Here is a 57,671-nt window from a genome sequence, read left to right as displayed (position 1 = left end):
AATTAAGCGAATATTTTCATAAAAAAATATCAATGGGTTTAGTTGACTTTATGAAGAATCTATTTACTCAAGAAATAGCCATAGATTTAGGTACTGCGAATACTCTTATCATGCATAACAATAAGGTGATTGTAGATTTACCTTCTATAATTGCCATAGATGTAAGAACTAAAAAAGTGTTAGCCGTCGGAGAAGAAGCCAAACAAATGCAAGGAAAAACGCATGATAATATTAAGATTTATAAGCCATTAAAAGATGGGGTTATTGCAGATTACCAAGTTGCAGAGTTAATGATAAGAGAGTTCATCCAAAAAGTTCCAGGTATAAATAAAAAATTGTTTACCCCATCCCTAACTATGGTTATTTGCATTCCATCCGGAATTACGGAAGTAGAAAAAAGAGCCGTAAAAGATTCAGCACAACATCTTAATGCAAAAGAAGTATATTTAATTGAAGAACCTATGGCAGCAGCTATTGGTTCTGGAATTTCGGTAACTAAAGCTGAAGGAAATATGATTATTGATATTGGTGGAGGAACTACAGAATGTGGAGTGATAGCTTTAGGTGGAATTGTTTGTCAAAAATCTATTAAAATAGCTGGAGATGTTTTTACTAATGATATAGCTTATTTTCTTCGTACTAAATATAATTTATACATAGGAGAAAGAACTGCAGAAAAAATAAAAATAGATATAGGTTCAGCTCTAGAAGCTATTGAAAACCCTCCGGAAGATATTCATATACAAGGAAGAGATCTTCCTACAGGAAAACCTAAAGAAATGAATATTTCTTATAAAGAAACTATTCCTGCATTGGATAAATCTATTTTACGCATTGAAGATGCAGTTATGGAAACACTTTCTAGAACCCCTCCAGAACTTGCTGCAGATATTTACAAAACAGGTATATATATGGCAGGTGGCGGTTCTCTTTTAAGAGGTTTAGATAAAAGAATTTCTAAAAAAACGGGTCTTTCTGTTTCTTTAGTAGAGGATCCCTTGAGAGCTGTAGTGAAAGGGACAGGCGTTGCTTTAAAAAATATTGATAAATTTACATTTTTAATGAAATAGAATAGGGGGGTTATATTATGCGTGAACTTTTGAATTTTTTTTTAAAATGGCGTTTTTTTATTTTTTTCATTTTTTTAGAATCCTCAGCTCTTTTTCTTTCTTTTTCAAAAAATAATTTTCCAATCTACACAGAATCTTCTAGCTTTCTTCTTGGAAAAATTTATGAAACTATTTATCGATTACGTGGTTATTTTTTATTAGAAATTGAGAATCAAAAACTTATAAAAGAAAATATAAAATTGCATCATGCATCTATTTCTTCAAAAATAAAAAAAATAACTAAAGATTTTAAAGAAGAAAATGTAGAATATTTACAACAGTATATTTATACTCCTGTAAAAATTATCAATAATAGTATTCATGAACAGGAAAATTATATAACTATTAATAAAGGAAGTTTAGATGGAATAAAAATAGATATGGGAATAATTTTATCTGATGGAATTGCAGGAATTATTATAAAAACTTCTCCACATTTTAGTATTGCTATTTCTCTTTTAAATCCAAAAATTAAAGTAAATGCCAGGTTAAGAAAAAACAAATATTTTGGAACTGTTAGTTGGGATGGATTGGACCATGAACATGTTGTTTTATATGATATTCCTAGACATTCCATTTTTTCTAAGGGAGATATTGTGGAAACAGATGGAAAATCAGCTACTTTTCCTGAGGGAATCCCTATAGGAAAAGTTTATTCTTATAGATTTGATGAAGAACATGCCAATTATGTTATAAAAGTTAAACTTTTTTCCAATTTTTCAACCATAGAAAATGCTTATGTGGTAAAAAATTTATTTAAGAAAGAATGGAATAATATTCAACTTTATAAAGTTGAACATAAATAATGAATTCTATCAAAAGTTTCCTTGTACACGTTTTTTACATTTTTATTCTTTGCTTAATTCAAATATCTATATTAAATCCTATATTTTTTGGATGGTCCACTTATATATATATACTTTTTATATTTATTTATTCCTATCATGGAAATAGATTTCTATTTTTATTTTTATCTTTTATAATAGGATGGATTATAGATCATTGTATGAATACAGGAGGAAATCATGCTTTTTCTACGACTCTTTCTGCTTTTTTTAGATTAAGATTTTTACAATTTTTTGACGGAAAAAATTATATTAATAAAAGTGATTTTTCTATTTATGAATTGCCATTTATTAGAAAAATTCTTTACATATTCTCATTAGTTCTAATGCATCATTTTTCTTTGTTTATATTAGAAATATTTAAATTTGTTCATTTTAATAAAATTATCTTATGGAGAACTATATTTAGCAGCATTTTTACAACTATTTTATGTATTATATATTTTTTCTTTAGAAAGATTAAACATTGAAAAAATTATACATATTTTATATTCTCCTAAGTTCTATAGGTTTAATTTTTATAATCAGGTTATTTTATATACAGATATATACTGAAAAGTATATTTTAAATGCATTTAATACTTCTATAAAACAAGAAATTATTATTCCTGAAAGAGGATCCATTTTTGATAGAAATAACAATTTATTAGTGTTCAATAAGTCTATTTATGAATTGATAGTGATTCCTATGCTTATAGATGAACATTTTAATATCATAGAATTTTGTAATCTTCTAGGAATAGAAAAAGATACTTTTTACAAAAATTTAGAAAAAGCAAAAGCTTATTCAAAGTATTTACCATCTGTTTTTCTTCCTTTTATTTCAAAAGAGAAATTTGCTACTATACAAGAAAAACTTTACAAGTATAAGGGGTTTGATTGGACAAAACGTTCTCTTAGAGATTACAAAGTAGAAAGCTCCGCAAATATTTTAGGATATATAGGAGAAGTGACCCAAAAAGATATCAAGAAGGAATCCAATTATTATCAAATGGGAGATTTTATAGGTTGGGCTGGAGTAGAAAAATCTTATGAAAAGATTTTAAGAGGAAAAAAAGGAGTTAAATATTGGATTAGAGATAGGAATGGATGCATTATAGGGAGTTATAACAACAAAAAAAATAATGTAAAAGCCATTAGTGGAAATGATATTTATTTAACGATTGATTGGAAATTGCAAGATTATGCAGAAAAACTTATGTATCAAAAAAAAGGAGGAATAGTCGCTATTAATCCTAAAAATGGAGAAATTTTATCCTTAGTTTCTAGTCCTATTAATAATCCTAATTTGTTTGTAGGAATTCATCGTTCTGAAGAATTTATAAAATTAATTAAAAATACAATAGATTTTCCATTATTAGATAGACCGACACAAGCTCGTTATCCTCCAGCTTCTCCGTTTAAATTATTGACGGAATTAGCTGGTCTTCAAATGGGAGTAGTAGATAAAAACACTACTTTTGTATGCTATAATGGATTTAGATACGGGAAAAAAAGAATTCATTGTCATTCTGGAATTCATGGATTACCTATAGGAGTAGAAACGGCTGTAGCTGTATCTTGTAATAATTATTTCGCACAAGTTTATAAACGTCTAATTGAAAAATATCCAAAAAATTTAACAAAAGGGGTAAATGAATGGAATGAGATTATTAAAAGTTTTGGATTTGGAAATTATTTATATAATGATTTAGCTACGGGAGAAAAAGGAGTGATTCCATCTGGCGATTATTACAATAAAAAATATGGATATACCAAATGGAATGCTCTTACAATTATTTCAAATAGTATTGGACAAGGAGAAATAAATGTTACTCCTATTCAATTAGCTAATATGGTTTGTGCTATAGCAAACAAAGGTTTTTTTTATACTCCACATATTGTAAAGTCTATTAATCATCAACCTATTTCCAATCCTAATTATACTATAGCCAAACATACTAAAGTAAAAAGTAAGTATTTCAATTTAATTATTAGTGGAATGGAAAAAGTTTTTATAATTGGAACCGGAAAAAGTTTTAGATCTTCGGATATTAGAATGGCTGGAAAAACTGGAACTTCACAAAATTTTCTTAAAGTTAATCAAAGGAGGGTACCTCTACCTGATCATTCTATTTTCATTTTATTTGCTCCTGTAGAAGACCCTAAAATAGCTATTTCAGTGATTATAGAAAATGGAGGATTTGGATCTCGTTGGGCAGGACCTATAGCTAGTCTTCTTGCAGAGAAATATATTAGAAATAAAGTACAAAGGAAAAGTCTTGAGAAAAGAATAATGACTTCAGGACTACAAAAGGTATACGATTCTATAGCAAAAATGAAAGGGATCTATTCCACTACTAATAATGCAAAAAATTATATTGATAAAAAGAAATAAAACATTACTAAGAAATATAGACTGGTATATCGTTATTCTTTATGTTTTCATGACATTTTTTGGATGTATGAACCTTTATTCTGTTTCTTCTGAAAAAGCAGAAAAACAGTTAATATGGATTCTATTAAGTCTTATTTTCATATTTGTAGTTTTTTTATTTAAACCTATACATTATAAATATTTTTCTCCTTATTTTTTCTTATTTACGTTAATTCTTTTAATTGGAGTCTTCTTTTTAGGAAAAAATGTGAATGGATCAAAATCATGGTATGTTTTTGGCTCCATTAGTTTTCAACCTTCTGAATTATCCAAGATATCGACATCTTTGATGATAGCTCATCTTATGAGTCAAGAAAATTTTCAAAAAAATAAAAAAATATTATTATATATATTTATAATAATATTACCTGCTGTTTTAATTCTTCTTCAACCAGACCCAGGTTCATCTATAGTTTTTTCCTCTTTTATTCTTACTTTGTATAGAGAGGGATTGTCTATTTTTTTCATACTTTATGCATTGATTTTAATTTTTTTGTTCATTCTTTCACTAAAAATATCACCTTGGATTCTAACCTCTTTATTATTTTTAATTTTATTATCAGTTCTTCTTAATAAAAAAAAAAGATCCATAAATGATTTATTTTTTTACCTTTTGTTTATTATCAGTTTTTCTATTTTTGTTTTTATTTCTCCACTTTTTTATCAAAAATTTTTAAAAAAACATCACAAGGATAGAATTAATATCCTATTTCAAAATGAATTTGATAGAAAATACAGAGAAAACGTAGGATATAATCTACTTTATTCCAAAACAGCAATTGGTTCTGGAAAATTTTTTGGAAAAGGATATCAAAAAGGAACCATTACAAAAGGAAAATTTTTGCCTGAACAACATACAGATTATATTTTTTGCACGGTAGGAGAAGAATGGGGGTTTATAGGAAGTGTAACCTTAATTATAGTTTATTTATTATTTATTAGTCGTATATACTTTTTATCTGAAAGACAAAAAGATCCTTTTGGAAGAATTTTTGGATATTCAGTAGGAAATATTCTTTTCATACACATCCTTATCAATTTAGGGATGGTCATGGGGTTATTTCCAACAATAGGGATTGTTTTACCTTTTTTCAGTTACGGTGGATCTTCTCTTTGGTCTTTCACCGTTTTATTATTTATTTTTATTCGATTAGACGTTTCAAATCAAACGAGTTTATTATAAATAGCATTTAATCATGAAATAATTTTTAATAAAATTTGTTTATCTTAGTAGCATTAATTATTAGGGGCTGATTTTGGAATAGACAGCAAGATTACTGATAAAGGAATGCATATCGTGTTACGTAAGGCGTTACACGTAAATACCGCGTTACAAATATAAATGGCGAAAAACAATACGCTTTTGCTGCTTAATGAAATCATTAGAGCTTAATCTGTAAGAAACAGAAGCAAAATATCTCTCAGAAATCCTCCTTATAGTTTCTGATATAGAGATACTCAAAATATAAGGATAAGAAAGCGGATGATTCTTAAGTTTTCCAATTAAATTTTGAATCTAGGATTAGATGAGGAATCCAAAGAACGATTCTAATCTAAAAAAAATAGACTTTGGATAAATATGTAGAACCCCTTTTTCGTACTTGTTTGGACGCGGGTTCGAATCCCGTCAGCTCCACTTTTCATCTGATCAATTTTTGAATTGTATTGTGAGTTCTGTTTTTTCACAAACAACAAAAAATACAATTTTTTTTCTGTAGTATTCTTTCAGGATTTTTATTAGGATTAGGATGGCCTACATATGGGAATCCTTTGTGTTTATTCATCGCTTTTGTTCCTCTATTATATATAGAAGAATCCTTTAGTCATTATTCTTTCAAAAAAATTTTTTTATGGTCCTTTCTTACTTTTTTTACATGGAACGCTCTTTCTACATGGTGGTTATCTTATGCAAAAAAACCTAATGGAGATTTTGCTATAATAGAGGCCTATTTGATTCCTGTTATGCTTAATGCTTTTTTTATGTCTATTGTATTTGCAATTTATTCGTATGTAAAAAAAAATGTTGAAGATCAAAATATAGGATATCTCTTCTTAGTTTGCATATGGATATCTTTTGAAAAAATGCACTTAGAATGGGAGTTTTCTTGGCCTTGGTTGAATCTAGGAAATGGTTTTTCTAATTATCCAGAATGGATTCAATGGTATGAATATACTGGAATTTTAGGAGGAACTCTATGGATATGGAGTGTCAATATAGGACTCATTAAATCGATTACTGAATATCAAAAAGATGATAATAAACTCACTTTATATAAAAATATTTTTATTAATGTAGGAAAAATATTTTTCCTTATTTTTATTTCAAATTATTTATATTTTAAATGTGAGGAATGGAAGGGGAAAGATCAGACTGCAGATGTTTTTATTTTACAACCAAATATTGATCCATATCACCAAAAATATAAAATTTCAACGAAAAAATTGATCAGAAAATTGAAAAAATTGATAGATAAAAAAATTCTTTCTGGGAATAAAAATTTTATTATAGCCCCTGAAACGGTATTGCCTGGATATGGTCGTAAAATTTCTATGGATCATCTAGCTAAAGATAGCTTAATTTCTATATTTAGAAATCATCTAAAAAAAAAATATCAAAAAACTGTATTTATTACAGGTATAGAATTATATGCTTTATACTATGAAAATAGTAGCAAAACATCCACTCCAATCTTTATGGAAAAGGAAAAAAAGATCCAATGGTTGGATATCTTCAATTCTGTAATACAAATAGGAACATCTGATGACAATATTGAGATTCATCACAAATCTAAATTGGTTCCGGCTGTAGAAACTTTTCCTTACAAAAGAATTCTTTTTCCCATATTAGGAAATATCTTGCTTAATTTTGGAGGGGCGGTCATGGAACATGGAAAACAGAAGGAGCCTATTGTGTTTATACATCCTGATTTAGGAATCAAGGTAGCTCCTATTATTTGCTATGAATCTATATTTGGAGAATATGTTTCTGAATTTTTCAAAAAAAATGCAGAATTTATGATCATCATTACTAATGATGGTTGGTGGGGTTTTTCACAAGGTCATAAGCAACACCTGTATTATGCACGTCTTAGAGCCATTGAAAATAGAAAATATATTGCTCGGTCTGCCAATACAGGAGTATCTTGTATTATTGATGAAAAAGGACAAATCCTTTCTTCCATTCCTTATGGAAGGGATGGGGTTTTATCCTCAAAAATTCGTCTGAATAGAAAAAAAACTTTTTATATAAAATATGGAGATTATTTTGCTAAAATTAGTATTATAACTTCTATAATAATTTTTATATATACAATAATATATCGTATGTATATAAGAAAATTGATTTTGAAATCTGGATAAAAACTGCATAGACTTCTTATCAGAATATTCTAATGAAAATTTTCCAATTTTTTTATCATATTTTTTACATGATTAGCGGATTTTTTTAAAAGATTTTTTTCTTGTTGGTTCAGTTTTAATTCTATAATTTTTTCTATTCCTGATTTCCCCAACATAACTGGAACTCCTAAATAAACATCTTTCAAATCATACTCTCCTTTTAAAAAAACAGAACATGATAAAATTCGTTTAGAATCCTTTATGATAGCCTCTACCATTTGTACTACGGAAGCGCTAGGTGCCATCCATGCTGAAGTTCCCAACAGATTTACAATTTGTTCTCCACCTTTTTTAGTTTTTTCAATAATTGCTTGATTTTTTTCTTTTGATATAAACTCTATAATAGGAATTCCTGATATAGATGTATATCTGTATAAAGGAACCATCGTATCTCCATGTCCACCTAATAATAAAGTTTGTATATCATGAGGAGAACAATTTAATTCTTCAGACAAAAAATAGCGATATCTAGCTGAATCTAAGATTCCAGCCATTCCAATCACACGAGAAGAATCCACTTTAGCTGTAAGATAGGTTACATAAGACATGACATCCAATGGATTAGAAACAATGATAAATTTTGCTTTCGGAGAGAAATGAATAGATTCTTTAGTTACAGAATGAATAATTTTTGCATTGGTATTTACTAAATCATCACGACTCATTCCAGGTTTTCTAGGGATTCCACAAGTAATAATAATTACTTCAGAATTTTTAGACTTTGAATAATCTTTGGTAAATCCAATGATATGAGTGTTTGAACCAATAATAGGAAACATTTGAGATATATCTAAACTCTTTCCTTCGGCAAATTTATCTCTTATATCTAATAAAACGATTTCATTCACGATATCTTTTTCAGCTAAAAGACTAGCACATGAAGCTCCAACATTTCCCGCTCCAATAATAGTAACTTTCATTTTTTAAACGATTAAATATTTATCTAACTTTGTAATGCTATAAATATAAACACAATTTCTATTTTTTATGAATGAGGATTTCATTAGGAGAAAATTCTATTTTAGACATATAGGTCCGTCTTTGGAAGAAATTCACAAAATGTTGAAAATATTAAAATGTAGCTCAATCAAAGAGTTAATCAATAAAACAATTCCAAAAGAAATACGTTTAAAAAAAAATTTAATTCTTCCGAATTCTATTTCGGAATATAAATATTTGAATCATATTTTTAGAATTAGCAAAAGAAATAAAGTTTTTCGTTCTTATATAGGATTGGGATATAAAAATACTATTACGCCAGCCGTCATTCAAAGAAATATTTTAGAAAATCCAAATTGGTATACTCCTTATACTCCCTATCAATCGGAAATATCTCAAGGGCGTTTAGAAGCCTTAATCAATTTTCAAACTATGATTTCAGATCTTACTTCCATGAAAATTAGTAACGCTTCTATGTTAGATGAAGGAACAGCAACAGCTGATGCGATGTTTATGATTTATAAAGAAAGCCTAAGAAGAAAACGGATAAAAAATGATCCTTATTTTTTCGTTTCAGATCAAATTTTCCCACAAACATTCTCCATCCTAAAGACTAGATGTTTTGGTTTAGGAATCAAATTGATTCAAGATTCTCATGGAAAATTAAAAAAATATCAAAAAAAAGATATATTCGGATTGCTCCTTCCATATCCTTCCTCTTTAGGAGAAATTTATGACTATACTGAAACAGTAAAATATGCAAAGGAAAAAGATATCTCTGTGATAGTCTCTGCAGATCTTTTATCTCTAACCTTATTAACACCTCCTGGAGAATGGAATGCGGATGTAGTAGTAGGATCAACTCAATCTTTTGGTATTCCTATGGGATATGGAGGACCTCATGCAGTCTTTTTTTCAACTCGTGAAAAGTACAAACGTTTTCTTCCAGGAAGAATTATTGGAGAATCTTTGGATAGAAAAAATAAAAAAGCATTTCGTATGGCTTTGCAAACAAGAGAACAACATATAAAAAGAGAAAGAGCCACTTCCAATATTTGTACATCACAAGTATTGCCTGCTATCATGGCTTCTATGTATGCTTTATATCATGGTCCAAAAGGGTTAAAAATAATAGCAGAAAATATTCATAAATGGACAAAAAAGTTAGAAAATGGATTGATCCACTCGGTTAATGGAATAGAGCAAATTAACTCCTTTTATTTTGACACTCTCAGAATAAAAATAAAAAAACCAGAAATTTTTTCTTTAGAAAAACTAAAAAAAGTAGCTGAACGCAGAAGAACTAATTTCCGATATGTAGATTTTAATCATATGACAATCACTTTAGACGAAACATCCTGTGAAGAGGATATCCATCATATTCTTTCTATATTTCATGAAGTTAATAATCACAAAATGGAAAGAAATACCTATAAATTATTTTTCAAAAAAAATCAAGAAGAAAAATATAAAATTCCTAATTCTTTAAGAAGAAGATCTAATTTTTTAACCCATTCAATTTTTCATAAGTTTTATTCAGAAAATGAACTTATGCGTTATATAAAAAGACTAGAAAGAAAAGACCTTTCTTTGACTCATTCTATGATTCCACTAGGATCATGTACCATGAAATTAAATGCATCTGCAGAATTATTTTCTCTTAGCCAGTACGAGTGGAGAAATATTCATCCTTTTGTTCCTAAGGATCAAACAAAAGGATACCAGTTTATTCTAAAAAATTTAGAAAAATACCTAAAAGAAATAACTGGATTTTCTGGAATATCTTTACAACCTAATTCAGGGGCTCAAGGAGAATATGCTGGACTGATGGTTATCAAAGCTTATCACCACTCTTTACAAGAATATAAAAGAAATGTAGCCCTAATTCCTTCTTCATCACATGGAACCAATCCTGCATCCGCGATGATGGCTGGAATGAAAGTTATCTTAATTTCTACTAAAAAAGATGGATCCATCGATAAAAAGGATTTGTTAAAGAAAGTAAAAGAAAACAAAGATTTTTTATCCACATTAATGATTACATATCCATCAACTCATGGAGTTTACGAATCTCATGTTAAGGAAATTATAGAAATAATTCACGAGAATGGAGGACAAGTTTATATGGATGGAGCCAATATGAATGCACAAATAGGATTAATGAAACCAGAAAAAATAGGTGTAGATGTATGTCATCTAAATCTGCATAAAACTTTTTCCATTCCTCATGGGGGAGGCGGTCCAGGAATGGGACCTATTTGTGTCGCTTCACATTTGCAACCTTTTCTTCCGGATCATCCCTTTCTTAAAAATGAAAAAAATAAAAAAACATTGACCGTTTCTTCTTCTCCATATGGATCTCCTCTAATTTTAACAATTTCTTATGCTTATATTCGTCTTTTAGGTCCAGATGGACTTAGAAAATGCACGGAAATATCTATATTGAATGCTAATTACATAAAAGAAAAATTAAAAAATGATTATAAAATATTATACGTTGGAAAAAATGATACAGTAGCACACGAACTGATTATAGATTGTAGAATTTTCAAATCAATTGGGATAGAAGTTATAGATATAGCCAAAAGAATGATGGATTATGGGTTTCATGCTCCTACTATATCTTTTCCTGTAGAAGGATGTATGATGATAGAACCTACGGAAAGTGAATCTAAAGAAGAATTAGATCGTTTTATTGAAACACTTATAAACATACGTAAAGAAATTAAGGAAATTGAAGGAGGTAAATTTTCTGAAAAAGAAAATGTCTTAAAAAATGCTCCACATAGTTTAGATTTATTAACAGACAACAAATGGATTTATCCTTATTCTAGAGAAAAAGCCGCTTATCCATTGAATTGGGTAAAGGAAAGAAAATTTTGGCCCTCTATTAGTAGAATCGATGATGGATACGGAGATAGAAATCTAATTTGTACATGTACTTAGTTTAGTCTAGAATGTTTTTAATTTAGAATATGGAGTGACATTCATGGAATCGAATATGTTTTTTTCGTATTTAAGTAGTCCAGTAATGGCTATCATAGCTCCATTATCTGTAGCATATTCCTTTTTTGGAAGAAAATTTCCCGTTTTTGTCTTTTTTGCAAAAAGAATAAAATGTCGTCTAATTTCATTATTAGCAGAAACTCCTCCTGCTAAAGCTACTCTAAAAATTCCTGTTTTTAAGGTTGCTTTTAACACTTTTTCCAAAAGGATTTCTGCTATAATATTCTGTGCGGAAGCACATAAATCGGACAAATTTTTTTTTACAAAAAAGGAATCTTTTTGTAATTTTTTGTTTATAAACTGTAATACCTGGCTTTTCAAACCACTAAAACTAAAATTTAATCCTTTTACTGATGGTTTAGAAAACCTAAATTTTTTAGAAGATCCATTTATAGAAAAATGATCTAATAAAGGACCTCCAGGATAAGAAAGTCCTAAAATTCTAGCTATTTTATCAAAAGCATCTCCTACGGAATCATCTAAGGTAGATCCTAATATTTCCATTTGAAAAAAATCATTAACTCTTACTATTAAAGTGTGTCCTCCGCTGATCATCAAACATAAAAAAGGGAATTCCGGGTAAGTATTATTCATATTAGCTTTTTTTATAAAATGCGAAAGTATATGTGCTTGTACGTGATTTACAGTTAATAAAGGAATTTTCAACCCCATTGATAGAGATTTTGCAAAAGAAGCACCTACTAATAAAGGACCTATTAGTCCTGGACCTAGCGTAAAAGATACAGCATCAATTTGATTTTTATTTATCCTTGCATAGGAGATAGCTTTATTTACAGCTATAATGAGAGATCTCTCATGCAATCTTGCAGCTATTTCTGGGACTACTCCTCCATATTGTTTATGAATTTTTTGACGAATTATAACATTGGATAATACACATCTATTCTTTATAAGAGAGACGGCCGTATCATCACACGAGGACTCTATTCCAATGACAATAAGTTTTTTTTTCATAAAAAAAATAACAATATCTTTAGAAATGAATCATGGATTTTTAAGAAAATTCTTTTTTAGAAAAAAAAATATTTATATCCTTTGTCTAGCTATTTTCTTATTAGGAGTAATTAGCACGACTTTTCATTATCGAAAAGAGATACAAGAAAAAATAACGGCATTTTTTGTGAAAAAAATGAATACCAATCTTTGTCAAAGAATTCGTGTGAAAAATGTGGCTATGAATCTTTTTAAAAAAGAATTTCATCTTTACGATGTTAGCATCATGGATCATCATAACTTTTATTTGATTCATTTATCAAAATGTAAAATCTCTGTAAAAAATTTCTTTCAATATTTTTTTATAAGTTCTAAATGTCTAAATATAGGAAATTTAATACTTGAAAATCCTAAAATTTTTGTCAAAAAGTATTTAAATGAAAAAGAAAACAGTTTCTTTACTCTTTTCAAAGAATTTATCCTAAATAAAAAAAACTCTATCCAAACTATTAGTTGTTCTAATTTTAAAATAAAAAATGCTCATTTAGTATATGAGGATTTAAACTCTAAAGAAAGTTACAAAAATAATTTTTCTACTTTCATAAAAAACATAAAAATAGATGGAGAAAAAAAAATAAAAGCAACTATTTTTTCTCTAAAATTAAATGGATATATAAAAAGAAAAAATTATCGCATAGAAAATTTTTTTTGTCATTTTACTTATTTTCCTTCGAAGTTAAAAATCCACAATCTTTTTCTAAAAACATCTAATAGCCATTTGAAAGGAAAAGTAATATTTTTTTATGACGATACTAAAAATGTGGATAAAAAGAATATGAGCATAAAAGGAGAAATCTTTGAAGGATCCAAATTAGGTTCTGATTTAATCAGTATATTTTTTTCAAACTTTTCTAAGAAAAAAAGTTTTCCACTCATGTTTTCCGTTCAAGGATTTATAAATGGAAAATTGAATGAAAAAATTTCTTTTTCAAAAATTTGTATAAAAAACATTCCTTTTAATAAAATATTTGCAGAAGAGATTAATATTTTTTATAATCTAAAAAAAGAATGGAGAGAGATTCAATTTTTAAAAACTGTTTTTCAAACTTCAGTTCATGAAATAAAAAAAATATTTCCATCTTCTTATCATTCTAAATTAAATCTTTTGAATTCTTTTCACCATATTCTCTCCTACAGAGGAGATTTAATTTTCAAAAAAAAATGGATGAAAATAAATGGGAACATCCATTACAAAACTTTTAAAACTCACATCTATGCTTGTATTAGTCGTACTAATAATCTAGATATTCAATATCTAGGAAGAATTTCAACAACAAGAAAAGAAAGTATTGATTCTTTAATCCCATTAAGAATCCCCTTGATTAGTCTTCCATCAGGTTTATGGATTTTCAATTTCAAAGGAATCTATAAGAATTCTTCTTTGAAAAAAAATATTCAAAATAGTTTGAATCACTTTTTTATTACCCTTTCTTTTCCTTATTCAGGAATAGAAATAAATTGTCATGGAAAAATACACAATAATTTTCAAAAATTCTTTCTAAGTATTAATACAAAAAATGAAAATCAATTTCTAAAAAAAATGAAAATCCTATTCATTAAAAATAAATTCAAAAAAAGTTTTTTCATAGATATATCCGATATAATTACCGGTTATATTCATGGAAATTTTATATGGAAAGATTTCTTGAAATCTATAAAAAAGGAGATTTCTTCTTTAAGAAAGAATCTTCATTTAAAAAATAATCCTATAATAAAAGAACAATATGCTTTTTTTCATTTTACAATTAAAAAAGGCTTTTGGAAATTGATGAATTTTCAAAAAAAAATAAAAATATTATCAGACATTCAATTATCAGGACTATACAAAAATGATGTAGTAAAAATGAGTTTTTTCACAAAAAAAATCCAATTCAGGGAAATATTAATTGATCGTTTTCATCTTAAAATAAATTCCTTTATAAAGAATAAAATCCAATTATATATAAACAAAATATCCTTTAATAATTTTTTATCTAAAAAAATAGATCTTTCCATTTTTGATAAAAAAAACTTTTTAATAATCAATTTAAATTTTTTTTTCAAATTCAAAAAAAAAGAATTTCAAAAACAAACACTAAATTTTCTTTTTAAAAAAATTAATTCTAATAGGAATTCTTTGATTTTTTTTATACTTCCTTCGAAATTGAATATCAATGGATATGAATGGTTTATGATCAATCAAATGAATAGGAATATAGGGAAAATAAAAATAGACTTAGAAAATAAAAAATATATCATTGATAATATGATATTTTCATCAGATAATGATAATGAAAAAATTATCATAAAATCTTATTTTCATAAAATAAATGATATTAAATTTCAAATATTATTGAAAAATATTCAATTAAAAAAAATACTTCCAAAAAAATACTTAATGGTAAATGGTTGTGCAAATGGCATTTTTGTTTTTAAAGTGCGCCTAAACAAAATTGAACCCAATAATATAAATATCAATATTAAAAATATTTCAATTGAAAAAAAGGTTATTGGAAATTTTTATATTCGTTCTAAAAATAATTCTGAAATTCATGGGATATTGAAGAATAAAGACTCTTCTGAAATTTTTTCATTATCTGGAAATATTAATAACGAATTACAAAAAAAATATAAACTCAATTGGAACGTAAGTATTAAAAATTTCAACATAAGTGATTTCCCTTTTTTCTGGAAAGAAATGGATAGTGAAGCTAGAGGTTTTATTTCAGGAAAAATACAAATTTTTGGAAAATTAGATGATCCGCATTATTTTGGAAAATTAGAACTTAAAAAATTTGGAATAAAAATAAATTCTATAAACACAGATTATGAAATGATCAGTCCAGCTTATATAAATCTTTTTTATAAATCCTGCATTTTAAACACATTTTCTTTTAGAGACGTAAAATACAATACAAAAGGATGCATAAATGGAATTTTTTTACATAAAAATTTTTTGAAATGGAATGGATATTTATCTATAGATACCCAAAAATTACTTGTTTTAAATACAAAGAAAAAACCCCATACATCTTTTTTTGGAAAGATTTTTTCTAAAGGAAAAATTCAAATAATAAAAAAAAATGATGATGTAAACATTTGCATGGAAAAAGGAAATATTTTAAGTTCTTCTCATTTATATATTAATCCAAATGGATCTTCCAAAGATCAAAAAAAAGATTTTGTTGAATTGATGGATCCTAATATTCATACAAATAAGGAAATAAAAAGAATTGAAAATAAAGAGGCCTCCCTATCTTTAAACATAAAAACAGATATAGATGAAAAAACAAAAGTATCCATATTATTAGACGATAATTTAGAAAATTTTCTGGAATTAAGAGGAAAGGGTTTTCTTCTTTTAGAAAAAAACCAAAAAAGAAGTCCAAATAAGTGGAAAATATTTCGTTACGGATGGACTCTATCATTTTTCAAATCAAGAAAAAATTCCAATTATGAAATTGGAAAAAGATTTAGAATAAAGCCAGGAGGTTTAATTACTTGGACTAATAATTTTAGTTATTCTAATATTAATTTAATAGCCTATTATACTAAATATGTATCTAACATAATAGAATATATGGACTTATCCAATTATTATCCGAACTATGAAAATCTAATATTGACAGAATTAAGAATGAATTTTCATGGAAAAATGCAGAAGCCTAATATAAGTCTGGATATTATTTTTCCGAAAATCCATGAAGAAATCAGAAAAAAATTATCAAATAAATTAAATTCTAATGAAGAAAAAACTATTCAATTTTTATCTATTTTAACCATAGGAAGATTTTTTTTAAATAATTCTATAAAAAAAGACTTTTTGCATTCCTATGCTTACAATATAATTTTAAAACAGTTAGGAAACATTTTATCAGAAATTAATCAATCATTCAACATTAATTTCGAATTTTTCAAGGATAAGAAAAATAGATCTAATAGTTTCCTTTCTTCAATATATTATGAAATTAATGATCGTTTTTTTATAAAAAGTAATTTAGGTTTTATTTTAAAAAAAATGAAACAAGAAAAAATAAGTTACCTAGGTATAGGAGATATTCAATTGGATTTAGATATCCACCGTACTAAAAATAGAAATTTAAAACTTATTCTTTTCTCTCGTCCAGAAAACTTTCTTCTTTCCAAAAAAGTTCTATTTCTCAAATTTATGGAAGCGGAATTATTTATACCATCTCTTCGGAAGATTTATTGAAAATTATCAGAGGAATATTTTATAGATAGGAAAATTTTTCTATAAAAAGAATAAAAAAATATCTTGAAAAAGAAGGAAATACATCTTAAAAAGAAAGTTTTGTATCTTGGTATTTTTAATACCTTTATCCAAAAAGAAAAAATATATAACAATGATTCTAAGATATAATACAGATGAAATAGACAATACCATTGTCAGAAAACTGAATATAAATGCTAGAACCCCGTATACTGAAATCAGTAAACAAATAAGCGAAGAAATTAAACCCTTATCCGTTGGAACTGTTCATGTAAGAGTTAAAAAATTGGAAGAAGCTGGAATCATAAAAGGAAGCACTTTGATAATAGGCTATGAATCATTAGGGTTTCATCTAATTGCTTTTGTGGGAATCTTATCAGATTCTCGCGAATCAAAATTAGTCAAAGAAGAACTAAAAAAAATTCCTAATATTGTACAATTATATATTACTTCCGGTAAATATAATCTTTTTTGTAGAATTATAGCTAGGGATCCTTCAGATGCTAGAGATGTTATTTCTAAAATTGGAGAAATAAAAGGAGTACTTAGAACAGAATCTACTATTTGTTTAGAAGAAAGCATTAATGATGAAAATAGATTACTTTCTAACATCTTACAAAGACAAAAACCCTCTTATAAGAAAAAAAAACATAATCGTAATTATACGATTAGAGACATAAAATCCAATTAATAATTAATTTGAAAATATAGAAAACTTTCTTTGTCATGTTTTAGTATTATTATGATATTTTTTCATCCTTCCAAAAAAAGGAAATGGCTAAATTCTTAAGATTTTATACACATAAAAATATCGCAGATAAGATTTTTTTTACTCTTATTGCAATCTTATCATTAACATTTTTTTTTCCAAAAAAAGAGATTTTTAAATCTGAATTTTCTAAAGGGGAAATTTGGAATCACGAAGACTTATTTTCTCCATTTCATTTTATCGTTCCAAAAAATACACGAGATATTTCTTTGGAAATAAAGAAATTAGAAGAAAATAAAAATCATTATTTTGATGAAAAACAACATGTAATTAGAAACAATAAAAAAAAATTAAAGAAAATTTACTTCATAAGAAAAAATAAATTCTTATATAAAAAATCTCGTGAGATTATAAAGACCGTATACCGATATGGATATTTAGATTCTAAACTTTTTCCTAAGAATAATCTTTTTATTTTTTACAAAAAAAACAAATATGGGATTCCCGTATCGTCTAATAATATTTACACTTCTCAAAAAGTAAATAATCTTCTTGACAAGAAAATAAAAAATAACTATCGTTTAAAAAGAACATTAAAAAAAATGATAGTTACAAATCTTTCTTATAAAAAAGACTATACGGAAAAGGTTTTTCATGAAAAAATTAAATCCATTATTAGAATAAAACGAACTATTGCCAAAGGAGAAAAAATTATTAGAAAAAATGAGGTCATCGATGGAGAAAAGTTTCAAATTTTATCCTTGTTTAGAAAGGAATATGAGACTAAAGTATGGAATAAAAAAAAGGACTATGGTTTAATTTTAGGATATTTTTTAATAATCAGTACAATATTTTCGATACTGCTTTTATATCTTTTTTATTTTCAAAATAAAATATTTCAAAATAACAGAAAAATAAATTTTTTGATAATTAATATATTATTAATATCGTCAATAACAATTATAACCTTAAAATATCATTCTAAAATATTATATCTAATTCCTTTTTGCATTCTTCCCATAAGCATTCGTGCCTTTTTTAATCTAAACTTGAGTCTTATTATCCATTTGACAACAATTTTACTATTATCCTTAATTACGCCAAATAGTTTCGAATTTATCTTTCTTCAAGTTATTACAGGCTTTTTAGTCCTGTTAACAAAAAAAAATATTTATAAAATGGCTAACCTATTTATTGCGGTAGGAAAAATAACTATTACTTATATGATCACTTTTTGTTCTTTAACTTTGATACGGAAAGGATCTTTAGAAAGTATTTCCTTGTATCCTTTTTCCTTATTTTTTTTTAGTGGGGTGTTGACTTTATTTGTTCATCCCTTGATATTTCTTTTCGAAAAATTATTCAATCTGACTTCAGATATTTCCTTATTAGAACTTTCCGATACTAATACCCCTATTTTAAGATTGCTTTCTCAAAAAGCTCCAGGAACTCTTCAACATGTTTTAACAGTAGCGAATATAGCAGAAGAAGCCGCTGTTTCTATTGGAGCTAATTCTTTATTAACAAGAATAGGAGCCATTTATCATGATATAGGAAAAATAAAAAATTCTATTTTTTTTACAGAAAATCAACATAACCTCCTACTAAATCCTCATGAAAAACTAAGTCCAAAAGAAAGCGCAAAAATTATTTTGGAACATGTTACAATTGGAATAGAATTAGCAAAAAAATATCATTTACCTGATACCATTACGGATTTTATACGCACACATCACGGAAATAGTATTATTCATTATTTTTATGAAAAGCAAAAAGAAAAATGTCCAAATATGATGGTAGATGAAAAACAATTTCAATATTCTGGACCTAAACCATTTTCTAAAGAAACAGCTATTTTGATGATATGTGATTCTATAGAAGCGGCCTCTAAAAGCATAAAAAATCCATCTAGAAAAGATCTAGAAAATTTAGTAGAAAATATTATTAATAAACAGAAAAAAGAAAATCAATTTTCTAATGCAGACATAACTTTGAAAGAAATAGAAAAAATAAAACAAGTTCTTAAAAAGAAATTGATAAATATTTATCATACTAGAATAGAATATCCTACCTAACTAAATAATCAATAAATCTATCTGGATAGATTTGTTTATTAAATGGATCTATTTTAGATTTGTAGAAAGATTTCTTGGAGAGTTGCCGGAGTGGTTAACGGAACAGTTTGCTAAACTGTCGGTATGATAAAAAAATACTGCGTGGGTTCGAATCCCACATTCTCCGCAAAAAAAACGGGGTATAGCGTAGTTTGGTTATCGCGCCTGGTTTGGGACCAGGAGATCGTAGGTTCAAATCCTGCTACCCCGACTTATGGTTTGTTTTTTGTAGATCACGTAGCTCAAATGGATAGAGCAACTGCCTTCTAAGCAGTCGGTCGCAGGTTCGAATCCTGTCGTGATCACTTTTTCTGTTCTTCAAATGTTTTTTTAGATACTTTTTCTTTTAACACTTCATCTATCATCCCGTATTCTTTAGCCTCTTCAGAAGTCATCCAGTAATCTCTATCAGAATCTTTTTCTATTTTTTCTATAGGTGATCCAGAATGAATGGCAATAATTTCATAAAGTTCTCTTTTTAATTTTAAAATTTCACGAACTGTAATTTCAATATCTGAAGCTTGTCCATGTGTCCCACCCATAGGCTGATGAATCATCACTCTAGAATGTTTTAATCCAGATCTTTTATTTTTTACTCCAGCACAAAGCAAAACAGCGGCCATGGAAGCCGCCATTCCTGTACATATAGTTGCTACATCTGGTTCAACAATTTGCATTGTATCATATATTCCCAATCCAGCATGGACATCTCCTCCTGGAGAATTAATATAGATTTGTATATCCTTCAAAGAATCTACAGATTGCAAAAACAACAATTGTGCTTGTACAATATTGGCTACTTGATCTTCTATAGGAGTTCCTAAGAAAATAACACGATCCATCATTAAACGAGAAAAAACATCCATTTGAGCTACATTTAATTTACGTTCTTCAACAATATAAGGAGTCATCAATTTAATATATTGATCAATAGTTAAACTATTGATTCTTTGATGTTTTATTGCGTATTTCTTAAATTCTTCTGAATGTTTTTTATGATAGTCCATATCTTTTATATAGGATTCCATCAAATTTACTCATAATTACTTACTATATATTCATCTCCTGGATAAAAAAATTCATACAATAAAAAAAATAAAAAATTGGACAAAAAAAAAGCAGAAATTAGAAACCGAATTTTGATAAAAAAATTGAATTTGTACAAGAAGTTAGTTATTCAAACTATAATCTATTTTATAGGATCTATTTTTCCCAAGATTATTAATTATGCTTTTTTAAAATTTTTTACGAAATCTTTAAGAAGAGAAGAATTTTCTCTTTATACGGATATGTATGCTCTATCCTTCCTAGTCATAGGATTTCTTTCTTTTGGATTAGAAAATACCTATTTCAGGTTTCTATCTAAAAAAGACCACAACAAGGAAGTCGTTTTTCAACAGGCTTTTTGTCCAATTTTTGATAACTTCTTTTTTTTAATATTTTCAGTTAATTCGATAAAATATTTAGTTTCTATTGCTGGATATAAAAATCATCCAGAATATTTTTTCATGTTTTTTTTAATTATATTTTTTGACACTATTTGTATTCTTCCTATGGCTTGGCTTCGTGCTAATGAAATGGCTTTAAAATACACTACAATAAATGTTATAAATATATTATTGCAATCCTCTATGATAATATATATGTTTTCTTTTTATCCCCAAAAAATACTTTTTTTCTTCTATTTTGAGTTAGTTAATTCTTTTACAGATAAAACAGGCTACATTTTTTTTGCAAATATGATTTCATCTCTAAGCAATTTTCTTTTAATTACGCCTATCCTTTTTAAAAAAGTTACCATAAAAAAGTTTAATAAAATTCTTGCCAAAAAGATGTTAAATTATGGAATTCCAATTATGCTTGGAACTATAGCTTTTTCTATTAATGAAAATCTTGATAAAATTCTGATTAAAAGATGGCTTTCTGATGAAATAAATGGGGCCTATTCTGCTTGTTACAAAATAGCGTCTTTTATGAGTTTATATATTCGTGCATTTCGATTAGGGATCGAACCTTTTTTTTTAAAAAATCTGAAGATGCTGATGCAAAATATTTTACGAAAAATTACCTATTTCTTTATCATATTTGGTTTAATATTTTACGTATTAATATGTGGAAATCTTTCTATTCTTATAGAATTTTTAATTGATAAAAAATATCATCTCGCCATCTCTATTATTCCAATAGTAATGATGGGAAACCTATTTCTAGGGATATATACAAATTTATCCATTTTCTACAAAATTATAGATAAACCTATTATTGGAACTTATATCTCTTTAGTAGGAGTGTTGATCACCATTTTATTTAATATAGTGTTCATCCTAATTCCTCATAGCAGTTTTATGATTCCTGCTTGGGGAACACTTGCTTCTTATGGAAGTATGGTTTTAGTTCTATATTTTTGGGGGAAAAAAAATTTTCTTAAATTTTGCATAAAAACTTGGAATATTGTCCTTCACTTATTATTTGCCCTTTTTTTAGTGGGATATATGGTTAATCATGAAAATAGGATAGAGATTAGCATTTTTTTACAATTTTTGTATGTAATTATTGTCTTCTTATTCGAAAAAAATAATTTAAAAAATAAATAGAAAAATAAATTTTGCATAAAAAAAATAATCAATACTCATACGTTTTAGAAGCGAATATTGAGAAATCCATATACATAAATTTCTTGGGAAGAAAATTAATCCCAACGGGCCTTTATGTTGAATTTTATAAACTTAAAAGAAAAAATTTTTTATTAAAAGAAAATTAATAAAGACTGTAACTATTTTTTTTATTCATTTTTCGGAAAAAAAAAAATAATCCGTAAAAAATGAATATATCTATAGAGAAATACAAATAGTTATAATAAATCTTTCTTTAAAATCAATTCTCATTAAACCTTATCAAAAAATAGCTATAATGGAAATTTATCAAAAAAATGAAATAAAGTGGAAAAAATGCTCCATTCTCAATCAAAGTATAAGAGGAGAAAATAGTTTTGGAAGTACCGGAATATAAAAAAATGGATCTTGATCTAACTTATTTCATTTGATTATGAAAATCATAATTCCTATGGCCGGAGAAGGAAGCCGTCTCCGTCCACATACTTTAAATACTCCTAAACCATTGATTCCTATTGTAGGAAAACCGATCTTGAAAAGACTAATAGAAAGTTTTTCTAGATTTATTGAAATTTTTTCGATAGAAGAAATAGTTTTCATTATAGGAGATCTAGGAAAAAAAATAGAAAAACAATTAATAAAAATTTCTAATGATATAGGACTCCCTGGTGTTATATATTATCAGGAAAAACCACTAGGAACTGCAGACGCATTACTTAAGGCAAAAAAGTCTTTAAATGGACCTATAATTATCGCTTTTTCTGATACTTTATTTCACCATGAAAAATTTCGAATAGATGCGAAAATAGATAATATCATCTGGACAAAAAGAGTTAAAAATCCTCACTTATTTGGGATTGTAAAATGCGCCCCCTCAGGTTTAATTACTCATTTTATGGAAAAACCAAAAAATAATGTATCTAATTTAGCTATTATTGGCATATATTATTTTAAAAACAGTTCTCTTTTAGAACAAGAATTACAATATCTACTAGATCATAATATTAAAAATGAAAAAGAATATCAATTAACTTCAGCCCTAGAAAATATGAGAAAGAAAGGGATTCCATTTTCTAGTAAAGAAGTTCAGGAATGGATGGATTTTTGGAAATCCAAAAAAATTATTTCTTCCAATTCTAAAATATTATCTCTTGAATCCAAAAAAGAAGAATTAATTCACAAAAAAGCAATTATAAAAAACAGTGTAATAATCAAACCTTGTTTTATAGGTGAGAATACTACTATTGAAAATAGTATCATTGGTCCTTATGTATCAATAGGAAAATTTACGAAGATAAAAAATAGTAATATTGAAAAATCAATTATTCAAGATCATACAAAAATTATATATGCGAATATTTCTAATTCTATGATTGGGAATCACACTTCTTATATAGGAAAAACAAAAAAAGTTAATTTAGGAGATTATTCTATTTTAAATTTTTAGTTCAAAAATTTCAGGTAAAATTTCTGTATAAATCTGATTAAAAATAATTTTTTTATATTTGGAATAAAATTTCCATGTCCATGGGTTTTTTTGTTATTTTTACTATACTACTTGGAACATTTGGAACCACAGAAATTGTGGTCATTGTTATTCTTGCACTTTTACTTTTCGGTGGTAAAAAAATACCAGAATTAATGAAAGGATTAGGTACAGGATTGAAAGAGTTCAGAAAGGCTTCTGAAAACGAAAATTTAGAAGAATAGAACTTTATTTCATTTTCTGTTTGTTTATTTATTAGCACTTTTTACCAACTAATAATGACAACAATAAGAAATATTATGTTTTTTCTACTCATCTTAAAAAGTCTGATTATACAATCAGCCTCAAAACCATTGGTGGAACAAAAAAGTGTAATGAATTATAAAAATGCTCCTATTAAGAAATTCGATTTAAATCACATTTATATAGAAAATCTATGGAAAAAAATTTTTTTTCCAAAAAAAAAATCTTTATCTGGAAGAAAAATTTCACATAAAAAAAATATCATTATTACCAATATAGAAACAGAGGAACTAAGATCAAGAATAAACAATCTTAATCAGAAATCTCAAATAAAAATACTCAAATATAACACCATTATACATGCTTCTGTAGAGAGTTATCTTCGAATGGGAAAATATATAGGAAAAATTCTTTCATTATCTGATTATTATTTCCCTATGTTCGAAGAAAAACTTGAAACCTATCATCTTCCTAAAGAGTTAAAATATATTGCCATTGTAGAATCCAATCTAAACTCCACTATTACATCTAAAGCTGGTGCTCAAGGCATTTGGCAATTTATGTCTGAAACAGGAAAAATCTATCATTTAGATATCAATCACATTTATGATGAAAGAAATGATCCTGTTAAATCTACAGAAGCAGCTTGTAGATATTTTAAACACTTGTATAATAAAATGGGAAACTGGGAATTAGTTTTAGCTGCCTATAATGCTGGACCAGGGACGATAGAAAAGATTATACAACGACATAAAGAAAAAAAAGACTTTTGGAGTTTATGGGAATTTCTCCCAAAAGAGACAAAAAATTATATTCCAAAATTCATTGCTATTAATTATGTGATGAATTATTACAAAGAACATAACATTCCTTCTTATTCACGTTTTCATCTTAAATATAAAGAGACAGGATTAGTCTCTATAAAAGAAAAAGTCTCTTTAAGATCCTTATCTTCTGCATTAAATGTTTCCTATCAAGATTTAAAATTTCTCAATCCACAATATCTTGTAGATATTATTCCTATTGGAGAAAAATTTTTTCTAAGATTGCCCAGAATCAAAATTTCTCTTTTTAAAGAGAGAGAAAGAGAAGGTTTTTTTCAAAAAAGAAAAATTAATTTTTGATAAAAGTGTGGAATAGTTATGTAGAATTCCGTTTATTTAATATTAAAAAATTATGAACGAAAAAAAAGAAAGATTTGAACAAAAAAAAAGGACATTGAGACTTGTTTTAGATAAAATGGATAAGATCTACGGGAAAGGAACAGTAATGCGGATGGGGGATTCTCAAAAAGAAAACTTAGAAATTATTTCTTCTGGATCTATTGGATTGGATATCGCCTTAGGTATAAAAGGATTTCCAAAAGGTCGTATTATAGAAATATTTGGACCAGAATCTTCCGGAAAAACTACTTTAGCTTTACATGCTATTACACAATCTCAGAAAATTGGAGGATTTGCAGGATTTATTGATGCAGAACATGCTTTTGATTGTGTTTATGCCCAAAAAATAGGGGTAAATATTAAAGAATTAATCATTTCTCAACCAGATAATGGAGAACAAGCACTTGAAATTGTAGATAATTTAATAAGATCTGGTGTGATTGATATGATCGTAGTGGATTCGGTAGCTGCTTTAACACCTAAAAGTGAAATTGAAGGAGAAATGGGAGATTCAAAAATTGGATTGCAAGCAAGATTAATGTCTCAAGCTTTAAGAAAGTTAACTTCTAGTATAGGAAAATCTAAGAGTATTCTTATATTTATTAATCAATTACGAGAAAAAATTGGAGTATATGGAAATCCAGAAGTTACTACCGGCGGGAATGCTTTAAAATTTTATTCTTCTATACGATTGGATATTCGAAAAGGAAATCAAATTAAAAATGGAGAAAAAATTTTAGGAAATAGAACAAAAGTAAAAGTAGTAAAAAACAAACTTTCTCCTCCTTTTAAAACGGCAGAATTCGATCTTCTATACGGGGAAGGAATTTCTAAAATAGGAGAGATTCTAGATCTAGGGGTAGATTTAGGTATTATTAAAAAAAATGGATCTTGGTTCAGTTACGGAGATCTTCAATTAGGTCAAGGACGGGATTCCGTTAAAGAATTCTTAAAAGGTAAAAAAAATATTCTCAATGAGATGCAAAAAAATATAATAAATCAGTATCTTCAATAGAATCTTCTAAAAAAATATGAAAATTACTTTTTTAGGCACGGGGACTTCACAAGGGGTTCCTCTTATTGGTTCTACACATCCAGTATGTCTTTCTAAAAATCCAAAAGATAAAAGACTTAGAAGTTCTATTCTTATCGAAAAAGGAAAAAAATTTTTTCTGATAGACTGTAGTCCAGATTTTCGTTATCAAATGTTAAGAAGTCATCATCAAAAATTAGACGCTATTTTGATTACACATGAGCATCAAGATCACATAGGGGGGTTAGATGAGATAAGATCTATTAATAGGGGAAAACCTATTCCGGTTTATGGATTGCGTCGTGTTTTAGAAAGTTTGAAGAAACGATTTTATTATATTTTTTCGGAAAATAAAAAATTAAATACTTCAAAAATTTCTATTCACGAATTGGATGATTATACGGATTTTTTCGTTGTAGAATATTTTAAAGTTTTTCCTTTATCTATATGGCATGGAACTCTTCCTATTTTAGGTTTTCGCATAGAAGATTTTGCATATATTACAGATGCTAGCCGGATTCCTTTTCATACTATACAACAATTAAAAGGATTAGATATTTTGGTTTTGAATGTATTAAGAAAAATTCCGAAACATTCATCTCATTTCACTTTGTCAGATTCATTGAAAATGATTCAAGAAATTAATCCTAAAAAAACTTACCTCACTCATATTAGTCATTTACTAGGGTTTCATGAGGAAGTACAAACCCAATTACCTAAAAATGTTTATTTAGCTTATGATGGGTTAATTATTACTAAATAGTTGCTGTTCGGAAATTTTTTTTATGTTTCTATGAAAAAAATAATAATATGCAAACGTTAAAAAATATTTTTTTTTCCACAAGAATCACTTCTATTTTGTTTCTATTATTAGCTTTCTCTATGGCTATAGCCACTTTCATAGAAAAAAAATATTCTACAGATATAGCAAAGATATTCGTTTATGAATCTGTATGGTTTGAAAGTCTTCTGTTATTATTTGTAATAAATTTAATGGGAAACATATGGAAATATAAACTATGGAAAAAGAATAAATTTCCTTTATTTATTTTTCATTTATCATTTGTATTTATTTTTATTGGAGGGATTATTTCCAGATACTATAGTTTTGAAGGAATGATGTCTATAAGAGAAGGAGAGATGAAGGGAAAAATTCTTTCTAGAAAGAATTATATCAAATTGCAAGTGCATAGAGGAAATCATACCAGGTTTTATCAAGAACCTTATATTTTTTCTTCTTTTCATCATGGATATAAAAGAAAATTTTTTTTTCAGGGAAATATTTTAAAAATAAAAATTGTCAACTATATTCCTTGTGCAAAAGTCATTCTTTCGAAAAAAATTCCAGAAGAAAAAATTCTAAAAATTGTTTCAACAAATGAAAAAGAAAGAACGGAAAATTTTCTTAAAAGTGGAGAAACAATAAAAATCAATGGAATAGTATTTTCTCTTAATAGAGAAATTCCTTTTGGAATTCAAATCTTGGAAAAAAATAATCAACTTTATGTAAAATCTTCTTTTTTTGGAAAAAGTATGAATATGAAGAATAAAAAGATTTCCTTTTTATTAAAAAATATTTATACTCCTTTAAGGATAAAACATTTATATCAAATAGAAAATAGTAATAGGAAAAAAAATGGAAAACTGCATTGGGTGATTCCTGAAGGAATTATAAAAGGGAAATTAGAATATGCAAAATCATGTGATGATGAAAATTCTAATTTTTTGGATGCTATTACGGCCAAAATATCGTTTCAAAATAAATCTAAATTAGTAACTTTTTTAGGAGGAAAAAATATCACGGATATGAGTGATCCTATCTGGTTCAATAATCACAAAATTTCTATAGGATATGGATCTATCTTATTCAATCTTCCTTTTTTTTTACGATTAAATAAGTTTCAGGTAGAAAATTACCCAGGTTCTGAATTCCCATCTTTTTTTATTAGCCATGTAACATTAATGGACAAGGAAAAAAATAAGAATTTTTTTATTTATATGAACCATGTTTTGAATTACAAAGGATACAGATTTTTTCAATCTGGATATGACCCAGACGGAAAAGGAACGCACTTTTCTGTAAATAAAGACTATTTAGGTAGTACACTCTCATATACAGGTTATTTTTTCATGAGTATAGGAATGTTTCTTACTTTATTTTGGAAAGGAACTAGATTTAGTAATCTTAAAAAAAAGTTGAAAGTATTATCTAAAATTTCTACTATATTCTTTCTGTGGATTAGTAGTAATTTCATTTTTGCTCATGAAGAATTCAAAAAAATCCCTTTAGAAAGCATATCTGAGAACATACACATTCCTAAAAAACATGGCGAAAACTTTGGACGTTTACTTGTACAAGATAACAGGGGAAGAATAAAACCAATTCATACTCTTGCAATAGAACTCCTCAGGAAGATACATAAAAAAAGTTCTATAGAAAACTTAGATGCGAATCAATGGTTGATATCTATACATCAAGATAATATTTTTTGGACAAAAATCCCTTTTATTAAAGTGGATGAAAAAGGCGGACCTAAGTTTTTGACTAAAGTAAAAGCCAATAAAGATAATTATGTGTCTATGATGGATCTATATGTGATAGATTCCAATACCTCAAAATTAAAGTTTCTTTTACAAGAAGATTATGAAAAAGCTTTCTCTAAAAATCCCATTCAAAGAAATGAATATGACAAAGCGGTTATTAATCTTAGTGAACGGATAGGTATCATTCATGGGATTTTTCAGGGAAGATATATTCGTATTTTCCCTATTCCAAATGATATGAATCATACATGGTCTAGTTGGGTTAGATTGGATTCAAACAATTTAAATTCTATTGGATTCTATATGTTCAACAATTATCTTAGATCTTTGTTTCATGCACAGAACGAAAAAAATTGGAACCTAGCAGATAATGAGATAAAAAAAATACGATTATATCAGATTAGGCATGCTAAACCTATTTTACCTTCAGAAAAAAAAATATCCATAGAAATTCTTTATAATCGATTGAATATATTTTATTTTTTACCTTTTTTTTATGCATTAGTTGGAACAATTATTCTTACAATTTCTTTTATAAGAATTTTTTTTCAAAGACAATACCTATATTGGATTTCCAAAATTTTCATTTTTATTTTATCTATTCTATTTTTTTTTGAATTTTTAGGTTTGATTTCTAGATGGTACATTTCTGGACATGCTCCATGGAGCAATGGATATGAATCGTCTATTTTCATTAGTTGGTGTTTAGTGGGGATAGGTTTTTTGTTTTATCGGAATCAATTTGTATCAGGAGTGACAGCATTAATTGCATCTATTTTGTTAATGGTAGCAGCACATGGAGATACTATGGATCCAGAAATAACAAATCTTGTTCCTGTTTTAAAATCACACTGGTTGATTATTCATGTAGCTATAATAACATCAAGCTATGGTTTTTTCTTTACAGGATCATTTCTAGGGTTTTTAGTTTTAATTTTATATATCCTAAAAGGAGTCCATCCTAGGATCACGTATAAGAAAAAAATTCAAATTCATATTGATAAATTAACTATTATTAATGAGATGAGTTTGACCATAGGACTTTTTTTGTTAACTATAGGAACTTTTTTAGGAGCTGTTTGGGCTAACAATAGCTGGGGACGTTATTGGAGTTGGGATCCAAAAGAAACTTGGTCTCTCATTAGTATTATGGTTTACGCATTTGTATTACATATGCGTTTAGTTCCAGGTATTATAGGCGGATTTTCTTTCAATCTTTCCAGTATTTTAGCAATAAGTTCCATTATCATGACTTATTTTGGAGTAAATTATTATCTATCCGGATTACATTCTTACGCTAGAGGAGAACCAGTTTCTATTCCTTTTTGGATTTACTATAGTTTACTGATTTTAGCAATCATTACAATTCTTTCGTATTATTATTCAAATAAGTTTAGTAATACGAAAAAAATAGAAAAGTTATGAATATCCTTTCATGTTAAAAGTAAAAAAAAAAGAAAACATTGAAAAAAAGGGAAGCACTCTATTCAGAGATGCGTTTGGAAATTTACATTTCATAAAACGTTTTTTAATTTTCACTTTTGGTTGTATTTCTTATAACCGTTATAATGGATTTAATCAATTACAATTAAAGGGAACAGAATACATTAAAGATCTTCCTGATAAAAGAGTTCTTTTTGTTTCTAATCATCAAACCTATTTTGCAGATGTTTTCGCCATGTTTCATGTATTTTGCAGTGTTAAAAATGGATTTATAAATACAATCAAAAATCCTATTTATCTTTTAGATCCAAAAGTTAATCTATACTACGTAGCGGCTAAAGAAACAATGAATAAGGGTTTTCTTACAAGATTGTTTACTTATTCAGGATGCGTCACTGTAAAGAGAACATGGAGAGAGGGAAATAAAAAAATAAATAGGACAGTAGATATATCTGAAATAACTCGTATGGGAACTGCTTTAGACGACGGATGGTTAATTACTTTTCCTCAAGGAACTACTAAAGCTTTTGCACCTGGACGTAGAGGAATTGTTCATGTTATAAGAAAATTTACCCCTATAGTGGTTCCTATTGTTTTAGATGGATTTCAGAAAGCTTATGATAAAAAAGGAATTAGAATAAAAAAAAAGGGAGTATTACAGAAAATGATTTTTAAAGCTCCCATAAAATGGGATTTGAAAAATGATACTACTGATATGATTATGGAAAAAATTATGGATGCTATAGAACAATCTCCAAAATATAGAAATAAAACCCAATCCATCACAATCAGTTAAACCATGAAATACGAATATATAAGAGACACTTTTCTGGATTTTTTTCAAAATAAAAAACATAAAATTATTCCCTCTTTTCCTATTTATTTAAAAGACGATCCTACACTTTTATTTATTAATGCAGGGATGAATCCTTTCAAGGAATATTTTTTAGGATATATAAAACCGGAATATACACGAATTGTAAACGTTCAAAAATGTCTTCGAGTTTCTGGAAAACACAATGATTTAGAAAATGTTGGACATGATAACTATCATCATACTATGTTTGAAATGTTAGGAAATTGGTCTTTTGGAGATTATTCTAGAAAAGAAACCATAGAATGGGCTTGGGAACTTTTGACAAAAGTATATAATATTCCAGAGAAGAATCTTTATATATCCATTTTTATTGGAGATGAAAAAGAAGGTCTATCTATGGACAAAGAAACTTTCCAACATTGGAAAACTTTTATAAATAGAGAAAATATTGTTTTTTTTGGAAAAGAAGAAAATTTTTGGGAAATGGGGGCTATAGGTCCTTGCGGTCCTTGTTCTGAAATTCATATAGATCTTCGAAATAAAGAAGAAAAAGAAAAAATTCCTGGTAAGTATCTGATTAATAAAAGAAACCCTAAAGTTATAGAAATTTGGAACCTCGTTTTTATAGAATTTTATAGAAGGTCAGATGGAACATTAGAAAAACTTTCTACAAAACATGTAGATACTGGAATGGGATTGGAAAGACTCTGTATGGTTTTGCAAGAAAAATTTTCTAGTTATGATACGGATATATTTTTTCCAATAATTAGAGACATAAAAGAATCTTTAGGAGGAATTTATAAAGAAGAATTTAACCAAGATATATCTATACGTATTGTCGCAGATCATTTAAGAGCTATTGTTTTTTCTATTTCCGATGGACAATTACCATCGAATAATGGAGCTGGCTATGTAATAAGAAGATTATTAAGAAGAGCGGTTATCTATGTTACTCGTTTTTTATATCAAAAAGAACCTTTTATTTATAAATTTGTGGATTCTTTGGTTAGGAGAATGAAAAATTCTTTTCCTGAATTGGAAAAGAAAAAAGATTACATACAAAATGTCATAAAAAAAGAAGAATCTTCTTTTTTTCAAGTCCTTGAAAAAGGTTATGAAAGGATTCAACATATAATCCTAAAAGCTAAAGAAAGAAATCAAAAAGTTCTTGATGGGGGGAGTCTATTTCAATTATATGATACTTATGGATTTCCATTAAAATTGTCTAAATTTTTTGCAGAAAAAAATAACTTATATATCGATGAAAAATCATTTGAAAAAAGATTATTAAAACAAAAAGAAAAATCTCACAAGAAAAAAAATATCATCATAAAAAATGACTGGATAAAAGTTCATAGCAATCAGTTTTTCAGTGAAAAAAATAATTTTATAGGATATGATTTTTTAGAATGTCATATTCTTATTATTCAATATAGAAAAATAGAGGATAAAATTAAGGAAAATCATTATTACGAATTAGTTTTTTCAAAAACACCTTTTTATCCTGAAGGGGGGGGGCAATTAGGAGATACTGGTTTTATAAAAAATGATCTTGAAAAAATTTTCATTGAACAAACTAAAAAAGAAAATTCTATTATTAGACATATTGTTCGAAAGCTCCCTGTAAATATTTATTCTCGTTTTCAAGCTTTTGTAAATAAAAATAGAAGAAAAAAAATTGAAAAAAATCATACCTCTACTCATTTATTACATTTTTCTATGAAAAAAGTTTTAGGAGAACATATTCAACAAAAAGGATCTTATGTAGGAGAGGATTACCTTCGTTTTGATTTTTCACATCCTAAAAAAATAACTATTGAAGAATTGTTCCAAATAGAAGAAATGGTTCAAAAATTAATTTTCTCAAATCTTCCTCTAGAAGAAAGACGATCTCTTCCTTTACAAGAAGCAATAAAAAAAGGATACAGTGGGATATTTTACGAAAAATATGAAAAAAAAGTACGTGGGATTACTTTTGGTGATTCTTCTGAATTATGCATTGGAACACATGTAAAGAATACTGGATCTATTCAAGTTTTTTCCATTGTTTCTGAGTTATCTGTATCGCATGGAATACGAAGAATAAAAGCTTTCACTTCCGAAAAAGCCATTCAATATTTAAAGTCTATTCATTTTCAAGAGAAATCTTTGAGAAAAATTCTGAATAATACAGAATCTACAATAAAAAGCATCTTTAGTTTACAAAACCAAAATAAAAAACTAAAAAAAGAACTGGAAAAATTCAAATTTCAACAAATAAAAATTTTCAAAAAAGAATATTTTTTGAAAGCTATTCAATTGCCTACTATTACATATATATGTGATATTTCTTTTGAAGAAAAGGATTTTGATCTTAATCTTTTGAAGAAAATTATTTTAGATTTACGAGACGAAATATCTAATTTATTTATGGTGGTTGGATTTATAAAAGATAAAAAACCAATAATTTTTATATCTATTTCCGATCATATCATCAAAAATAAAAATATTCATGCTAACCAAATTATACGTAAAATGTCGGATTACATTCATGGAAAATATTGGGGAAAATCTTTTTTAGCCATGGCTATAGGTAGTAATCAAAATGGATTGAGTTTAGTTTTAAATAAAACCAAAGAATATCTAAAATATTTTAGATATCTTTGATAGATTGTGTTAAATTGTTTATTAAATTAGCGAAAAATTTTGTATGGTATGAGTGATAGATATTCGTTTTTAAATGCCATCCATTTTAAAGATATAGAATCTCTCTATAAAAAATATAAAGAAAATCCTAATTCAGTAGAACCTAGCTGGTGTGCTTTTTTTTATGGATTTGATTTTAACGAAGAAAATTATCAGTATCTTCAAGAAAAAAAAACAACTTCCACTACTATTCAGATAGAAAAAAACAAAAATAATTTCCTCCCACAGCCATCCGTACATACAGAATTTTTAGTTTATAATTTGATTCAAAATTATAGGAAAAGAGGTCATTTCTTTACCAAAACAAATCCAATACGAGAAAGAAGAAAACATTATCCTTCTTTAGATTTAAAAAATTTTGGATTGTCTGAAAAAGAGCTTGATCTTCATTTCGAAGTTGGAAAAATAATTGGGCTAGGAAAAAATTCTTTAAGGAATATCATTAATCATCTCAAAAATATTTATTGCAATTCAATAGGGATAGAATACATGCACATTTCGGATCCTAAAAAAATTGAATGGATTGAAAAATGGTTTCAAAAAGAAAAATTTGAATTTCCTGCAGAAAAGAAAAAATTTTTTCTGAGGAAATTAAATGAAGCAGTTGCATTTGAAAATTTTGTTCATACTAAATTTGTGGGTCAAAAAAGATTTTCTATTGAAGGAAATGAATCTATATTACCAGCATTGGAAGAAATGATTGAATATACTTCCAAAAGATATTTCACAGAAGATTTTGTGATAGGAATGCCTCACAGAGGACGTTTAAACCTTCTTTCTAACTTTTTTAAAAAAAACTATTCTCACATATTCAGCGAATTTCAGGGAAAAGAATATAAAGAAAAAAGCTTTTCTGGTGATGTTAAGTATCATTTAGGTTTTACAAAACTTAGAAAAACTCGTCAAGGAAGATATATAAAAATGAGTCTAGTCCCAAATCCATCTCATTTAGAATCTGTAGATGCTATTGTAGAAGGAATTACTCGTTCAAAAATAGACATTAACTATAATCAGAATAGTAATTCAGAAAAAATAATCCCCATTCTTATTCATGGAGATGCCGCTTTATCAGGTCAAGGAATTGTTTATGAAGTCATCCAATTATCTAGATTAAAAGGTTATAAAACTGGAGGAACAATTCATATCGTAATTAACAATCAAATTGGGTTCACTACTGATTATACAGAAGGTCGTTCTAGCATTTATTGTACAGATATAGCAAAAATAGTACTATCTCCCGTTTTGCATGTGAATGCAGATGATATAGAATCTGTTATTCATGCCATTCATTTTGCAGCAGATTTCAGAATGCATTATCACGAAGATGTTTTTATAGATTTATTGGGATATAGAAAATATGGACATAACGAAGGGGATGAACCTCGTTTTACTCAACCAACTTTATATAAAGCTATTTCCAAACATCCTAATTCATATAATTTGTATAAAGAAAAATTAGAAAAAGAAGGATTGATTAGGACGGGAGAAATCAAAAAGATGGAAAAAGAATATGAAGAAATTCTTAATAAAGGATATAATGAAGCAAAAAATATTAAATGGAATGTTTTAAACTCTTTTTTAGAAGAAGAATGGAAAAATTTTCCTATTGTATCTAATACAGATGAAATCTTTAAAAAAGTAAATACTCAATTTCCAATTGAAAAACTTATAAAAATTTCTGAGAAAATTTTTACTCTTCCTAAGAATAAAAAATTTTTTAGAAAAACGGAACATCTTTTCAAACAAAGATTAGAAATGGTAAAAAAAAATTTGGTAGATTGGAGTATTTCTGAATTAGTAGCCTATGGAACAATTTTATATGAAGGATTTCATATTCGTTTATCAGGAGAAGATGTAGGAAGAGGAACTTTTTCTCAACGTCATGTTATTATAAAAACAGAAGAAGAAGAAGAAGAAATTCTTCTGTTGAATAGGATTCGTGTGGGGCAAGGAAAAATGCAAGTGTATAATTCTCCGCTTTCCGAATATGGAGTTTTAGGATTTGATTATGGATACGCTATGTATTCTCCCTATACTTTAACTTTATGGGAAGCTCAATTTGGTGATTTTGGAAATGGAGGACAAATTATTATAGATCAGTATATTTCCTCTGGAGAAAATAAGTGGAAAGTTAGAAATGGAATAGTGATGTTCCTTCCTCATGGATATGAAGGACAAGGTCCAGAACATTCCTCTGCACGTGTAGAACGTTATCTACAACTTTGTGCTAATAATAATTTATTTGTGGTTAATTGTACCACTCCTGCTAATTTTTATCATCTTTTGAGACGACAAATGAAGTTAAATTTTAGAAAACCACTTATAGTTTTTACACCTAAAAGTTTGCTTCGTCATCCGAAATGTCTATCAAAAATGGAAGAACTTTCTGAAGGAGAATTTCAAGAAATTTTGGATGATCCTTCGGATATAGGAGATATTGAAAAAATCACAAAATTGATTTTATGCTCTGGAAAAATATATTATGATCTCCTAAAGAAAAAAGAATTCCTCAGAGATGAAAAAACTGCTATAATTCGTATAGAACAAATATATCCTTTAAAAAAGGATAAAATTCAAGAGTTATTTAATAAGTATAAAAACAAGAAAAGCATTTTTTGGGTCCAAGAAGAACCAGAAAATATGGGATTCTGGAGTTTTATTTTCAGAAAAATAGGAAAAGATTTTCCTTTTAAATTAATTGCTCCATCTGAAAGTTCTAGTCCATCTACAGGATCTTATCCAGATTTTTTGAAAATTCAAAATAACCTATTGGAAAAGGCTTTTTTATAATTAAAAAAAAAATAATGATAATCAAAGTAAAGGTCCCTTCTCCAGGAGAATCTATTACAGAGGTAGAGGTTGCCTCATGGTTTGTCAAAGATGGAGATTACGTATCTAAAAATCAAATAATAGCTGAAATAGATTCAGATAAGGCTACTTTAGAAATTTCTTCGGAAGAAAATGGGGTGATTTCCTTAATGGTAGAAAAAGGAAAAAGAATACAAGTTGGGGATATTTTATGTATTATAGACACTTCTAAAAAAAGAACCATTGAAAACAATGAAAATTATAAAAATCTAGATTTTCATGAAGAAAAAATTCCAAAAAAACAGGATATAATAAAAAAAATACCTTCTCCAGCATCTAAAAAAATATTATCAGAAAAAGATATTTCCATAGAATTTATTCACGGAACTGGTAAACAGGGAAGAATTACAAAAAAAGATTGTATTCTTATTACTGAATCTTCTACTCCTGAAGAAGAAGGTCTCCCTACTTATAGGTCTCGTGAAAAAAAAATCACTCCTCTTTCTTCTTTAAGAAGAAAACTATCTGAAAGATTGGTATCTGTAAAAAATCAAACGGCCATGCTGACCACTTTTAATGAGGTGGATATGCAGGAAATTTTTATTATAAGGAAAAAATATAAAAATATTTTTAAGGAAAAACATGGAGTTAATTTAGGTTTCATGTCTTTTTTTACTCTCTCTTGTGTGAGAGCATTAAAATTATATCCAGATGTTAATGCTATGATTAGTGGATCAGAAAAGATTAATTTTGAATATTATGATATTAGTGTTGCTATATCTGGACCTAAAGGACTAATGGTCCCTGTTATTAGAAATGCTGAAAATCTATCCTTTCGTGGAATAGAAAAGGAAATTCATAGATTATCTACACGTGTTCGTAATGGAAAAATTTCTATAAATGAAATGACTGGTGGAACTTTTACTATCACTAATGGTGGAGTATTTGGGTCTATGCTATCTACTCCAATAATAAATCCGCCACAAAGTGCTATTTTAGGAATTCATAAAGTAGTAGAAAGACCTGTGGTTATTAATAGGTCAATAGAAATACGTCCTGTAATGTATCTGGCTTTATCTTATGATCATAGAATCATTGATGGAAGAGAATCTGTTGGATTTTTAGTTTCTGTCAAAGAAGCAATAGAAAATCCAATAAAATTTTTAATGGAAGGAAGTGAAAATAACATTCATAGAGTATTGGAATTATAAAAGATAGGAACTTTTATTAGATAAAAATATCAGATTCTGATAAATGGATTTTGCCTATTTCCTATATTCATTTTTTTCATTTGGATTTTTATGATCTGAATCTGTTCATGTAATAAACCATGAATATCCGTTTTTTTTGCTTCCAATAATAATAATTCAGCTTTTTTTTTATTCCCTTTTGATAAAGAAGCTATGGCTATATTTAATTTAGCTATAGCTATATTTTGTTTAAATTTTAATCCAAGATCTAGAGCCTTTTGCATATAGTTTTCTGATTGATATATATCAGATTCTGAATATAGAATTCCATGAAGAAAATAGTAATAAGCTAGTTGACTTTTCACTAGTTGTAATTTTGGATTTTTTACATATTTCAAATACTTTTTTAAACCTTTCATATCTCTTTTTTTTATTTTAAAAAAGGCCAATAACAAAAATTCATTTCTGAAAAGGAAAAAAACAGGAAAAAAACTTAATAATAAAAAAATTACTCCATAGAAGTAATTTTTCTGCAAAAAAAAATAAATACTACCTATTATCATTATCAAAAATAAAACTACTTTTGTATATTTTTTCATGATCTTAATGTTTTTTAATCCAATTAATTAAATCCTGATAATTAGAATCACATAGGACATGTCCAGAATCATATTCTTTATAGTGTAAAGAAAGGATTTGACGATTCTTAAGAAAAGACAAACCTTTTTTCACCCAATGGATAGGAATAATAGTATCATATTTTCCATGAGAAATAAAAAATTTTAAATCTGCATAAGAATCTTCACATATTTCTTCTTTTGGGAAAAGATTTTCTTCGAAATAGCCACTTAAAGCTATAACCCTTTTTACCTGATTAACTTTTTTTAAAGCGATAGCATAACTTAAAATGGCTCCTTGACTAAATCCGCATAACCATACCTTATTTTTGTTTAATTTATATTCTTCAATGGCTTCATCTATAAAAAAAGATATTTTTTCAATTGTATCTTTAGCTTGTGAAATATTGATAAATTTTTTTTGATCTTGAAAATCAATGTTATACCATGAATATTTTTCTTTACTCATGGGATATAGCCCTTGAATACTGATTATAAAAAATTTTTCTGGAATATCCTTATGCAAGGAAAAAAGATCCTTTTCATTACTTCCATATCCGTGAATCATTAAAAAAAGAGTAGGATAATTTTTTTTATTTATTGGTTTTTTTATAATATGTTTAATAGAAAGTTTATTTAAAAGCATTTTTTTTATTTTTTTTACTGAATTTTATTCAGTTTTCCATTTTTTATTTTTAGTTTTTCATCTGCCATATCAGCTAATTGAAGATTATGTGTTACAATTAAAAAAGTTTGTTCTAATTCTTCTCTTAGAGAGAAAAAGAGATCGTGTAGATCTTTAGCATTTTTTAAATCTAGATTTCCGGAAGGCTCATCCGCAAAAATAACTTTAGGATCATTAATTAATGCTCTTGCTACTGATAATCTTTGTTTTTGACCTCCAGACAATTCCTCAGGTTTTGAATTTTCATATGGAGAAAGATGCAATTTTTTAATAATTTTTCGCTTTTTTTTTACATGTTCTCTATCTTTGATTTTTATAAATCTTGGTAAACAAACATTTTCTAATGCTGTAAATTCAGGAAGAAGTTGAGGAGATTGAAAAACAAAACCGATTTTTTCATTTCTAATAATGGAGAGCTTTTTTTCCGATAAGGATAGGACGTTTTCTCCATCTATTTTAAAACAGTTTTTCCTTTTTTTGAAAGTAGGTTTTTCTAGAGTTCCCAATATATGCAATAATGTACTTTTTCCAGCTCCAGATTCCCCTAATATGCATACTATATTTCCTTTTTTTACTATAATATTGATCCCTATCAAAATCTCTTTTTTTCCAAAAGATTTGTAAATGTTTTCAGCTTGAACCATAAAGTTTTTCTATAAATTTATAAATCTTCTTATTAAGAAATTGAAAAAACGTTTCAAAAATAAACGAATTTTAGTTTAAATTTACTTGTAAAAACTTTTTTAAATGAATTTACATGAATTCCAAGGAAAGGAAATATTAAGATCTTTTTCTGTTAAGATCCCTGATGGAGTTTTGGTTTCTACTCCAGAAGAGGCAGTTCAGGCTGCAAAAATAATCTTCAAAAAAACTAATAAAAATTCTTTAGTCATTAAAGCACAAATACATGCAGGTGGTCGTGGAAAAGGAGGAGGAATACAAATAGCCAAATCTTTGGAAGAGGTATATGAAAAATCAAAAAACCTTTTAGGAAAGTATTTGATTACTCCACAAACTTCTAAAAAAGGAAAATTAGTACGAAAAATACTCATCTCCGATGATGTCTATTCTACTCCTAATAGGAAGGGGAAAACAATGAAAAATTCTTTTTCTTCTCCTAAAGAATATTATTTATCGATATTAGTAAACCGTGATATAGAAAAAAATGTTATTCTCTATTCTAAAGAAGGAGGAATAGATATAGAAGATCTATCTAAGAAACGTCCAGATAAAATCTTTCTAGAAGAAATAGATCCATTTTTGGGTTTGCAGTTATTTCAAGTCAGAAAAATTGGATATAATTTAGGATTAAATGAAGAAGTTCTAAAAGATTTCATAAAATTTTTAATTTCTCTATACAATGCTTATTTATCTTGTGACGCCTTATTATTGGAAATTAATCCTTTAATTCGAACTTTTGATCATCAAATTGTGGCGGTAGACACAAAGATGGTTTTGGATGATAATGCGTTATTTCGTCAAAAAAAATATGCTAATTTTCGTGATCAAAAAGAAGAAAATCCTGTTGAAATAGAAGCTTTTGAAGCAAAATTAAATTTTTTAAAATTAGAAGGAAATGTAGGATGTATGGTAAATGGAGCTGGATTAGCTATGGCTACCATGGATATGATTCAATCTTGTGGAGGAAATCCATCTAATTTTTTAGATATAGGGGGATCTGCTGATAAAGAGCGTGTTGAAAAAGCGTTTCGAATTATCTTGAAAGATCCATCTGTAAAGGCGATATTCATAAATATTTTCGGAGGAATTGTTCGTTGTGATACAGTTGCAGAAGGAATTATTAACTCATATCGTAAAATTGATCATAAAATTAAAATCCCGGTAATTGTTCGTTTGCAAGGAACCAATGAAATGATCGCAAAAAAAAGACTTGAAAATAGTCAATTGCCTATTTATTACACATCCACTTTAAAAGAGGCAGCTTATAGAATAAAAAAAATTTTAATGATTTAGATAATATATGGATAAATGTTTTTCATACATTGTATGGAGTTTAAAGTATAGACCTGTAAGATGGGAAGAAGTTATTGGACAAATGGATGTTACAACCATTTTAAAAAATTCTATAGAAAAAAATCGTTTATCTCAAGTTTTATTATTTTTTGGACCTAGAGGAGTTGGAAAAAATACCTGTGCACGAATTTTGGCTAGTGGATTGGACTCTTTTTCAAATGTTTTCGAAATAAGTGGTTTTTTGAATCATTCAGTGGAATCTATATGTGAAACAATCCGTAAAATCCGTTTATATCCAAAAGAAGGAAAATATAAAATTCTTATTATCAATGATTTTAATTTTTTTTCTCAAGATTCTTTTAATATTATTTTGAAAACTATAGAAGAACCTCCTACACATGTATTATTTATTTTTTGTACAACAGAAAAAAATAAAATAAATTCTATTATTTCACGTTGTCAAGTCTATGAATTTAAACCTATTTCTTTAAGAGATATTTTTTTTTACTTAAAAAAAATAGCGGAAAAAGAACGTATAGAAATAGATAATGAGGCTTTGTTTCTAATTTCCAAAAATGGAAATGGTTCACTTAGTGAAGCGCTTAATACTTTCGAAAAACTTACCTTTTATGGCCAAAGAAAAATTTCTAGAGAATTAGTTATGGAAAAATTAGGAATTCTGGATACTAGTTACTATCTCAAAATAATTGATTATCTATTAGATCAAAAAATCTCTCAGATATTAATTTTATTAGATAAAATTTTTCAATTTGGAGTGAGTTCTATTAATTTCATAAGTGGATTAACTAAACATTTTAGAGATCTATTGTTATCGAAAAATCCTGAAACTTTATTCCTTTTAAAATTAAAAAAGAAAACTATACGATTTTATATACAGCAATCCATAAAAATACGTTATTCTTTTTTAATTAATGCTTTGAGGATTTGTCGTCAAATGGAAAAAGAATCTCTAATATATAAGAATTCTAGATTAACAATAGAAATATATCTGATCCAATTAGCCAATTGTCTATTTCCTATTCAGAAAAAAGATTCTGAGAAATTTCCTATTCAGAAAAAAGATTCTGAGAAATTTCCTATTCAGAAAAAAGATTCTGAGAAATTTCCTATTCAGAAAAAAGATTCTGAGAAATTTCCTATTCAGAAAAAAGATTCTGAGAAATTTCCTATTCAGAAAAAAGATTCTGAGAAATTTCCTATTCAGAAAAAAGATTCTGAAGAAAAAAAAATTCAATATTTACAAGAAAACTGGATAAAATTCATCCAAAAGTTTTCTGAAAAGATTCATCCTACTTATTTAAATTCACTAAAAAATGAAATAAGATTTCATATTTATAATAATAAAATACTTCTTGTGCTCCCCACACAATTAGAAAATTGTAATTTTTCTTTCATACAAACACATTTTATAAAATATTTCATAAATAAATTGAATAATCCACATTTAGAATTCAAAATTCTAGTAAAAGAAAAAGATTTGGAAAATTTTCCAATAGAGCAATACAATCTTTTATCCAGAAAGAATAAGTATGTAGATGAATTGATAGAAAGATTAAATTTGAAAATTTTATCCTCTATTCCAACTAAACTATACAATAAAAAAATATCCTTATCGTAAGTAAACATTGGAATTATCCGTTTATTTATTTGTACAAATGAAAGAGATCATTTATCTTCTCAGATAAACATTTTTAATGATTTTAATTTATGATTCATAATTTTTTTCTAAATGAAAAAAATATTTTTTTCTTCTACTTATTCAGATGAAGATATTGAAAATGATAGTTCAACTTCCTATGGATCTGGGGGTAGCGGAACGGGATCCAGTTATTATGGGGGAGCTTCAATACGAAGTAAAACTCCAGTATTAGATAATTTTGGAAGAGATCTAAACGCCATAGCCATTCAAGGAAAATTAGATCCCGTAGTTGGTAGAGACAAAGAAGTAGAAAGGGTCTCTCAAATACTGAGTAGAAGAAAAAAAAATAATCCTCTTCTCATAGGAGAACCAGGGGTTGGGAAATCTGCTATAGCTGAAGGATTGGCATTACGTATTGTGCAGAGAAAAGTATCTAGAGTTTTATATAATAAAAGAGTAGTTGTTTTAGATTTAGCTAGTTTAGTAGCTGGAACTAAATATAGGGGGCAATTTGAGGAAAGAATGAAAGCTATCATAAATGAATCAGAAAAAAATATAGATTTAATCCTTTTTATCGATGAAATTCATACAATGATTGGAGCTGGAGGAACTACAGGTTCATTAGATGCTTCTAATATATTCAAACCTGCTTTGGCTAGGGGGGATATTCAATGTATTGGGGCTACTACATTAAATGAATATAGACAATATATAGAAAAAGATGGAGCATTAGAACGGAGATTTCAAAAAATCATCGTACAACCCTCTTCTGAAGAAGAAACTATTGAAAATTTTAAAAAAATAAAAGGAAGATATGAAAGTCATCATAATGTAATTTATACAGAAGAAGCGATAAAGGCTAGTGTACACTTAACTGGACGATATATTGTAGATCGTTATTTTCCTGATAAAGCTATTGACGCATTAGATGAGGCAGGATCTCGTGTCCACATTAAAAATATTAAAGTCCCACAAGAAATAGTTCTTCTGGAAAAAGAATTGGAAAATATTCGTGAAGAAAAATCCCAAGTAGTTAAAAGTCAAAAATATGAAGAAGCTGCACGTCTTCGTGATACGGAAAAACGTATAGAAAAGCAATTAATACAAGCACAAAAAGCTTGGGAAGAGTCTTCCAAAGAGAACAGAGAAACTGTTTCTGAAGAAAACGTAGAAGAAGTAGTTTCTATGATGAGTGGAATTCCTGTAAATAGAATAGCTCAAGCTGAAATGAAAAAGTTGAATAAAATGATAGATCTTCTAAAAGAAAAAATAATCGGACAAGATGAAGCTGTTGAAAAAATAGTGAAAGCCGTTCAAAGAAATAGAACAGGATTAAAAGATCCTAATTGTCCTATAGGATCTTTCATTTTTTTAGGACAAACAGGTGTAGGAAAAACTTATTTAGCAAAGGTTTTTGCTAGGGAATTATTTGATTCAGAAGAGTCATTAGTCCGCATTGATATGAGTGAATATATGGAAAAATTTTCTGTTTCTAGACTAATAGGAGCACCTCCTGGCTATGTTGGTTATGAAGAAGGAGGGCAACTAACAGAAATTATACGTCGCCGACCTTATAGCGTTATTCTCTTAGATGAAATAGAAAAAGCGCATCCTGAAGTATTTAATGTTCTATTACAAATGTTGGATTATGGATGTGTGACAGATAGCATTGGAAGAAAAGTCAACTTCAAAAATACCGTAATCATTTTTACTTCAAACACAGAAATCAAAAAATTAAAAGAATTTTGCCAGGAAATTGGTTTCTATACTCAGGCTAAGAAATCGAATAATTATAAAAACACTTTAGAACATGCTTTAAAACGTACTTTTTCTCCAGAATTTTTAAATAGAATAGATGACATTATCTTTTTTAATTCTTTGAACCCAGAGGATATATCTAAAATAACTCATCTAGAATTAGAAAAAATAAATATTCATATATCTAATTTAGGATATCAATTAATACTGCTTCCTGAAGTAAAAAGTTTTATTGAAAAAAAAGGATTTGATAAAGAATACGGGGCTCGTCCATTAAAAAGAGTTATAGAAAAATTCATAAAAAATCCTATATCGGAATGTATCATTAGTGAAACTTTAAAAAAAGGAAATCAAATTACATTGAAAATGAATGAAAAAAAAGATGGTGTTCAAGTTCTCATTCAAAAACTATAGAATAGAATTTAATGTTAGAAATAGAAAAAAAAATAAAAATTATCACAGATACTTTAAATTTTATTTATCCTAATCCAATTAGTTCCTTATACTACACTAATGAATTTACTTTACTTATAGCAATCCTATTAACCTCAAGAAGTCAGGAAAAAAAAGTGAACCAAATAACAAAACTCTTGTTTAAAAAGATTCAAAAACCTCAAGATATTATTCAATTATCTGTGATAAATATTCAAAACCATATAAAACATATTGGACTTTATAACAGAAAGTCTAAAAATATTTATGATTTATCCATTACTTTAATAAAAAAATATGATGGAATTATTCCAAAAAATATTTTTGAATTAGAATCTTTACCAGGGGTAGGTCATAAAACCGCATCCGTTTTCTTGTCTCATGTATCAAAAGAACCTGTATTTCCTATAGATACTCATATTCATCGAATGATGTTTCGATGGGAACTAAGTAACGGAAAAAATGTAAGAAAACAGAAAAAGATGCCAAACGTTTTTTTTGAAAAAAAATTGGAAAAATTACACCTTCAAATCATTTCTTATGGAAAAAAATATTCTCCATCTAGGGGATGGAATCCTAAAAATGACATTATCTATCAAAAACTGGTAAACAATAATCTATTAAAAAGGTAAATCATCAAAATCCTCCGAAGATGAGGATAAAGATGGAGATATAGATGTTTTATTTTCTATAGAATGCTGAATTTCTTCAATTTTCCATCCTTGAATCGAATTAAAATATTTGATAATTCCTTCTGGATTTGTCCATTCTCTTCCACGAATATTGATAAAAACTTTTATTTTGTCCTCTTGTCTTATAGATCCTAGTAAATCCACTTTATCTTGAATAAATTCTATCAATATATTTTGAGGGTACGGTTCTTCCGTAGTAAGAACCATTTCTCTTTTTTTAAATCCACTATCAAATTTTTGAATATCAAATAATTTCTTAACTATTCCTATTATTTCCATGCAATTTTATTTATTTTTTTTACTATTTTTATTATCATTTTTCTTTTTTATAGATTCTCCAATCTGACTAGATATATTAAATGAAGTTATCATATTATTCAACATTTCACTAGCAGCTCCTGGAGAATTAGGCAATAAAATTAAATTAGCATTGGAACTTTCTCCCATAGATTGAAGGGTGTCATAATGTTGCGTAACGACAATTAAGGCAGATGCCTCTTGTGAATTGATTCCTACATTGTTTAAAACTTCTACAGATTCTAAAATACCTCTAGCTATTTCTCTGCGTTGATCTGCTGTTCCTTTTCCTTGTAATTTTTTACTTTCAGCCTCTGCTTTAGCTTTAGCCACTATTTTAATTCTTTCAGCTTCCGCTTTATATTCAGCAGCCACTTTTTCTCTTTCAGCTGTATTAATACGATTCATTGCTTGTTTCACCTGATCATCTGGATCCAAATCTGTAACTAAAGCTTTAATAATAGAATATCCATAATTTAACATGGCACCTTCTAGCTCTCCCTTTACAACGAGAGCTATATGATCTTTTCGTTCAAAAACATCATCTAAACGCATTTTTGGAACTTCAGCTCTCACAACATCAAATATATAGGAAGTAATTTGTAAATGAGAATTATCCAATTTATAAAAAGCTTCATATACTTTATTTTTAATCACTTTGAATTGAACCGATATTTTTACTTTCACAAAAACATTATCTTTAGTTTTTGTATCCACTAAAATATCTAATTGTTGAATTTTCAATGTTAATTTTCCTACTACATTATCTATGAAAGGAATCTTTAAATGTAATCCTGCTTGACGAATACTATGAAATTTTCCAAGTCTTTCAACAATAGAAGCTGTTTCTTGATGAACTATAAAAACAAAACTAGAAAAAAAGAAAGGATTAAAAGAATTAATAATCCATAAAAATAGTAAACTAAAAATGCTCATATATATATTAAAAATTTACAACATTCCAAGTTCTAAACGGGCTTCTTCACTCATAAATTCTCTACTCCAAGGAGGATCAAACGTTAAAACTACATCCACCTTTTTAATTCCCTCAATAGACTGAACTTCCTCTTTAACTTTTATAGGAAAACTATCTGCAACGGGACAATTCGATGTAGTGAGTGTCATGACTATTTTTACCTCTTTTTCATGAGAGATTTGTATATCATAAATAAGACCAAGTTCATAAATATCTACCGGTATTTCTGGATCATATATTCTTTTCAATACAGAAATAATACGATCCTCTAAGGAGGAATAATCTTCTTTCATTTTATTATACTCATTTTAACATTGTTCCAAATTTATCAAAAAAACGAATAGGATAATCAAAATTTCTCAAAATGGGTAAAATCTCATTAGCTTTTCCTATAATTAAAATTCTCCCATTTTTTACAGAAAAAAATTTTTTACATGAAGAATGTACATCTGAAATAGTTACAGATTGAACACTATTCAAATAATTTTTGTAGAATCCACTTGGAAGATTGTTTTTTAATTCACTTATAAAAAGATCACTAATTCTATTTGGATCTTCTAAATCTAGAATAAATAAACCACATATCTCTTTTTTCTTAATATTCAATTCTTCTGGGGTCACTTTATTGGTGGTAATTTCTACAATTTCTTTTAGAATATCTTTTACAGCTTGATCTGTTACTCCATTTCTTACTTGAGTATAAACAGAAAAATAACCTATATCCCTATCTGATTTTAAAACAGAATAAATTCCATATGTATAAGCTTTTTTTTCTCTAAGATTTAAAAATAAACGACTTTGAGGTCCTCCTCCAAGAATTCCATTAGCTAAAATAGAAGAGAAATAAGTAGGATCATTTTTTTGAAAATAGATAGGCCCCCCATAACAAATGGTAGATTGAGTAAGAGAAGGAATATCCACTAAATCTATTTCTATTTTTGGAGAAAAATTTGATTTTTTTAAAATCTTTTTTCCTTGAGAAAAAGATCTTTTTTTCCATTTAGATAAATAATGTTCACATAATTGTTTCGCTTCTTGTAAAGATACATCTCCTATAAAAGAAAGATAGGATATATTTGGAATGTAATATTTTCGATACAATTTTTTTAAATCTTTAAGAGTGATGTTTTTTATTGTATCGTAAGTTTCATATTCTCCATAAGGATGATCTTTTCCAAAATACAAAACATTTCGTACCCGTTGCAAAATTGCGTTTGGATCCTTTTCTGATAAGTTGATATCTATAATCTTTTGTTTTACTATTTTTTCCAATTCTTTAGAATTATCAAATTGACTATTCATCAAAATATCACTCATAATAGCAATAGACTTCTCTAAATGTTTTTTTAAAGTAGAAATAGATATTCCTGAAAAAGAAGTATACATAGTGGTTCCTATATAATCAATTATTTCATCCAATTCTTCCTTAGAAGAATTCTTTGTTCCAGAACGAAGCATTTGTCCAAAAATTTTTTTTATTCCAGCTTTATCTTTTTCCAAAAAAGGTTTATAATCCAATTCTAAACCTACTCTAACTAAAGGGAGTTTATGATTTTCTACAACTAAAACTTTTAACCCATTTTTCATTTGAAAAAATTTAGGTTTTTCAATATTGATAACAGTCTTTCTTGTTAAAGATTTAGGTGGTAAACTACGATTAACTATTTGAGAAAACATACTTGTATGAAAAAAAATGTTGACGGTTATTACAAGAAAAATAATTTCTTGATTAAAAAATTTAACTATCTGGAACATTATATAAACGGACTCTACTATTTTTATTTAAATATTTATTAGCAACTATCTTAATATCTTCTACAGATATTTCACGATATTTTTCTATATCTGTATTAATTAAATCTGCATCTTTATAGTATAAATGATAATGAGCTAAATTTTCTGCGATTCCACTCATAGAATAATTATCGAAAAGTAAATTTTTTTTCAAAAAATTCTTGTGTTTTTCTAATTCATACGGTGTTATTCCATTTTCTTTTAAATTTTCTATCTCTTGATCTATAACTTTTGTTAATTTTTCTAAAGTCACTCCAGGATTTATTAATCCGTATATAATAAAAAATCCGTAATCCTCCATTGCGTCTAAAAAAGATCCTGCATAAGAAGCTAACTGTTTTTTATTTACTACATTTTTCATTATCCGTGAACTTTCTCCAGAAGAAAGGATATGATCTATAATTTTTAATACATAAGAATCTTTATCCGTTATTTTTGGAAGTCTATACGACAAAAAAACACCGGGAACTTTAGTATTTTTATCTACATAGGTAGAAAAAATTTCCTTTCTAATAGGATCTTCTTCTATCCTCTTCATGTGAAAATCTATTTTTCCTTTTGGAATAGAAGAAAAATATGTATTAATCAAATCTCTTGCTTCTTTCACATCAAAATCACCTGCTACCACCAAAGTGGCATTATTGGGAACATAATAAGTTTCATAAAATCTTTTGTAATCTACTTCTGTAGCAGAATCTAAATCTTTTTCAAAACCAATAATAGGATACTTATAAGGATGTTTATTAAATAATAAAGAAGGAATAATTTCTGAAATAGCTTTAGCATACGGTTGATTTTCTATTTGCATTTTTTTTTCTTCTTTGACTACTTCTCTTTGAATATTAATGCTTTCTTTATCTATTTTTGCGTGAAGCATCCTTTCAGATTCCAACCATAAAGCTAAAGGAAGGCGATCTGATGGCAAAACTTCGTAATAGCAAGTCTCATCATAATTAGTATAAGCATTATTTTTTCCTCCATTGGAGGCTATATGTTTGAAAAATTCTCCTCTTTTAATATTTTTAGACCCTTCAAACATTAGATGTTCAAAAAAATGAGCAAAACCGGATTTTCCGGGAGATTCATTTTTAGTTCCTACATGATATAAAACAGAAATAGATACCAAAGGATTTGTGTTATCTTGGTGTAAAATAACATGTAGTCCATTTGACAGGGTTTCCTCAAAAAATCTAATTTTAGGTACTTGATCAGCTTTCAAAGAATTAAACATTATTATTGTTATGATGATTAAGAAAAAAATTCTATTCATATTGCATAGAATAAAAAACAAATTTAAAAATAAATTAAAGAAATTTACGAATTTTTTTTTCCCAAAAAATGGGATTTTTTTCTTTTATTCTATTATTTTATGGAATTAATGTGGAGTCTATCAGAGATAATGTATGTATTCATCAATATAACTATGAAATATTTTTTATTTTTTTCCTTTTTTTCTTTTCTTTTTTCTAAAATTGAAGCAAAAAATATAGAAGGAAATGCAGAAAAAGGAGCAGAACTTTTTAAAAAGAATTGCACGTCTTGTCATTCTATAGATTTAGAAAAGAAAATGATAGGGCCTCCTTTAGCTGGTGTAACCGAAAAAAGAAGCAGAGAATGGTTGCATAAATGGATTGTAGATAACAAATCTCTTCGAGAAAGTGGAGATAAAAATGCTATAGCTATTTACAAAGAATATGGAAATGTGGAAATGAATTTATTTCCTCAATTATCCGAACAGGAAATAGATGATATATTATCTTTTATCAAAAATCCTATCATCAAAAAAGAAAGTCACGCTGAGGAGAAAGAGGAAAAAAATACCAAGTTAAAATTGGAAGAAAATCCATTTTTAATTAAAATAATTGTTTTTGGACTTAGTATTTTATCTGCAATTTTACTTTGGATTTTGTATAAAATTCAAGTTTTAACTAAATTATTACTAAACGATGATCTTCTTTATCAGAAAAAAGATAAAAAATATTTTTGGATATATACTGCTTTATTTAAATTTTTAGGAAAAAAGAGAAAAAATTTCGCTGTTCTATCTTGTTTTATAGGATTTTTATTCATATTAGGAATATACGGAATTTGGACATTTTTAATGAAAATAGATATAAATAAAGGATACAAACCAGAACAACCCATTTATTTTTCTCATAAAATTCATTCTGGAATTAATGGAATAGATTGTCAGTATTGTCATTCTTCAGCAAAATATAGCAAAGTATCTGGAATTCCTTCTGCAAATATTTGTATGAATTGTCATATTACTATCAATGAATATAAAGGCGATTATATTGAAAATGGAAAGAGTAGAGAAGTATATAATCAGGAAATCCAAAAAATATACCATTCGGTAGGTTGGAATCCAGAAAAAAGAGAATATTCTAAAAAAATAAATCCTATTCAATGGATCCGAATACACAATATGCCTGATTTTGTTCATTTTGATCATTCTCAACATATAATAACAGGAGAAAAAATGATTAAAAAATCAAACAAAGTAGATTTAACTTGTAATGCTTGTCATGGAGATGTTAAAAATATGGATCAAGTAGAAATGTCTCAAAATTTTACCATGGAATGGTGCATTTCTTGTCATAGAAAAACAGAAATAGACATTAATAATCAATATTATCAAGAATATTTTTCCAATTTTATCCAAAAAAAGAAAGGAAAAAAAATAACCATAGATATGATTGGTGGAACGGAATGTGCTAAATGTCACTATTAAATGACTTAATCCGTCATTTATTTTTCTTAATAAATTATTTATGATGAAACCAAATAAAAAAGAAAACGCTATTTCTAAAATAGATATTCCAATTAAAAATTTTTTAAAAAATAGAACTTCTAGACGTGATTTTTTGAAATGGGTAGGTTTTAGTACAGCTTCTGTTACTTTAGCCGCATGTAAAGGTCCAGTCATAAAATCCATTCCTTATGTTGTAAAACCAGAGGTGATTACTCCTGGCCTCCCTACCTATTACGCATCTACCATGATAGATTCCTTCGATATTGGAAGTGTATTAGTTAAAACCAGAGAAGGACGTCCTATAAAAATAGAACCTAATCTAACTTCCAATTATTTCAATACCACATCAGCTAGAATTCAATCCTCTTTGTTATCTCTTTATGATGAAAAAAGATTAAAAAATCCTTTCATTAAGGGGAATAAATGCTCTTGGAATCAAATAGATAATTATGTTATTTCCCATTTAGAAAAAATATCAGAAATAAAAAAAGATATTGTGATCCTTTCGTCCTCTTATCCAAGTTTTTCGACAAAAAAATTAATCCAAGATTTTACAAGAACCTATCCAACCACAAAATGGATTACTTATGATGCTATTTCTTATTCAAAAGCTTTAGATGCTGCGGAAGAAATATTTGGATTCCGGGCTTTTCCACTTTTTGATTTATCAAAAACGGAATTAATAGTATCTTTCGATGCGGATTTTTTAGGAGATTGGAGTCCTGAAAATATGAGCAATTCCTATGCAAGGAATAAAAATCCAGAAAAATCTATGATACAACATATTCAGATAGAAAGTAATATGAGTCTATCTGGAGCAAATTCCGACATTCGTATTTCAAAAAAGCCATCAGATATAGAAAAAATATTGTTTGAAGTTTACCAAAAACTAGTTCTTAAAAAAGATACTAATAGTGAAATTGTAAAAAAAATAACTGACTTAATTCAAAAAAAAGGATCAAAAAGTGTAGTTTTTGCAGATGGAAGTAAAGAAGCATATATTTTTTCTTTTTTAATAAACCAAAAAATTCATAGTCAAGCTTTACAAAAAAATAAATTTGTTTTATCAAAAGAAAGTGATGATGATAAACTAAAGAACTTTATAAAGAATTTAGAAAAAGAAAAAGTTGGAGCTTTATTAATTCATAACACTAATCCCGTCTATAGTCTTCCTTATTCTCTTTCTCATGAAATAAAAAAATTTTTAAGAAAAATACCAATTACTATATCTTTTTCTATGAAAAAAGATGAAACCAATGAATTAATGGATGTATTAACCCCCATTCCTCATTGGCTAGAAAGTTGGGGAGATACTCATCCTGTCACAGGGATTTACACCCTCATTCAGCCTACCATTCAGTGTATATTTAATACAAGACAATTTCAAGATTCTTTAATGATTTGGGGAAGATCCCCAGAAAAAAATTATTACGAATACCTAAAAAACATTTGGGAAAAAGAAATTATCCAAAAATCCAATGTTTCCTCTTTTCAGGAAGCTTTGTTTCACGGAGTAGTGGAAAAAGAAGAAAATCTTATCCAGAAAAAAAATATTCTATCTAATAAGAAATATTATTATATAGATGAAAAAAATAAATTAGATAAAAATTTTGAACTTAGATTATACACAAAAACAAGTCTAGGAGACGGACATCAACATGACAATCCATGGCTTCAAGAACTTCCAGATCCGATTACGCGGACTACTTGGGAAAATTATTTAACTATATCATATGATGATGCGAAAAAAATAGGAATAAAAAATTGGTATACAGGAACAGGAGCTATGAATGGACATTGTGTGGATTTAATCAAAGATCATAAAATCTTGATTAAAGATCTACCTGTTTATATTCAACCTGGACAAGCTATAGGTTCTATAGGTTTATCTTTTGGGTATGGACAAAAAATAGGAAAATTTTCTAAAATAATCAAAGGAAAAAATGCTTATGTACTTTACGAAAATTTTCATTTGATACAAAAAAATATACAGATAAAAAAAGTGAATAAAATACATAAATTTGCTTGTATTCAATTACAAAATACAACTGAAGGAAGAAACTTAGTCAAAGAAACAGATTTAGAAACTTTTTTAAAAAATTCTAAAGAAATTTGGAATGAAGAAGAAAAAATTTTTACCCACAAAGGAATGCTCCCACCAGAGAATATTTCTATTTGGAATAACCCAGTTGTAAAAGAAAAAGATAAAAAAGGTCATCATTTTCATCTATCTATAGATTTGAATGCTTGTATTGGATGTGGAGCTTGTATTATTGCATGTCATTCTGAAAATAATGTTCCTATTGTTGGAAAAGAAGAGATTAGAAAATCTAGAGATATGCATTGGTTACGTGTGGATAGATATTATTCTGAAAAAGAAAATTCTAAGGGTGAATTTTTTAAAAACTCAAAAGATCCAAAGGTTTCTTTTCAACCTGTCATGTGTCAGCATTGTGAGAATGCTCCTTGTGAGACTGTATGTCCGGTTGGAGCTACATCTCATGGAGAGCAAGGTCAAAATATGATGGCATATAATCGTTGTGTAGGAACACGTTATTGTGCAAATAATTGCCCTTATAAAGTAAGACGTTTTAATTGGTTTAATTATGCTAATAACCAAAAGTTTGATTTTCACATGAATAACGATCTAGGAAGAATGGTACTTAATCCAGATATTGTTGTTAGAAGCAGAGGAGTTATGGAAAAATGCTCTTTGTGCATACAAAGAACACAATCTGTTATAGGAGCTGCAAAAAAAGAAAATCGAAAGATAAAAGATGAAGAATTTGAAACAGCTTGCAGTATTTCTTGTCCTACAAAAGCAATTACTTTTGGAGATGTTAATAACAAAAATAGTCATATTTTAGAAAAAATTCAAGATCAAAGAAATTATAAACTTCTGGAATTTCTCGGAATACGTCCGAATGTATCCTATCAATTAAAGATTAGAAATTTGAAATAGAAAGAAGGGATTATTATGTTAAAACTAAATAAAAACCATGAGCCCTCTATAAGAGAACCATTGATTATAGGAAATCAAACACTTCAAAATATCACCGAGGATATTTTGAAACCTATAAAAAATAAAGCTGGAAAGCTATGGTGGATTTCTTTATTAATCTCAATTATGGCTTTTTTGTGGGGATTAGGATGCATCTTTTATACTATAGGGACGGGAATAGGAGTATGGGGTTTAAATAGAACTATAAATTGGGCTTGGGATATTACTAATTTTGTTTGGTGGGTTGGAATTGGTCATGCTGGAACTTTGATTTCTGCTGTTCTATTATTGTTTCGTCAAAAATGGCGTTTATCTATTAACCGATCAGCTGAAGCTATGACTATTTTTGCGGTTATCCAAGCTGGATTATTTCCTATTATACACATGGGAAGGCCATGGAATGCTCATTGGGTTTTACCGATTCCAAATCAATTTGGTTCTTTGTGGCCTAATTTTAATTCTCCACTTTTATGGGACGTATTTGCTATTAGTACTTATTTTTCTGTTTCTACTGTTTTTTGGTTTATGGGATTAATTCCAGATTTTGCTATGATCAGAGATAGAGTCACAGATCCTATACAGAAAAAAATATATGGCATTCTTAGTTTTGGATGGGGAGGAACGTCTAAAGATTGGAAAAGATTTGAAGAAATTTCTTTATTGCTAGCTGGACTATGCACTCCATTAGTTTTTTCAGTACATACTATTGTTTCATTTGATTTTTCTACTTCTGTGATTAAGGGTTGGCATAGCACTATATTTCCTCCTTATTTTGTAGCTGGAGCTATATTTTCAGGTTTTGCAATGGTACAAACTCTATTAGGAGTAGCTAGAAAAGTCCTTTCTTTAGAAAGTTATATAACTAGAAATCATATTGAGTATATGAATATGATTATTTTATTAACAGGAGGAATAGTTTTATTAGCTTATATATCCGAATTTATTCTTGCATGGTATTCTAGAAGTCCTTTTGAAGAGTTCACTTATTTTTCTGTAAAAGCCGCAACAGGACCATTTTGGTGGGCTTTTTGGGCTTTAATTATTTGCAATGTATTGATTCCACAATTTTTATGGATTAGATCTGTAAGAAGGAGTTTTTTTTGGTCTTATATAATAGCAATTTTCATCAATATTGGAATGTGGTTTGAGAGGTTTGATATTATCGTTTTAAATCTAAGTCATGATTATTTGCCTTCTTCTTGGACTGGTTTTATGCCTTCATTTGTAGATGTAGGAATATTTATAGGAACTATTGGTTTTTTTTCGTTTCTTTATTTGTTATACATACGTGTATTTCCAGTTATATCACAGGCAGAACTAAAAACAATATTAACGTTGAAATGTTCCAAAAAAATGTAACAAAAAATGAATAAATTCGTATTTAATATTCAGGCATTATATGATCATGAAGATTTAATGATAAATCATTTAAAAATTCTTCGAAAAAAGAACATAAATATACATGAAGTTTATTCTCCTTTTCCCATTCATAATTTGAATAAATTACTTGAATTAAAAAAAACAAATTTGTCCTTTTTATCTTTTATCTATGGACTTATAGGATTTTTTACGGGATGTTTACTTACTTGGTATACAATGATTTACGATTGGCCGCAAAATATTGGAGGAAAACCATCTTCTTCTTGGATTCACAATCTTCCTTCTTTTATTCCTGTAATATTTGAATTGTCTATTTTTTTTCTGCACATTTTATGTGCATCACTTATCTTTTTCAATGTAAATTATTTCCAGGATCTCCTCCAAAAAAATCCGGATCCTAGAACTACTGATAATATGTTTCTAATAGAAATTTATACAGAAGAAAATGCTGAAAAATTACGGAATTTTTTAAAAGAAAATGGAGCTATGGAAGTGAATATAACTAAAATAGTTCAAACATGAAAAATCAATATCTTTATGTTTTTATCCTTGTTATGACACTGAATTCTTGTTGGTTTGATAAATCAAAACCTAATAGAGTATATATGCCTGATATGTACTATTCAGATGCATACGAGCCTTATTCAGATCCATATCCAAATTATAAAAAAACTATTAAAAAAAGTGGAATTTCTCTTTTTATAAAAGGAAAAACTTCATCTCTTTTACCTGTAAAAGGAACTATTCCAAGAAATTCTTATGGATTTAATTTTTACCAACCTGATGGGACCAAGAAAGGATATAATCTATCTAAAAAAATATTGAAATCTCCTTTACAAAAGAGTAATAAAGAAGAATTAAATAAAATTATAGAAGATGGAAAAAATATCTATAAAATTAACTGTTCCATATGTCATGGAGAAAATGGAGATGGACAAGGTCTTTTAGTAAAGAAAGAAAAAATATTAGGAATTCCCAGTTATAAAGATAGAGACATTACTATTGGAAGTATTTATCATGTGATTACTTATGGAAAAAATAACATGAGTTCCTACGCCTCTCAATTAAATGAAACAGATAGATGGAAAGTAGCAGAATATATAATGATTCTAAAGAATAAATAGTTAAAAAGAATAAAAGATGTATCAATTTTCTCAAGAAAATAAAAAAATTATTATTTTTATAATGTTCATAGGTTTTTTCTTCTTCTTTTTGATCAAATTCTTTTTTCAAAGAAAATTTTTTTCCCAAAAAAAAGAACTTTTCTTAGAAAGGAAATCCACGGAAAATGAAAAAAATGCTTTACAAAAATCCGAAAAAATAGAAAATCAACCTTGGATAGGATTATATATGTCTCTATTTTATTTTACCAGTATTTCTCTAGGATCTTTATTTTTTTTAGGGATACAATATGTATCAAAATCAGGATGGTCCATTATCATCCATCCTATCATGGAAGAAGTTTCTTCTTTTCTTCCATATGGAGGAGTGATGATTCTAATAATATTATTATTAAATGCTATGGATTACATTCATATATTTCATTGGATGGATCCCACTTTATATGATCCGACCTCTTTAGAATATGATAAAGTCATTGCAAGTAAAAAGTTATTTTTAAACATTCCCTTTTTCTTAATCAGAAGTTTTATTTATATAATTGGCTGGTGTTTTTTTATTCAAAATAAAAAAACATCTTCTATTTTAGATAAAACATGTTCTTTGAAAGATTACAAAAAACTAAACTTTTTATCTCTCATCTTTATAATATTTTTTTCTATCACATCTATTTTTATGGGATGGGACTGGATAATGTCCTTGAATCCTCATTGGTTTAGTACTTTATTTAGTTGGTATGTTTTGAG

General features: G+C 27.3%; 41 protein-coding genes, 3 tRNA genes and 1 other RNA gene (1 of these 45 cut by a window edge). 34 read left to right on the top strand and 11 right to left on the bottom strand.

What is annotated here, in order from left to right; all coding sequences use genetic code 11:
- Positions 1-32 precede the first annotated feature (32 nt).
- From BLBBOR_RS03090 to lnt, 6 genes are all read left to right on the top strand, one after another.
- Positions 33-1,070 (top strand): rod shape-determining protein, encoded by a 1,038-nt coding sequence (locus BLBBOR_RS03090; RefSeq protein ID WP_015370974.1) that lies wholly within the window; start codon positions 33-35, stop codon positions 1,068-1,070.
- 17 nt (positions 1,071-1,087) lie between these two features.
- Positions 1,088-1,915, top strand: a complete 828-nt coding sequence (gene mreC / locus BLBBOR_RS03085) for a rod shape-determining protein MreC (RefSeq protein ID WP_015370973.1) — start codon at positions 1,088-1,090, stop codon at positions 1,913-1,915.
- A gap of 505 nt (positions 1,916-2,420) precedes the next feature.
- Complete coding sequence (gene mrdA, locus BLBBOR_RS03075) at positions 2,421-4,331, top strand: penicillin-binding protein 2 (RefSeq protein WP_015370971.1); 1,911 nt, start codon at positions 2,421-2,423, stop codon at positions 4,329-4,331.
- A complete protein-coding gene (rodA, locus tag BLBBOR_RS03070; RefSeq protein WP_045118265.1) occupies positions 4,315-5,553 on the top strand; it encodes a rod shape-determining protein RodA in 1,239 nt (412 codons plus the stop codon). The genes mrdA and rodA overlap by 17 nt, the downstream gene beginning before the upstream one ends.
- Positions 5,554-5,616: 63 nt before the next feature.
- Positions 5,617-6,009: a transfer-messenger RNA gene (ssrA, locus tag BLBBOR_RS03240) on the top strand.
- A 35-nt stretch (positions 6,010-6,044) separates the two neighbouring features.
- A complete protein-coding gene (lnt, locus tag BLBBOR_RS03065; RefSeq protein WP_015370969.1) occupies positions 6,045-7,730 on the top strand; it encodes an apolipoprotein N-acyltransferase in 1,686 nt (561 codons plus the stop codon).
- 29 nt (positions 7,731-7,759) lie between these two features.
- Here lnt and mdh read toward each other — a convergent pair whose 3' ends face one another.
- Complete coding sequence (gene mdh / locus BLBBOR_RS03060; protein WP_015370968.1) at positions 7,760-8,689, bottom strand: malate dehydrogenase; 930 nt, start codon at positions 8,687-8,689, stop codon at positions 7,760-7,762.
- Between the two features lie 67 nt (positions 8,690-8,756).
- Between mdh and gcvP the strand changes: the two genes are divergently transcribed.
- Complete coding sequence (gcvP, locus tag BLBBOR_RS03055; protein WP_015370967.1) at positions 8,757-11,654, top strand: aminomethyl-transferring glycine dehydrogenase; 2,898 nt, start codon at positions 8,757-8,759, stop codon at positions 11,652-11,654.
- Positions 11,655-11,660: 6 nt separating this feature from the next.
- Here gcvP and tsaD read toward each other — a convergent pair whose 3' ends face one another.
- The gene (gene tsaD / locus BLBBOR_RS03050) at positions 11,661-12,689 is read right to left on the bottom strand and encodes a tRNA (adenosine(37)-N6)-threonylcarbamoyltransferase complex transferase subunit TsaD (RefSeq protein ID WP_015370966.1); all 1,029 of its coding nucleotides are present in this window, start codon (positions 12,687-12,689) and stop codon (positions 11,661-11,663) included.
- A 25-nt stretch (positions 12,690-12,714) separates the two neighbouring features.
- On the opposite strand from tsaD, the gene BLBBOR_RS03045 reads away from it, so the two are divergent.
- The 6 genes from BLBBOR_RS03045 to BLBBOR_RS03020 all read left to right on the top strand — a co-directional run bounded on the left by BLBBOR_RS03045 (position 12,715) and on the right by BLBBOR_RS03020 (position 20,066).
- On the top strand, positions 12,715-16,920 hold the full coding sequence (locus tag BLBBOR_RS03045) for a translocation/assembly module TamB domain-containing protein (protein WP_158320638.1): 4,206 nt from the start codon (positions 12,715-12,717) through the stop codon (positions 16,918-16,920).
- A gap of 151 nt (positions 16,921-17,071) precedes the next feature.
- Positions 17,072-17,629, top strand: coding sequence for an Lrp/AsnC family transcriptional regulator (locus tag BLBBOR_RS03040; protein WP_015370963.1), 558 nt, complete (start codon positions 17,072-17,074; stop codon positions 17,627-17,629).
- Between the two features lie 83 nt (positions 17,630-17,712).
- Positions 17,713-19,722: an HD family phosphohydrolase gene (locus BLBBOR_RS03035; protein ID WP_015370962.1), complete on the top strand. Its 2,010-nt coding sequence runs from the start codon at positions 17,713-17,715 to the stop codon at positions 19,720-19,722.
- Positions 19,723-19,798: 76 nt separating this feature from the next.
- Positions 19,799-19,888 (top strand) — tRNA-Ser (locus BLBBOR_RS03030).
- Between the two features lie 9 nt (positions 19,889-19,897).
- Positions 19,898-19,972, top strand: a tRNA-Pro gene (locus tag BLBBOR_RS03025).
- A 20-nt stretch (positions 19,973-19,992) separates the two neighbouring features.
- Positions 19,993-20,066: transfer RNA gene (locus BLBBOR_RS03020), tRNA-Arg, on the top strand.
- Here the strand turns inward: BLBBOR_RS03020 and clpP are convergent.
- On the bottom strand, positions 20,064-20,768 hold the full coding sequence (gene clpP, locus BLBBOR_RS03015) for an ATP-dependent Clp endopeptidase proteolytic subunit ClpP (RefSeq protein WP_045118264.1): 705 nt from the start codon (positions 20,766-20,768) through the stop codon (positions 20,064-20,066). The genes BLBBOR_RS03020 and clpP overlap by 3 nt on opposite strands.
- 96 nt (positions 20,769-20,864) lie before the next feature.
- On the opposite strand from clpP, the gene BLBBOR_RS03010 reads away from it, so the two are divergent.
- The 11 genes from BLBBOR_RS03010 (at position 20,865) to odhB (ending at position 37,806) form a co-directional block, all read left to right on the top strand.
- Entirely contained in the window at positions 20,865-22,355 is a 1,491-nt protein-coding gene (locus BLBBOR_RS03010) for a lipopolysaccharide biosynthesis protein (RefSeq protein ID WP_235043222.1), read from the top strand.
- Between the two features lie 451 nt (positions 22,356-22,806).
- Positions 22,807-23,820, top strand: a complete 1,014-nt coding sequence (locus BLBBOR_RS03000; RefSeq protein ID WP_015370959.1) for a sugar phosphate nucleotidyltransferase — start codon at positions 22,807-22,809, stop codon at positions 23,818-23,820.
- 74 nt (positions 23,821-23,894) lie between these two features.
- A complete protein-coding gene (locus BLBBOR_RS02995) occupies positions 23,895-24,083 on the top strand; it encodes a twin-arginine translocase TatA/TatE family subunit (protein WP_015370958.1) in 189 nt (62 codons plus the stop codon).
- Positions 24,084-24,137: 54 nt separating this feature from the next.
- Positions 24,138-25,226 carry a lytic transglycosylase domain-containing protein gene (locus tag BLBBOR_RS02990; protein WP_015370957.1) on the top strand — a complete coding sequence of 363 codons (1,089 nt, stop codon included), beginning with the start codon at positions 24,138-24,140 and terminating at the stop codon, positions 25,224-25,226.
- Positions 25,227-25,278: 52 nt separating this feature from the next.
- Positions 25,279-26,280, top strand: a complete 1,002-nt coding sequence (recA, locus tag BLBBOR_RS02985; protein WP_015370956.1) for a recombinase RecA — start codon at positions 25,279-25,281, stop codon at positions 26,278-26,280.
- 16 nt (positions 26,281-26,296) lie between these two features.
- On the top strand, positions 26,297-27,061 hold the full coding sequence (locus BLBBOR_RS02980; RefSeq protein ID WP_015370955.1) for an MBL fold metallo-hydrolase: 765 nt from the start codon (positions 26,297-26,299) through the stop codon (positions 27,059-27,061).
- A 47-nt stretch (positions 27,062-27,108) separates the two neighbouring features.
- On the top strand, positions 27,109-30,267 hold the full coding sequence (gene ccsA, locus BLBBOR_RS02975) for a cytochrome c biogenesis protein CcsA (protein WP_015370954.1): 3,159 nt from the start codon (positions 27,109-27,111) through the stop codon (positions 30,265-30,267).
- Positions 30,268-30,277: 10 nt separating this feature from the next.
- The gene (locus BLBBOR_RS02970) at positions 30,278-31,081 is read left to right on the top strand and encodes a 1-acyl-sn-glycerol-3-phosphate acyltransferase (RefSeq protein ID WP_015370953.1); all 804 of its coding nucleotides are present in this window, start codon (positions 30,278-30,280) and stop codon (positions 31,079-31,081) included.
- 3 nt (positions 31,082-31,084) lie between these two features.
- Positions 31,085-33,748, top strand: a complete 2,664-nt coding sequence (gene alaS / locus BLBBOR_RS02965; protein ID WP_015370952.1) for an alanine--tRNA ligase — start codon at positions 31,085-31,087, stop codon at positions 33,746-33,748.
- A gap of 48 nt (positions 33,749-33,796) precedes the next feature.
- The gene (locus tag BLBBOR_RS02960) at positions 33,797-36,577 is read left to right on the top strand and encodes a 2-oxoglutarate dehydrogenase E1 component (RefSeq protein ID WP_015370951.1); all 2,781 of its coding nucleotides are present in this window, start codon (positions 33,797-33,799) and stop codon (positions 36,575-36,577) included.
- 14 nt (positions 36,578-36,591) lie between these two features.
- Positions 36,592-37,806: a 2-oxoglutarate dehydrogenase complex dihydrolipoyllysine-residue succinyltransferase gene (gene odhB, locus BLBBOR_RS02955; protein ID WP_015370950.1), complete on the top strand. Its 1,215-nt coding sequence runs from the start codon at positions 36,592-36,594 to the stop codon at positions 37,804-37,806.
- Between the two features lie 29 nt (positions 37,807-37,835).
- Here the strand turns inward: odhB and BLBBOR_RS02950 are convergent, their stop codons facing one another.
- From BLBBOR_RS02950 to BLBBOR_RS02940, 3 genes are all read right to left on the bottom strand, one after another.
- Positions 37,836-38,204, bottom strand: a complete 369-nt coding sequence (locus BLBBOR_RS02950) for a hypothetical protein (RefSeq protein WP_235043219.1) — start codon at positions 38,202-38,204, stop codon at positions 37,836-37,838.
- A gap of 184 nt (positions 38,205-38,388) precedes the next feature.
- On the bottom strand, positions 38,389-39,048 hold the full coding sequence (locus BLBBOR_RS02945) for an alpha/beta hydrolase (protein WP_015370948.1): 660 nt from the start codon (positions 39,046-39,048) through the stop codon (positions 38,389-38,391).
- A 14-nt stretch (positions 39,049-39,062) separates the two neighbouring features.
- Positions 39,063-39,731 carry an ABC transporter ATP-binding protein gene (locus tag BLBBOR_RS02940; protein WP_015370947.1) on the bottom strand — a complete coding sequence of 223 codons (669 nt, stop codon included), beginning with the start codon at positions 39,729-39,731 and terminating at the stop codon, positions 39,063-39,065.
- A 103-nt stretch (positions 39,732-39,834) separates the two neighbouring features.
- On the opposite strand from BLBBOR_RS02940, the gene sucC reads away from it, so the two are divergent.
- The 4 genes from sucC (at position 39,835) to nth (ending at position 45,543) form a co-directional block, all read left to right on the top strand.
- A complete protein-coding gene (sucC, locus tag BLBBOR_RS02935) occupies positions 39,835-41,061 on the top strand; it encodes an ADP-forming succinate--CoA ligase subunit beta (protein WP_015370946.1) in 1,227 nt (408 codons plus the stop codon).
- A 7-nt stretch (positions 41,062-41,068) separates the two neighbouring features.
- A complete protein-coding gene (dnaX, locus tag BLBBOR_RS02930) occupies positions 41,069-42,700 on the top strand; it encodes a DNA polymerase III subunit gamma/tau (RefSeq protein WP_015370945.1) in 1,632 nt (543 codons plus the stop codon).
- A gap of 111 nt (positions 42,701-42,811) precedes the next feature.
- Positions 42,812-44,893 (top strand): ATP-dependent Clp protease ATP-binding subunit, encoded by a 2,082-nt coding sequence (locus BLBBOR_RS02925; RefSeq protein ID WP_015370944.1) that lies wholly within the window; start codon positions 42,812-42,814, stop codon positions 44,891-44,893.
- A gap of 11 nt (positions 44,894-44,904) precedes the next feature.
- Entirely contained in the window at positions 44,905-45,543 is a 639-nt protein-coding gene (nth, locus tag BLBBOR_RS02920; RefSeq protein WP_015370943.1) for an endonuclease III, read from the top strand.
- Here the strand turns inward: nth and BLBBOR_RS02915 are convergent.
- The 5 genes from BLBBOR_RS02915 to BLBBOR_RS02895 form a co-directional block, all read right to left on the bottom strand.
- Complete coding sequence (locus BLBBOR_RS02915) at positions 45,532-45,882, bottom strand: DUF3127 domain-containing protein (protein WP_015370942.1); 351 nt, start codon at positions 45,880-45,882, stop codon at positions 45,532-45,534. The two genes, nth and BLBBOR_RS02915, sit on opposite strands and share 12 nt — an antisense overlap.
- Before the next feature lie 6 nt (positions 45,883-45,888).
- Positions 45,889-46,836: an SPFH domain-containing protein gene (locus BLBBOR_RS02910; RefSeq protein ID WP_015370941.1), complete on the bottom strand. Its 948-nt coding sequence runs from the start codon at positions 46,834-46,836 to the stop codon at positions 45,889-45,891.
- Positions 46,837-46,851: 15 nt separating this feature from the next.
- Entirely contained in the window at positions 46,852-47,169 is a 318-nt protein-coding gene (locus BLBBOR_RS02905) for an iron-sulfur cluster assembly protein (protein WP_015370940.1), read from the bottom strand.
- A gap of 10 nt (positions 47,170-47,179) precedes the next feature.
- Positions 47,180-48,553 (bottom strand): pitrilysin family protein, encoded by a 1,374-nt coding sequence (locus BLBBOR_RS02900; RefSeq protein ID WP_148283267.1) that lies wholly within the window; start codon positions 48,551-48,553, stop codon positions 47,180-47,182.
- Positions 48,554-48,614: 61 nt separating this feature from the next.
- Complete coding sequence (locus BLBBOR_RS02895) at positions 48,615-49,901, bottom strand: pitrilysin family protein (protein WP_083891314.1); 1,287 nt, start codon at positions 49,899-49,901, stop codon at positions 48,615-48,617.
- Between the two features lie 192 nt (positions 49,902-50,093).
- Between BLBBOR_RS02895 and BLBBOR_RS02890 the strand changes: the two genes are divergently transcribed.
- The 6 genes in view from BLBBOR_RS02890 to BLBBOR_RS02865 are tightly spaced (at most 40 nt apart) and all read left to right on the top strand, a layout consistent with a single transcriptional unit that may run on beyond the window.
- A complete protein-coding gene (locus BLBBOR_RS02890; protein ID WP_045118262.1) occupies positions 50,094-51,404 on the top strand; it encodes a c-type cytochrome in 1,311 nt (436 codons plus the stop codon).
- A 40-nt stretch (positions 51,405-51,444) separates the two neighbouring features.
- Positions 51,445-54,387, top strand: coding sequence for a 4Fe-4S dicluster domain-containing protein (locus BLBBOR_RS02885; RefSeq protein WP_015370936.1), 2,943 nt, complete (start codon positions 51,445-51,447; stop codon positions 54,385-54,387).
- 15 nt (positions 54,388-54,402) lie between these two features.
- Positions 54,403-55,785: an NrfD/PsrC family molybdoenzyme membrane anchor subunit gene (gene nrfD, locus BLBBOR_RS02880; protein ID WP_015370935.1), complete on the top strand. Its 1,383-nt coding sequence runs from the start codon at positions 54,403-54,405 to the stop codon at positions 55,783-55,785.
- A 6-nt stretch (positions 55,786-55,791) separates the two neighbouring features.
- Positions 55,792-56,328, top strand: coding sequence for a DUF3341 domain-containing protein (locus BLBBOR_RS02875; RefSeq protein WP_015370934.1), 537 nt, complete (start codon positions 55,792-55,794; stop codon positions 56,326-56,328).
- Positions 56,325-56,930 (top strand): cytochrome c, encoded by a 606-nt coding sequence (locus BLBBOR_RS02870; protein WP_015370933.1) that lies wholly within the window; start codon positions 56,325-56,327, stop codon positions 56,928-56,930. Before BLBBOR_RS02875 ends, BLBBOR_RS02870 begins: the two co-directional genes overlap by 4 nt.
- Before the next feature lie 16 nt (positions 56,931-56,946).
- Positions 56,947-57,671, top strand: the 5' portion of a protein-coding gene (locus BLBBOR_RS02865) for a hypothetical protein (protein WP_015370932.1). The gene runs 529 nt beyond the window's last position; the window shows 725 of its 1,254 coding nt (coding positions 1-725); it begins with the start codon at positions 56,947-56,949; the stop codon falls past the right edge of the window.

This window comes from Blattabacterium sp. (Blatta orientalis) str. Tarazona (assembly GCF_000334405.1).
In the GTDB taxonomy this organism is placed as follows: Bacteria; Bacteroidota; Bacteroidia; order Flavobacteriales; family Blattabacteriaceae; genus Blattabacterium.
The sequence above is the reverse complement of the archived record's forward strand: the minus strand, read 5'-3'. Positions and strand labels throughout refer to the sequence as shown.

Bases quoted from the DNA above. Each gene is read 5' to 3' on its own strand.
- BLBBOR_RS03090 (WP_015370974.1), top strand. From the start codon at position 33: ATGGGTTTAGTTGACTTTATGAAGAATCTATTTACTCAAGAAATAGCC.
- BLBBOR_RS02945 (WP_015370948.1), bottom strand. From the start codon at position 39,048: ATGCTTTTAAATAAACTTTCTATTAAACATATTATAAAAAAACCAATA.
- dnaX (WP_015370945.1), top strand. From the start codon at position 41,069: ATGGATAAATGTTTTTCATACATTGTATGGAGTTTAAAGTATAGACCT.
- nrfD (WP_015370935.1), top strand. From the start codon at position 54,403: ATGTTAAAACTAAATAAAAACCATGAGCCCTCTATAAGAGAACCATTG.
- recA (WP_015370956.1), top strand. From the start codon at position 25,279: ATGAACGAAAAAAAAGAAAGATTTGAACAAAAAAAAAGGACATTGAGA.
- BLBBOR_RS02950 (WP_235043219.1), bottom strand. From the start codon at position 38,204: ATGAAAGGTTTAAAAAAGTATTTGAAATATGTAAAAAATCCAAAATTA.
- BLBBOR_RS02915 (WP_015370942.1), bottom strand. From the start codon at position 45,882: ATGGAAATAATAGGAATAGTTAAGAAATTATTTGATATTCAAAAATTT.
- BLBBOR_RS02940 (WP_015370947.1), bottom strand. From the start codon at position 39,731: ATGGTTCAAGCTGAAAACATTTACAAATCTTTTGGAAAAAAAGAGATT.
- BLBBOR_RS03040 (WP_015370963.1), top strand. From the start codon at position 17,072: ATGATTCTAAGATATAATACAGATGAAATAGACAATACCATTGTCAGA.
- BLBBOR_RS02980 (WP_015370955.1), top strand. From the start codon at position 26,297: ATGAAAATTACTTTTTTAGGCACGGGGACTTCACAAGGGGTTCCTCTT.
- BLBBOR_RS02905 (WP_015370940.1), bottom strand. From the start codon at position 47,169: ATGAAAGAAGATTATTCCTCCTTAGAGGATCGTATTATTTCTGTATTG.
- BLBBOR_RS02875 (WP_015370934.1), top strand. From the start codon at position 55,792: ATGAATAAATTCGTATTTAATATTCAGGCATTATATGATCATGAAGAT.
- BLBBOR_RS02990 (WP_015370957.1), top strand. From the start codon at position 24,138: ATGACAACAATAAGAAATATTATGTTTTTTCTACTCATCTTAAAAAGT.
- tsaD (WP_015370966.1), bottom strand. From the start codon at position 12,689: ATGAAAAAAAAACTTATTGTCATTGGAATAGAGTCCTCGTGTGATGAT.
- BLBBOR_RS02890 (WP_045118262.1), top strand. From the start codon at position 50,094: ATGAAATATTTTTTATTTTTTTCCTTTTTTTCTTTTCTTTTTTCTAAA.
- BLBBOR_RS02885 (WP_015370936.1), top strand. From the start codon at position 51,445: ATGATGAAACCAAATAAAAAAGAAAACGCTATTTCTAAAATAGATATT.
- BLBBOR_RS02910 (WP_015370941.1), bottom strand. From the start codon at position 46,836: ATGAGCATTTTTAGTTTACTATTTTTATGGATTATTAATTCTTTTAAT.
- BLBBOR_RS02900 (WP_148283267.1), bottom strand. From the start codon at position 48,553: ATGTTTTCTCAAATAGTTAATCGTAGTTTACCACCTAAATCTTTAACA.
- mreC (WP_015370973.1), top strand. From the start codon at position 1,088: ATGCGTGAACTTTTGAATTTTTTTTTAAAATGGCGTTTTTTTATTTTT.
- mdh (WP_015370968.1), bottom strand. From the start codon at position 8,689: ATGAAAGTTACTATTATTGGAGCGGGAAATGTTGGAGCTTCATGTGCT.
- BLBBOR_RS02925 (WP_015370944.1), top strand. From the start codon at position 42,812: ATGAAAAAAATATTTTTTTCTTCTACTTATTCAGATGAAGATATTGAA.
- BLBBOR_RS03045 (WP_158320638.1), top strand. From the start codon at position 12,715: ATGAATCATGGATTTTTAAGAAAATTCTTTTTTAGAAAAAAAAATATT.
- BLBBOR_RS03035 (WP_015370962.1), top strand. From the start codon at position 17,713: ATGGCTAAATTCTTAAGATTTTATACACATAAAAATATCGCAGATAAG.
- ccsA (WP_015370954.1), top strand. From the start codon at position 27,109: ATGCAAACGTTAAAAAATATTTTTTTTTCCACAAGAATCACTTCTATT.
- alaS (WP_015370952.1), top strand. From the start codon at position 31,085: ATGAAATACGAATATATAAGAGACACTTTTCTGGATTTTTTTCAAAAT.
- BLBBOR_RS03000 (WP_015370959.1), top strand. From the start codon at position 22,807: ATGAAAATCATAATTCCTATGGCCGGAGAAGGAAGCCGTCTCCGTCCA.
- BLBBOR_RS02870 (WP_015370933.1), top strand. From the start codon at position 56,325: ATGAAAAATCAATATCTTTATGTTTTTATCCTTGTTATGACACTGAAT.
- clpP (WP_045118264.1), bottom strand. From the start codon at position 20,768: ATGGACTATCATAAAAAACATTCAGAAGAATTTAAGAAATACGCAATA.
- BLBBOR_RS02960 (WP_015370951.1), top strand. From the start codon at position 33,797: ATGAGTGATAGATATTCGTTTTTAAATGCCATCCATTTTAAAGATATA.
- BLBBOR_RS02895 (WP_083891314.1), bottom strand. From the start codon at position 49,901: ATGTTTAATTCTTTGAAAGCTGATCAAGTACCTAAAATTAGATTTTTT.
- BLBBOR_RS02995 (WP_015370958.1), top strand. From the start codon at position 23,895: ATGTCCATGGGTTTTTTTGTTATTTTTACTATACTACTTGGAACATTT.
- odhB (WP_015370950.1), top strand. From the start codon at position 36,592: ATGATAATCAAAGTAAAGGTCCCTTCTCCAGGAGAATCTATTACAGAG.
- sucC (WP_015370946.1), top strand. From the start codon at position 39,835: ATGAATTTACATGAATTCCAAGGAAAGGAAATATTAAGATCTTTTTCT.
- gcvP (WP_015370967.1), top strand. From the start codon at position 8,757: ATGAATGAGGATTTCATTAGGAGAAAATTCTATTTTAGACATATAGGT.
- nth (WP_015370943.1), top strand. From the start codon at position 44,905: ATGTTAGAAATAGAAAAAAAAATAAAAATTATCACAGATACTTTAAAT.
- BLBBOR_RS02970 (WP_015370953.1), top strand. From the start codon at position 30,278: ATGTTAAAAGTAAAAAAAAAAGAAAACATTGAAAAAAAGGGAAGCACT.